This is a genomic window from Microbulbifer taiwanensis, from assembly GCF_014904815.1.
Classification (GTDB): Bacteria; Pseudomonadota; Gammaproteobacteria; order Pseudomonadales; family Cellvibrionaceae; genus Microbulbifer; species Microbulbifer taiwanensis.
In genome coordinates this window covers 1-57,125 of sequence record NZ_JACZFR010000001.1, presented here as the reverse complement: position 1 = coordinate 57,125, position 57,125 = coordinate 1, and the positions used below count along the sequence as shown (strand labels likewise).

The window sequence follows — 57,125 nt, the reverse complement described above, 5'->3', positions numbered from 1 at the left end:
TAGGAGTATTCACGAAATTTAAGGTGAGTGAGTCCGCAGAAAAATTAGGTAAAGAGAGACTAAAGCTCGAAGATTTTCCAGGGGCTTACCTTACCCATCCTGCTTTAGAGGCGGGCGCAGGTGTCATACTATGGTTAAATTCTGGCTACCTGGATACCTTAGAGTGTTTTACATATGGTGGTGACTGGCCAGCTAATGAGCAGTTATTCACAGTCCACACATAACAAACAGCGGCAGAGCGACAGCCAACGCTACGCACCTTTTGTGTTACTCGCTGTCGCTCAAACATTAACACAAAATGCGCTCCGCGCTGGCTGCGCCTGCGCTGGGCGTTAGGCGATAGAAGAATATGGACCTCGAATCACGCCTCAGAGTTTACGCAGATCTATCCTGCGAAATAATACGGAACGCTGCTTATTACAGCGCCGGATGGGAATCAAATGGAAAGCAAAAGCACGAAGACTCTGATTTCTGGGTAAATTTAGTTGGAAATTTCTTAGATATCGCAGTTTTGTCGTGGTGTTTTCTGTTTGGGGACAAGCGTGCTGAGTTTAGATGGCAAGAGATAATTCCGGATCACGATAAATTCATGGAACTATTGCTTTCACATCTAAAATGCAGTTCTGAAGAGTTTGAAGATTACATTTCTTGTATGCGCCTGTATCGAGACAAAAGGGTGGCACATAGAGATAAGTATCTAGTAGGAGATCTACAGATTGTTTACCCCTGTTTGGATATGGCTATAAAGTCCACAATGTTTTTCTATTCCAAGCTTTGCGAAGAGCAACCAATGATGCAGGAAATGTATGCCTACTCGGAGCTTGGCTCTTTCTATGCATGCAGGCTTTCAATGGCAGAGGCGGAGTATGAAAAAGCGGCATCGTAGCTCATATTCGCCTAACAATCGCAAGCAAAGCGACGCCAAAAAGCGGCGCGCTTGCTGCGGGCGTTAGCCATAAGGTCGTCTTAGAATGAAGATCTTCATATTATTTTTAATGCTTTTTACTTCTCAGTTAGCGTTCGGCTGCTACTGCGTAGATACTCCTCTTGAGAAGAGATACTTTGAGTCTGACTATGTTTATCTCGGTCAGGTTCACTCTTCAACGCTTGGTGACAATGGCGTAGTCACAAACGAGTTAGTTGTATTAGAAAAAATTAAGGGCGTAGCAGATACTAAAACTGTCAGAAATACATTGTTTCCTAAAGATATGTGTGCTTCTCACATGGTGGTAGGGTACAAGTATGTAGTTTTTGGGAAAACTGGTTCGATTCCAGAAATTAGTTCTTGTTCAAACATTAGCTCGCTCGGGGATATCGGTAAAGAGGGGCTGGCGCAGCTCCAAGAAATGGCTAACAAGTGACTGTACAATCCATGCAGAATATACGGTTTGGGCGACTTACGTTGGGCTCCAGCCGCACCTAACCGAGCGTTAGAGCCCATAGGAGATTCGAGAATGTGGCTATGCCCAAAGTGCGATAGAGAGTTTACACGTAAGAACCAGAGACACGCCTGTGGCACAGGAAATCGAGCCGATGTGGTACGAGATAGACCACAGTCAGTGGTCGAAGTATATAATGCGATAGAAAAATTCGTTAGAGATTTAGGCAAAGTCGAAATCGTTGCGAGAGAAAGATATGTCCTTTTCCGGAGCTCCAGGATATTTGTCGACCTCTCCATAATGAAAGATGCAGTTCGCATTGCCATTCATATTGGTCGAAGAGTCAAAAATCCTGTTTTTACTAAGATCGTTGACGATGGAAAACAAGTTACCCATGTGGCCAAAATTGGAAGCATTGGTGAACTAAGAGAAATAGAACCATTAATAGAGGAGGCTTATAAGTTTTCTCAGCCATAACAGTCTGTCTATCAATGTAGAGCCGAACTGTAATCCGGGAGCGTTCAGCTGGCAGAGAATCTCGAGTGAATATTTAAAGGATAAATTCCGTGTGGAGATCGTATTAATCTACCACTATCTGCGTGAAACAGACCGATATTTAGCATAGAATCGCGACTTATCGGACAAACAACGCAAAAATGGAGAGGCAGGAACCATTCCACGGCCTCGCATGCAATTTCAGGAGAAGAAAATGAAGAACCTCGTAAAATATTTCATCACACTACTTGTATCTTTCAGCGCGGATGTAATTGCTGAAGATAATCCAGGAAAATTTTTTCAGATCTATATGCAATTGGGAGAAAGCTTCGACGCCAACGTGGCAAACCTTTACGACGACAGCGCAAAAATTCATGCGTACCGTGTGTATCCTCATGGGTTAGAGCGAAATATGGAACTTAGCGGAGCTCAATGGAAAGAGCTCGTAAAAAAGCTAATGCCCATAGCAAGGGCCAAGAATGATAAAAGTACATTTTCTGACATAAATATCCTGGAAGTTGAAGGCGGGTACAAGATAAAGGCAAACAGATACTCTGAACGAAAATGCTATACAGATACAGGTTACTATATGATTCTAAAAAATGGGGATGATGGGAACCTGGCCATTTTTGAAGAGTATATGGAGACCAAGCCGCTGCCAGATTGCTAACGGTGTAATCTATGGCTTATTTTGTGTGCTTTTTCCGTGTAACGAAGGTGCTGCGATAGGTGTGCATCCACCCTGAACATGGCGTCGTCACCAGTGTGAACCATTGGTCTGTATAATCCTCGAACACTTCCGCTACTTTGGGGCTGCTGACTCTGCCCCCTTCTCAGGAAACCAACAAGAAGTTTACCAAGAGAATTATGGCCAATATTATTCTTATAGCTTTCCTTGCAGCTTTTGCGCTTATCGCCTATCGGAGCCACCGCAAGGCAGTGCTTTCCAAGCGAGAGAGGCTTATTGACTCCTTTCAGTTTCCCGACGCGATCCCTCAGAAAGTGATCGAGAAGTACCCGCACTTGAGCAGACGCGATGCCGATCGTGTAGTGAATGGCCTCCGGGAGTACTTCCAGCTCTGCAATATTGCCGGCAACCGTATGGTTTCCATGCCGTCACAAGTCGTGGACCTGGCCTGGCATGAGTTCATACTTTTTACCCGTAAGTATTATTACTTCTGCAATAGGGCGCTGGGCCGCTTCCTGCACCATACACCTGCCGAAGCGATGCGATCGCCAACCGTCGCGCAGGCGGGCATCAAGACAGCCTGGAGAATTTCCTGCTACCGGGAGAAAATTTCCCCGGACTCTGCAAAGAAACTGCCGCTATTGTTTGCCATGGATGCAAAGCTGAATATCCCGGACGGATTCAAATACTCCCTGAACTGCTCTCGCCCGGGGAGTAACGACTACTGTGCAGGCCATATTGGTTGCGGCTCTGGCTGCGGCGGCGGTTGCGGCGGCGACTCGTCTGGTTGCGGAGGAGGATGTGGTGGTGATTGAATACGAAAACCCGGTATCCGGCAGACGCCCCGGCTATCTGGCCCCGTCTGCCTGCGACGATCGGTTGACCATCCATTCTGAACAACAAGGAGCTCTCAGTGGTAACCTGCTATCTGAAATACGTCATTGACCCCTATAAAATCCCTGAGTTCGAGCACTATGCAAAGCTGTGGATTCCTCTGGTAAACAGGTTCGGCGGCAGCCACAACGGCTACTTCCTGCCTTCTGAGGGAGCCAGCAATATAGCATTGGCACTGTTCACTTTCCCAAGTCTCGCGGAGTACGAGAAATATCGCCTGGATTCGTTTAAGGATGCCGGCTGTATTGCTGCCTTCGAGTATGCCGAGGAAACACAGTGTATTCTCAGCTATGAGCGCAGCTTCTTCAGACCGGTGTTCGAGTAGCGACCGGCCAACACCCTCCATGGCTCAGAATCCATGAACAATATATTTTCATCACTGCCGGACGAGCTCGGCGAGGAAGTATTCGAGGACCTGGTCCGCAGCGAGTCCATGCGGATAGAGCGCATCATCTCGAAGGGCCAGGCATCCCCGGAACAGGGCTGGTACGACCAGGAGGAGAATGAGTGGGTGATGGTCCTGCAGGGGGCGGCAGAGCTGGCATTTGATAGCGGGCACGAGGTGAAGCTGGAAGTCGGGGACTTTATCAATATTCCCGCTCACAGCAGGCACAGGGTCAGCTGGACGGATCCGCACAACACCACCATCTGGCTGGCGGTGTTTTATCGATAGCCGCCCTGTCCGCCCTTTGGCCGCGCACTACTGATCCAGGTAGTGTTTCTCCAGAAACTCGGAGCGGAAATTCTGCGGCGGCATATCCCGGTCCGGGCGACCCTCCGGGGTAAAGTCCATCAGGTTCCAGTAGGGCCAGACGGTGTCGACGTGGTTGCTCGGCAGCTCGGTTCCCCAAAAATGGTAGATGTCGCCGTCCCGCTTCCTGAACACGTGCAGCACGGGCAATTGCATTTCGTCGTTTTCCCCCTGGCACCGATAGTCGGCCTGGTAGTTGGTGCCGAAACCCGACACCAGATTGATCTGGCTCCAGCCGCGGGTTCGCGCCCAGGCGTTGATCTTCTCCGCCGGGGCCTTGGCGATACCGCAGAAGGCGGCATCCTGGGAGACCTGGTAGGCGGTGCGGTCGAAGCCGTCCATCAATGACGTACAGGACAGGCAGGGCTTGTCCCAACCAGGGCCGTACATAAAGTTGTAGAGCAACAGGGTGGGCTTGTCGCCGAACAGTTCGGAGAGCCTGACCGGCTGGCCGACCCTGCCTTCATTCGCCCACTGGAACTGGTAGTCTTCCTTCAGGCGTCCGCCGGGCGGCAACTGCCGGCGCAGCTCGGCGACCCGCCCGACCTGTTCGATCAGGGCCTTTTCCTCTTCGAGCAGCCTGTCCCTGGCTTCTCTATATTCGGGGCTTTCATTGGGGTAGCGGGGTTCTGTCATGGCGGAGGATTCCCGGTCGATGGTGGATCTGGTCCAGAGTATAGTTAACCGCAACCACAAGCCCTGGTTGAACATTTCCGCACACGAACTTGGAGCAGCAGGTTTGAGCCAAAAAGATCCGGTAACCATCTACTATCTGCAAATGACCTCACCGGAGCAGATTCGCGGTAAGCCGCGCCCCGAGGGGCTGGAGGTCATGGAGGCGGAGGTGAAGGAGTTCCGCTTTAACCGCTATCTCTACCAGCTGGTGGGCGAGGCCTGGCAGTGGGCCGACCGATTGAAACTGCCCGACGCTGACTGGCAGCGCTACGCAGAGCGGGAGCAGCTGCGCACCTGGGTGGCCTACCACCGGGGCTCCATCGCCGGCTACTACGAACTGGAACAACAGGCGGGCGGCGATGTGCAGATCGCCTATTTCGGCCTGGCGCCGAAGTTTATCGGCAGGGGTTACGGCGGCTACCTGCTGACCCACGCGCTGGAATCCGCCTGGAGCTGGGGGGACACCAAAGAGGTCTGGGTGCACACCTGCACCCTGGACCACCCGGGCGCGCTGGACAACTATCGCGCCCGCGGTATGGAGGTTTACCGCACCGAGCGGGAGTAGGTGCGCGGTTATTGACGAGTATTCACACCATGCCTGAAAAGAGTCGCACGGTACTGCTGATTCCCGGCATTTTCGACTACGGATGGTCGATGCAGCGCATGCAGAAATCCCTGGCCTCCGCGGGATTCACAGCCCACTACATCCACCTGAAATACAACTCCGGCTGGCACGGCATGGAGCACCTGTCGCAACAATTGAAGGAGCAGTCGGAGACACACTGCGGGAAGGAAAGCACCTGTGCGCTGGTGGGGTTCAGTATGGGTGGCATAGTGGCGCGCCACTACTTGCAGTCGCTGGGTGGATTGGCGCGGGTGCACAAATTCATCTCCATCTCCAGCCCCCATTTCGGCAGCTTCTGGGCCAACCTGCTGCCCTACCGGGGCGGTCGGCAGCTGGGTATCGGCAGCCGCTTCCTGGCGGAACTCAATCGGGAGATAGACAGCCTCGCCTGCACCGAGCCGGTGTCCATCTGGACGCCCTACGACGCGACCATAGTGCCACACTCCAGCGCCCTGCTGCCGATTGGCAGGCACTACCAGTTTCCGGTCAAGTTGCACCGCTGGATGCCCGAGGACAGGGCGGTGATTGCGACCGTCAGTGCGGAGTTGAGCGACGCTTTGCGGTAGTGCCCGGCCGCAGCTTACGCCGCTCTGCAAGCGGTTATGGCTCTAATGATTACAGCGCGAAATATGTCACCCCGCCCCGCGCCAGCTCACCCGAAACCGGCATCAAACTGCTTGACGCCCGACGCCAGCTGCCTTAAAAACGCGCGTCGCAATTTACGCCTGATCACAAGATGTCGTGGGTCTCCTTTAACGTATTCCGCACCCTGGGGTTCGCGGACACCCTGCAGTTAAAACCCGGGGAGGTCTTCAGGTACAGGGCCGATATCGGCGCGGCCGACTGGGTACTGTTCCCCGAGTACTGGCAGCTGAACGCGCTGGTCTATGGCCTGAAGGCGCGGGTATTTCCCAGCGAGGCCAGCTACCGCCTGGGCCACAACAAGATAGAGATGACTCGCGCCTTCGAGCTGGTGGCGCCGGCCAACACCCCCGTTACCCGGATCGCCGCCAATACGCCGGAGAATGCCACCGGGTTGTGGGAGCAGATGGATCACCCCTTCGTGGCCAAGCTGCCCAAGGCCTCCCAGGGCAACGGCGTCTGGCTGATCGAGTCGCTGCAGGACTGGCGGGACTATTTGGCCGGGACCGATGTGCTCTATGTACAGGAGCTGCTGCCGATCGACCGGGATATCCGCATAGTGATCATCGGCGACCAGGTGATTGCCGCCTACTGGCGCCTGCAGGCGGCGCAGGGCTTCTACAACAATGTGGCCAGGGGCGGATTCGTCGACCGCAGCCCGGTGCCACGGGCGGCTGTGGACCTGGCCCTGCACCTGGCGCAGGCCCTGGAGATCAATCACGCGGGCTTCGATATCGCCATGGTCGGCGGCCACCCCTATGTGCTGGAGTTCAACCGGCTGTTCGGCAACCAGGGCATTGAGGGCGGCGACGCCCGCCTGCGCGAGGCGATACTCGACTACCTGTTGCAGCAGTCTGTGCCGACCGGGCCCAACTTCCCCAGCCGGCCCACGTCGCCGCGCCGGCGCCTCAGACAGGCGGCCTGATGCCGAGGCTGCCGGGAAATCCCGGCACCCCATTCACTCCTCTGGTCCCATCAATGCCCCACAGGTGGTGCTAACACCGCAGCCCGTTCAATCGCATCTTAGATTCGCTCTGTGTTAACCGGTCTCATGCTGCCCGCCGTTTGCGGCGGGAGACCGCATCGCTCAAGACAAGAATTCCTATAAAAACCAGGTGCGACTATGAAACCCTTCCCCAAACTGCGCTGGGCGCTGCTGGCGCCCGCCCTCGTTTTGCCGCTGGCCGCAAATGCGGCCACGGTTTTTTCCGACGATTTTTCCGATGGCGATATCGATGGCTGGTCCACTTCCGGCAATGTGGACGCCTACAACAATGAATCCATCCGCCTGCGCGCCACGGCCACGGCGACCCGCGCGGTTTCCACCGCCGGCTTTTCCTCTGTGTCGGTGGATCTTGTCATGTCCGCGACGTCGCTGGAGAACAATGAATACTGCTACGCGGAGATTTCCACCGACGGCGGCAACAACTGGATCACCGCGCTGACTGTCGCCAACGGCCAGGACAGCGGCACCCACTACAGCGCCAGCAGTTCGCCCGCCGGTATCGACAACAACCCACAGGTGCAAGTGCGCTTTCGCGGTACCGGCGCCACCACCGGCGACTACTGCTACGGCCAGTCGGTGGCGGTGACCGGCAGCGGCGGCGCGCCGACGGATCCGGATATCGACGGTCCCTCCGCTCTCAATTTCGGCAATATTGCCCCCGGCGGCAGCAATACCCTGAACGCGGCTATCTCCAATGCCGGCAGCGCCGACCTGGTGATTTCCAATGTCAGCAGCCCGGCGGCGCCCTTCAGCATCGCTTCCAACAACTGCACCACTGTAGCACCCGCCGGCAGCTGCCAGATCGGCGTCGAGTTTGCACCCGCCTCCGAGGGCAGCTTCAACGGCTCTATCACCGTCAGCTCCAACGATCCGGACGAGGGCAGCTTTGTTATCAGTCTCTCCGGCAGCTCAACCGAGGGCGGCGGCAGCGTCGAGGATTTCGATCCGCTCACCGGCAGTGGCAATGTCAGCCGCGGCCAGCTGACGTTCAATACGCTGATCAACGGCAGTGACCCGAGCTCGCTGGTGGACTACAGCCACTACGCGCTGCCGGCCAACGCGGCCATGCCGACGAACAACTTCGAGGGCAGCCTGGAACTGTTTGGCGAGGCCGGCGGCGGTGCCTTCGATGAACATGTGGATACTTTCCGCTATACGGGTTCCCAGGACACGACGCGCAAGCACCTGCCCGAGTTCGATTTCGAATTCATACAGACCGGCAGCCATCTATTCCCGGTGCAGCGTGGCTCTATTCCCAGCGCGCACCCGGAGTGGGAATATGTGCTGACACCCGGGCGCGTATGGAACGAGAACGGTGACGGCGGCTACAGCCGCGCGGCCCTGCCGTTTGCGCTGCAGCAGAAAAACGCCAACTGTATGCACAACGGCGTACTGACCTTCCTGTTCAAGGACGACGGCTCGGTGTCCGACGTTGCCTACCAAATTGCCGGCGAGACCTGCCTCTATTTCAAGGTGGATATGTGGGGCCAGCTTTCCGCAAGCTATACACCGCACAGTGTCAGCAATGCCGCCGACCTGATTGCCGGCTACCAGGCGGAAGTGAACGGGCGCATGCCGGTGAAGCCGCTGTCCGACCTGGCCACGGATTATCCGGGTACGGACGCGGGCAAGTTCACCGCGCCCGGCGGTAAGGACCCGGCCCATATCTCCCTGGTGGGCTTTGTGATCGACGGCACTCACTATGTAGGTGGCTGTGCGTCGCGCCGGGGCGATTACCCCTACTGCGAATCCCTGGCAGTGCCCTCCTACTCCAGCGCCAAGTCGGTATTTGCCGGCAGCACCCTGATGCGCCTGGAGCAGAAATACTCCGGCAGCTTCAACCAGATTGTCGGCAACTATGTGCCGGACTGTGCAAGCAGTGGAAACTGGGACGACGTGACCTTCGAAAATGCGCTGGATATGGCCACCGGCAATTACAATCTGGCCGGCTATATGAGCGACGAGGGTGCCAGCCACACCAACGACCTCTTCCTGCCGGAAGACCACGCGTCCAAGATCGGTTACAGCTGCACCGAATATCCACGCAAGGCGACGCCGGGCACCCAGTGGGTCTATCACACCTCCGATACCTATATTCTCGGCACGGCGATGAACGCCTATGTGCAGGGTATCGAGGGCAGCGGTACGGATATTTTCACCGATATCCTGGTCGACGAAGTACTGTCACCGCTGGGTGTCAGCCTGACGGCGGAATTCACCCGCCGCACCTACGACGCCACCGCGCAGCCGTTTACCGGCTGGGGGCTGATGTGGCTGCGCGACGACGTGGCCAAGATCGGCAGCTTCTTCTCTGGTGCCAGCCAGACACTACTCGATCAGTCGGAGCTGGACGCGGCCATGCAGAGGAACCCATCCGACCGCGGCACTGATCCACTCGCCGACTACAAGTACAACAACGGCTTCTGGGCCCATGAGATCAGCGGCAACCTGTCCGGCTGCAGCAGTGACCTGTGGCTGCCGTTCATGTCCGGCTACGGCGGTATCTCGGTGCTGATACTGCCGAACGACAGCGTCTACTACTACTTCTCCGATGACGACGAGTATGTGTGGATGGATGCGGCGGTGGAGGCCCACTCGATTCGCAGTCTCTGTAACTGAAAATCCCTACAGATCAGCCTTCTCGTCATTCCGGCACAGGCCGGAATGACGAGCCAGTGACGGCTTTATTTGCAACAGTTTTTCACAGAAAGAACATAGAACTATGAAAATAATCAAACACCTCGCGGTGGCCGCGGCACTCTGTGCCTGCGCCTCGTCGCAACTGAAGGCAGACACTCTGGTGTCGGACGATTTCCAGGACGGCAACCTGAACGGCTGGAGCACCAGCGGCACCGTCTATCCCAATTACTATTACGGCAACTATTCGATCGGTATTCAGGGCGTCGGTAGCAGCGCCAGCCTGGCCTTCTCCACCCAGGGCTATGTCAACGTGAATATCTCCCTGGATATTTCCGCCTATGCGCTGGAGTTCGGCGACAGCTGTATCGCCGAGGTGTCCAACGACGGCGGCAATACCTGGGTCAATGCCATCACCCTGGTCAATGGCCAGGACAACAGCGCGCTCTACACGGCCAGCAGCGTCGCCATCGATGCAGACAACAAGCCTTCGATGCTGATCCGCTACCGCACCAGCGTGAACCAGTATTACGACTACTGCTACGGCGACAATATTCTCGTCACCGGCGATGTGGACAGCGGCGGTGGCAGCAGTGGCGGCGGTAGCAATGACGACTACTACGATGAGCTGAGCGGCAATGGCAATGTGAACCGCACCCTGCTCAGCTACGGCACACTGATGAGCGGCAGCGATCCCGGTGCGCGCATCGATCTGAGCGGCTATGCGCTGCCGGTTGACGCAGCGCATCCGCAGCACGCCTTTGCCGGCAAGCTGACCCTGAGCGGCGAGGCCAGCGGCGGCAGCTTCGCCGAGCACGAGGACACCTACAATTACACAGGTCCCGGCGACAATACCCGCAAGCACCTGCCGGAATTCGATTTCCAGTTTGTGCAGACCGGCAGCCATATCTTCCCACTAGCCCGCGGCTCCATTCCGAGCTCGCATCCGAATTGGGAATATGTGCTGACACCGGGACGGGTGTGGCAGGAGAACGGTGACAACGGCTACAGCCGCGCGACCATTCCCTTCGCACTGCAGCAGCGCAATGCCAACTGTATGCACAACGGGATTATGTCCTTCCTGTTCAAGGAGGATGGTTCGGTGTCCAAAGTCGCCTACCAGATCAGCAGCGAGACCTGTCTCTATTTCAAGGCGGACTGGTGGGGACTGCTGAGTGCGACCTACACGCCGCAGACGATTGCCGGCCAGAGCCAGCTGATCCAGGATTACCAGGACGAAATCGCCGCGCGGCTGCCGGTGAAGCCGCTGTCCGCACTGGCGAGCGACTACCCGGGCACGGACTACAGCGCCTTCGCTGCGCCCAACAGTACCGACGCCAGCCATATCAGCACCGCCGGCTTCGTCATCGACGGCACCCACTACCGCGGCGACTGTGTGACCCGCAACGGCGACTACCCCTACTGCGAATCCCTGGTGGTACCTTCCTACTCCACCGCCAAGTCACTGTTCGCCGGCGTGGCCATGATGCGCCTGGAACAGCAGTATCCGGGTGTGCGCAACAGCATCGTCGCCAGCCATGTGGGCGACTGTGCCAGCAACGGCAACTGGAGTGATGTGACGCTGAACAATGTGCTGGATATGGCCACCGGCAACTACGGCAGCAGCACCTATATGGAAGACGAGGGCGCGACGCACACCGACAATCTCTTCCTGGTGGATAGTCACGCGAGCAAGATCAATTACAGCTGCACCCAGTATTCGCGCAAGGCGACGCCGGGCAGCCAGTGGGTCTACCACACCTCCGATACCTATATCGCCGGTGCGGTGATGAACGCCTACCTGCAGAATCAGCAGGGCAGCTCCGCGGATATCTTTGCCGATACTGTCGTCGAGGACCTGTGGAAACCGATCGGCGTCGGCCCCACCGGCCAGTACACGCGCCGCACCTACGATGCGGTCGAACAGCCGTTCGCCGGCTGGGGGCTGATGTGGCTGCCGGACGATATCGCCAAGATCGCCAGCTTTGTCGCTATCGACGATGGCAAAATTAATGGGCAGCAGATGCTGAACGCGGCGCAGCTGGATGCGGCACTGCAGAGATCAGTTTCCGATATCGGCACTGTGCCGCTGGCGGACTACCGCTATAACAATGGGTTCTGGGCGCACGATGTGGCCGGTAACCTGAGCGGTTGCAACGGCGCCCAGTGGATTCCCTTCCTGTCCGGATACGGCGGCATCACCGTAGTGCTGCTGCCGAACGACAGCGTCTACTACTACTTCAGCGACAACGATACCTACTACTGGCTGGAGGCGGTGCAGGAGGCACACGGAATTCGCAGCGCCTGCCAGTAATTCCGCAAACTGCCTGAATCGGCGCCCGCGCAGGGCGCCGCAAATGAAAGCGAATTATTCACTCCGCCAGCTGGGTAATCAGCTCCATGGCCCGCGGCCACTCGCCGTAGCCCGAGGCGGGATTCAGGTGGCCGACCTGCCCTTCGTTGACCAGCACACTGCCCCAGTCCCGAGCCATCTGCGCCACGCGCTCGAAATCCCCCAGGGGGTCGTTGCTGCTGGCGGCGACGATACTCGGGAACGGCAGTGGCCGGCGCGGGATCGGCAGCCAGCCGTTCTCTTCCAGCACCGCCGTGCCTGGGTAGCCCTCGGGAAAGGGTGATTCCACATCGGCGGGGGCTGCCAATAGCGCGCCCACGATCGGGCGACTGTATCTCTGCGCCCAGTGCGCCACCATCATGACACCGGCGCTGTGTGCCACCAGGATGACCGGCCCGTCGATGGCATCCAGTGCGCACTGCAGCGCTTCGACCCGCGCCGCACAGCTGAGCCTGTCCACTTCCAGCGGCGGCACCGTATGCACCTTGCTGAGCCGCTCGGCCAGCAGCGTCTGCCAGTGCTCGGCGACATGGTCGCGCAGCCCTGGAACGATCAGGACGGTCGGGTTTTCACTATTGGCCATTTTGCTACCTCTGCAAATTCAACGGACCATCAGGACTCGAAACAGAAGTCGGCAAACTGCTGCCGCAGTTCCCGTTTCTGGATCTTGCCGGTGGCGGTGTGCGGCAGGGCATCCACCACTTCCATGGCGCCGGGCAGCCACCACTTGGGCACCCTGCCGGTGAGAAACTCGCGCATCTGTTCCAGGCTCAAGTCGTCTTCGGCAATTTTCAGGACCACTACCAACAGCGGCCGCTCCTGCCACTTGTCGCAGGGCACACCGATCACCGCGGCCTCCGCAACTTTCGGGTGGCCGACGGCGACATTTTCCAGATCGATGGAGCTGATCCACTCGCCGCCGGACTTGATCACGTCCTTGGCGCGATCGCAGATACGCATGTAGCCATCGCTGTCGATGGTGCTGATATCGCCGGTGCGGAAATAGCCCTCACGGTCGAAATCCTCAACGGTGCCCGGCGGGTCGCCGAAATAGCCGCTGGTGATCCAGGGGCCGCGAACCCAGAGTTCGCCCATCGCCTCGCCGTCGTGCGGGAGGGGATTGCCGTCGTCATCGACGATTTTCAGTTCGACGCCGTAGACGGGCATACCCTGTTTGGTCTTCTGCGCCGTGCGCTCTTCGCGGGATCCCAGGTGCATGGCCGGCTTCAGTCGGCACACGGTACCGAGCGGCGACATCTCGGTCATGCCCCAGGCGTGCACAAAGTCCACGCCCTGCTGTTCCTCGAAGTATTCGATCATCGACGGCGGCGCGGCCGAACCACCCACCACCATGCGCTTCAGCGTCGGCAGTTCGAAACCGTATTCCTGCAAATGCTTCTGCAGGCCGAGCCACACCGTGGGCACACCCGCAGTCAGGGTGACCCCCTCGCGATCCATCAACCGATACAGGCTCTCGCCATCGAGACGCGGTCCGGGCAGTACCAGTTTGGCGCCCGACATCAGCGCGGCATAGGGAATGCCCCAGGCGTTGACGTGGAACAGGGGCACCACCGGCAGCACCGCGTCGTCCATGCCAATTTCCAGGCCGTTGGGTGTAGTGACCGTCAAAGCGTGCAGCACGGTGGAGCGGTGGCTGTAGAGCACACCTTTGGGGTTGCCGGTTGTGCCGGAGGTGTAGCAGAGGGCGCAGGCCTGGTTTTCATCAAACTCGGGCCAGGAAAAGGTGTCCACCTCGCAGTTGATAAATTCCTCGTAGTTGCTTGTCGCCAAGCCGTCGACGGTTTCTGCGGCGTCGCCGTTCAAGATGATCAGGGCGCGCACTGAGTCCGTTCTGGCGGCGATAGGCGCAACAAGGTCCCTGAACATCGGGTCGACGAACATCAGCGTATCTTCGGCGTGTTCGACGATGTACTCGATCTGCTCCGGGAACAGGCGCGGGTTGATGGTGTGGCACACGGCTCCGATACCGGAAATTGCATAATAGAGTTCCAGGTGGCGGTGATCATTCCAGGCCAGGGTCGCCACCCGGTCACCGGGCTTGACCCCGGCATTGCGCAGGGCATTGGCCAGTTTGCACACGCGCCGGCCGAACTCCGCAAAGGTGTAGCGAAACGACGGCTGGTCGGCGGTTACCGAGACAATTTCCCGATCTGCAAAGTAGGTGGTGGCGTGGCGGAAGATACTGGAAATCAACAGCGGCCACTGCATCATTTTGCCGTGCATAGTATTTACCTCTGACGTTTGTCATCGACCCTGTGGGCTTGGAGCCCACAGGAAAAATTAATACGCGGGCACCAGGGCGCCCGCAAAATTCCGCATTAGAAATTCATGCGGAAAGTGACACCGGCTGTGCGGGGCGTCCCGGTGAAAGCCTGGTAGGAACCCTCCTGCGGGCTCACGATCTTGTCGACATTGGAAGAGACGTTGGCCGGCAGCTTCTGCGTGTAGTAGCTCTCATCCGCGAGGTTCTGCACCCAGGCGGAAATGTCGTAACTGGCATCGCGCCATCCCAGGCGGAAGTTGCCCACCGCGTAGGCATCCTGCTGGTGGCGCGGGTCCAGCTCGGAGCTGTAGTTGGCAGCGCCGGTATAGCGATAGTCGAGGCGCGCATAGAGATCGCCGCTGAACAGCGGTTGCTCCCATTGCAGCGCGACATTACCGGTCAGCTTGGGCGCAAAGGGCAGGACTTCACCGCTCAGGTCACACTGCCCCAGCGCGTTGTCGGGGGTCCGGCCGTGATAGCACTGGCCGCCGCTATAGCGATCGTAGACCGCCTCGATGTAGGCCAGGCTGGCGTTGGCGGTCAGCTTCTCACTCAGCAACCACTCGGAGTCGATTTCGACACCGTCGACGACGACTTTTTCGGCGTTGTTGACCGTGAAGCCCAGGCTGACGAAGCTCGCATTCTGGAAGTCTTTGTACTCGGTGTGGAAGAGCGCCGCATTGACACGGGCGCGGCGACTCCAGAATTCGGTTTTCCAGCCCGCTTCCAGGTTGGTGATGTCTTCCTGGTCGAAGGGACGGGATTCCAGCGATGACTGGCCATACTGCAGGCTGTAACCGCCGGCCTTGAAGCCACGCGAGTAAAGCGCGTAGACCATGGTGTCGTCGGACAGGAAGTAACTCAGGTTGACGTTGCCGGTCACCGCAGACCAGGTATCGGACTCGTCGAAGTCGAGCCCTTCCGGGGTCAGGCTGCACACCAGGTTAAAGCCACAGGCCGGAGCCGCAATCTGGTTGCCCTGTACTATGGAGCCGGATTTTTCCTCGCGGGAATAGCGCAGGCCCACATCGAGCTTGAGGTCTTCGCTCAGCTGGGTGCCGACCTGCGAGAAGAGACCCAGGGCGCTGCTGTCCTGCTCGGCGAGAAAGTCGCCGCGATCGCCCTCGATACCGAATACCGGCGCGGGGACACCCAGCAACGCATTGCCGATGACACCGCCGTAGGCCCCGATATCCTCTTCCAGCACAAACTCGGCTCGCTGCTCGTCGCCGCGGGTGAGTTCGTTGGTGTAGTAAAAGGCCCCGAGCATCCAGTCCCAGTCGCCATCGGAATCCGAGGCCAGGCGCAGTTCCTGGGACAGGGAGCGACCAGCCTGCAGATCGTTGAACTCGACCAGGTGCAGCGGCATCTCCTCGGCGCCGCCGAAGCGGAGGTCCGCACTGTAGTCTTCGAAGCCGCTGATCGAGGTCAGGGTGTAACCCTCGCCCCGGTATTCGAGCGTCAGTACACCGTCCACCGAATCCTGCTCGAAGTCGGAGTGATCGTCGCTCTCGATAATGCGGTCGGAGGGGTCGTTGTTGGTCACCGTGTGACCCGCCTGGCCGATGATGGCGAGCTGCATCTGGCTGAAGTGCACATCGGCCATCATTGGGCGCATATTCCGCTGCGCGGCGCCGACGATCAGGCGCGCCGAGAAATCATCGCTGAAATCGTACAGCAGCTGGCCGCGCAGCGCCCGGCCATCGAGACTGTCACCGGCACCCGCCACCAGGTTGTCGATCAATGGATCGCGCTGGGTGTCGGTAAAGCTGATGCGGCCACTGAGGCTTTCTGTCAGCGGCGAGTTCACGTCCCCGCGCAATTGGCGGTAGCCCTCGGTGCCCAGGTTCACTTCCGCCATCGCCTCGAACTGATCGTGCGGCGCCGCGGTGGTGATGCTGACCACACCGGCACCGGCATTTTTTCCATACAGGGTACTCTGCGGGCCTTTCAGTACTTCTACCGAGTTGACGCCGACCAGGTCGCCGAGACCCAGGCCGGAGCGCGAGCGGAAGGCGCCGTCGATGATCAGTGCGGTGTCCGGTTCGAAGGTGGGGATATTGCCCTCGTTGCCGATACGGCGCGTACGGAAGCTGGCGTTGATCGGCGATATGTTTGTAGTGACGATCAGCGATGGCACCTGTGCAGCAATGTCGCTGACATCGCGGAAGCCGGTATTGGCCAGGTCATCGCCGGTGATGGCACTGACAGCCACCGGAACATCCTGCATGCTTTCGGTACGCTTCTGCGCGGTAACCGTTACTTCCTCGAGCGCGGGCCCGTCGGACTGCGCAAAGACGACTGACGGGCTGGTGATGGTAATAAGACCGATTGAGTGAAGGATGGCCCGGGCGAGAGGGCGGAGACTCAGTTCGGATTCGATGTTGATGCACTTCATTATTATTGTCCTCTGCTGGCTGTCGAACTGGACAGACACACTGTGGTGCAGACGCCGGATCTTTATTGCCCGGCTTATCCTGTTTGCTCCGCCAAACGCTGCGCCCTTTCAAGGCTTTCGCAATAGCGGAGATGTCACTTTAGGTGAGGGGTCCGGCGCGCACTTATCCTGCAGCGACAGCCGCTTCTCAATTCACGACAGGCAGTATTTGGGAACTGCCAGCGCAATGCGGTTCATACACAGGAGCTTGCACGCACCGGCCAGATAGCCGGTACAGGGAAGTGGAAAACCGCGAGGGAGCTATCGCGGAGCGAGAACAGAGCAGCGGATTTGCCTGGCGGAAACCGGCTGCGGATTTCGCCTGAAAGACGCCTGTCGATCAGCCGGCGAAACGCAGTAGCAACAGCACCAGGCCGGCGAGAAAAACTGTCTCGCCAATCATCAGGGCAATGGGCCTGAAGCCGACAGAAGTCACTTCCTTCAGCTGCGTCTTCATGCCGATCGCGCTGATTGCCGCAACCAGGCACCAGCTCGACAGATCGCTGCCCAATTGCTGCAGGCCCGGAGCCACCCAACCGGTGCTGTTGACGGCGGCGAGCGCGACGAAGGCGACGGCGAACCAGGGCAACAGCGGCGGGCGCTCGCCGCCCTCGGCCGCGCCCCGGGCACGGGTGATCATGGCCGCACAGACGATGACCGGCAGCAGCATGGCGATGCGCATCAGCTTGACGACCGTGGCCGTGTCCCCGGTTTCCTGCGACAGGCTGTAGCCGGCCCCAACCACCTGGGCCACATCGTGAATGGTGCCGCCGAGGAAGATACCGGCATCCACGGGCCTGAGGTCGAGCAGCTGCACGACCATCGGGTAGGCGATCATCGCGATGGTGGAGAGCGCCGAAACCCCGATCACGGTAAACAGCGTTGCGCGCTCCTTGCCCGGGTGCGACGGCAGGGCCGCGGACAGTGCCAGCGCCGCGGACGCGCCGCAAATGGCCGTGGCGCCGCCGGTAAGCAGGCCAAACAGCGGCTGGAATCCCAGCGCCCGGGCCGCGGCCACCGAGACCAGGATGGTGGCCACCACCGACACCACTACGATCAACACCGGCTCCCAACCCAGTGCGGCGATCTGCGCGAAGGTGAAGCGCAGGCCGAGCAGTGCCACGCCGATACGCAGCACCTGGCGCGCGGTGAATTCGATACCGGCCCTGCAGGGCCCGTCGGCGGCGAGAAAATTCATTGTCATGCCGAGCAGCAGCGCGAACAGCATGACCGGTGCATCGTAATGCTCGGAAAGGAAGCTTGCCGCCGTCGCCACTATCACACTGGCGACGATTCCGGGAAACAGTGCGCGACCGCGCTCGCGGATGGCGGCGATGCCGGTCACAGCGACACTGGTCATGCCGACAGTTCCTCACAAGCGGCATCGACGGGTAGGGCCAGGGTCCTGCGCATTACCGCGACCAGCGTATCGGCATCCACCGCACCGGCGACGGTGCCGCGGTTGTCGAAAACGAAATAGGGCACACCCTGTGCCGCCCGCTGCGACTCTCGCCGCGAGAGCGGTGCGGCGGAATTCAATGCCCGCTCGATGCCCTTTGCGTCCAGGCCGACGCCGCGGGCGATGCGCCGCAACGTGTCTGTATCACCGATGTCCTCTCCCTGCTGGAAATAAGCGCAGAACAGGTGCTCGAGCAGGTCGGCGTGCTGCGCCGCACCATTCTGTTGCCCGGCAATCGCGAGCAGGCGATGCGCGCGCGCGGTATTGGGCATCACCGATATACGCTCGAAGGCGATTTCGACAGCGGCACCCTCGGCTGCTCGCCGCACCTGTGCCTGGCGCAGGCGCACGGCCTCGGGGCCGCCGAGGCGGCGCTGGTAGAATTCGTTGAAGGGTAGCCCCTGCCCTGGAATGTCTGCCAACAACTGCACCGGCTGCCAGTGCAGTTCCGGCCGGATTTGCGCATGCTGTCTGGCCAGGATCTCCAGTGCGGACTCGAGGTTGCGCTTGCCGATCAGGCACCAGGGACAGATAAGGTCAAAGTAAATATCGATACGCATTGTAGGCATCAGGCTCGAGCCTCATTTGGTGCGTTGCCGCTGTCGCCTGCGGAGCCGTGCAGTCGCTGCAGATCCTGCAGATAGCGGCGCTTGCCCATGTAAAACACCAGTGCGGCCAGCAGACACACCAGTGGGATCAGCTGAAAGGCGCCGTTGAGGCCGAGCACATCGGCGAGACGACCGGTGACCAGGGGGCCGGGGGCGAGGCCCAGCAGGTTGTTGACCAGCGTCAGCGTAGCGAAGGCGGTGCCGTGGATGCTGGCGTGGGTGAGGTTGGCCACCATGGCGCCGGCCGGCCCGGAGGTGCCCGCGGCGACAAACATGCCGGCGCCGATCAGCAGCAGCTGCGGCAGTCCGGCGGGAAGCTGGAAGGCCAGTGACAGCAACAGGAAGGTCGCCAGGCTGTAGGCGCAGGCGAGCACAAATTTGCGTTGCGGTAAATTCTGGCTGAGGCGGTCGCTCAATATGCCGCACAACACCATGCCGGCCCCGCTGATCAGGACAAACACGGCGGCGAGGCCACCCGCCTTGTCCGGCGACATATCGTAGTAGCGGTTCAGATAACTGGGTATCCAGGCGATCATGGCGCCGCCGATAAACAGCTGCAGGCCGCTACCGACGTAGGCGCAGACGACCGAGCGGCTGGAAACCAGCCCCGCCAGCCGCCGACGCAGCGGTGGCGTCGACCCGGCATCGCTGCGCGCCTTGCGCGGGGCAATTTTCGCCTCCCGCACTATCAGTGGGTAGATAAAGGCCAACGCCAGGCCGAACAGTGCCATGGCGGCGAAGGCCCAGCGCCAGCTCAGTGCCGTGGCGATGACGCCGCCGAGACCCATGCCGAGTACCGAGCCGAACATGCCGCCGGCCATAAAGGCACCGGTCAGGGTGGCGCGCAGGCGTGCCGGAAATACCGACAGCACCACCGCGATGCCGACACTGCCGTAGGCGGCCTCGCCGATGCCGACGAAGAAGCGCGCGGTCAGCATCTGCTCGAAGCTCTCCGACAGCGCGCACATAAGTGTTGCGAGGCTCCACAGGATCGCCATCAGCGTCAGGCTGCGCACACGCCCCCAGCGGTCCGCGAGCAGCGACAGCGGAAAGGTCAGCAGGCCGACCATCAGCGCGACTATGCCGGCCAGCAGGCCCAGCTGGGCGTCGGACAGTGCCCACTCTTCCTTGAGCATTGGAAACACGGCATTGAGCACCTGCCGCGACATATAGTCGGAAATCAGCAGGCCAAAGGTAAGCGCGAACACAATCCAGGCATAGCGACGCGGAACATCGCTGGCTGCTGTTTCGCTGTGATGGAATTGGGCCATGGAGCTTCCTCGTCGAAGACTGGGCGAGCCTGCATCAGCTGCTCGCCCGGCACCACCGGTGCATTACTTTTGCAGGAAGCCCTGCATGCCGCCCTTCGGGTTCGGCGCGAAGCCGTTGGCCGCCAGAGTCTCTTCGACGGTGTCGTAGAAAATGCCGATCTTGAGGATCTCGCGCGCTTCCGGGCCGTTGGCAACCGGGCGACCGAACTCTTTGGCAATGCGCACCAGCTGCTGGATCTGCTCAACGGTGGTCACCTTGCGCGAGCGGTCCTGGGCCCAGAGGTTGTCCTCGATACCGCAGCGCACGTGCAGGCCCATCGCCATACCCATCATGTTGATCGGCAGCACGTTGAGCATGGTGCTCTCCACGGTCAGCATGGTGCCGTCGGGGATGGCGCGCAGGAAGTTGGCCATGCTGTAGATGTGCGGCTGATCCATACCGCCGCCGATGGCGACCCAGTTGCACACCAGCGGGCCCTTGTAGACACCGCGACGGATCAGGCGCTCGACCGTCTCGTAGCTGTTGATGTTGTAGAACTGGAAAGCACTCTGGATACCGGCGTCGCTCAGGCGCTTGACGTGCTCTTCGATGAAGCCGGGGCCTGATGGCACGATCATTTCGCGGTAGGCATCGTAAGTTTCGTCGCCCATGGAAGTGCCGGCGTAGTCGCGCACATCCATCTGCTCGATGACGTTCATCTGGGTGGTGTTGACCGTTACGGTGACCTGATCGGGCTTGGGGTCCAACTCGGCGAGCATGTGGCGGGTGTCGTCGTGCAGCCACTTGGCGGCCGCGCCGTCTTCCGGGGGCGCGAAGGAGATGGAACCGCCGACCTGGATCACCATCTCCGGTACCGCTTCGCGCACACCGGCGATCAGTTCGTTGAACTTTTCCAGGCGCTTGGAGCCCTTGCCGTCCAGTTCGCGCACGTGCAGGTGCAGTACCGCGGCGCCGGCTTCGTAGCAGTCCACGGCCTTCTGGATCTGCTCTTCCATGGTCACCGGGATGTCTTCCGGGTAGTCGGACGGGAACCATTCGGGGCCGTAGGGGGCCGCGGTGATAACGAGCTTGTCCTGGTTTTCAGGGAAGAGTGCGCCGTCTAAAAAGTTCATGGCTGTTTCCTCAAATTATTGGAAGCGGACAGTGTTGCCGGTCAGTAGGGTTGGTCGCCGATGATCCCGGCCCGCTCCATCTTGCGATGGCAGGGCGGGTAGTCCATCACCGCATAGTGCTGGGTGCTGCGGTTGTCCCAGATGGCCACACTGTTTTTCTGCCAGCGCCAGCGCACCTGGTACTCGGGGATGTACGCCTGGCTGATCAGGTAGTTGAGCAGCTGGCTGGCGCCGGGGTTGGCATCCTGGCCGAAACGCACCCGCTCGGGCGTGTGGTAATTGGTGAAGTGGGTGGTGAAGGCGTTGACGAACAGAATCTTCTCGCCGGTTTCCGGGTGGATGCGCACCACCGGGTGTTCCGCATCCGGGTACTGGGCCTTGAGCGCGAGGCGTTTTTCCACTGGCATGGCCGCGCCGAAACTCGCCTCGATGCTGTGACGGGCGCGCAGGCCGGCGATCTGTTCCTTGATGTGCGCCGGCAGCTTTTCATAGGCCAGCGCCATATTCGCCCACATGGTGTCGCCGCCGACCGGGGGGCACTCGACGCAGCGCAATACACAGCCCATCGGCGGCGCCTCGCGCCAGGTGGCATCGGTGTGCCAGGCGTTTTCGTAGCGATCCGCCAGCTGCTCCGGCGACTTGTAAATCTGCACCAGGCCCGGGTGCTCGGGATCACTGCCGGCTACCGGATGGTCCTCCAGTTCACCGAAGCCGCGCGCGAAGGCCACATGCTCGGCGCGACTGAACTCCTGGTCGCGCAGGAACAACACCTTGTGTTGCAGTAGCAGCGCACGGATGTCGGCAAAGAGTCCGTCGTCGCGCACCGCATCGGCGAGACTCACACCACCCAGCTCGGCGCCGATACTGCAGGTCAATGGCTCTACGCGCATGGTCACACCTCCTCAGATGATGAAAATCGAGGAGCCGGTGGTCTTGCGCGCTTCGAGATCCCGGTGCGCCTGCACCGCATCCTGCAATGCATAGTGCTGGTTGATCTCGATGCGGATGCGCCCGGCGGCGATGTGGTCGAAAATCTCCCCGGCCAGATCGGCCTTCTCTGCCGGATCGGCGATATAGTCCGCCAGCGCCGGGCGCGTCATATACAGCGAGCCCTTCATCGCCAGCAGTTGCGGATCAAACGGCGGAATAGTGCCGGATGCGGTGCCGACGCAGACCATCAGGCCGCGGCGTTTTAGCGAGTCCAGGGATCCCATAAAGGTGTCGCGGCCGACACTGTCGAACACCACCGCAACCCCTCCGCCACCGGTGATTTCGCGCACACGTGTGGGAACATCCTCACAGCTGTAGTTGATCGTGTAATCGCAACCGTGCGCGCGCGCTATCTCCGCCTTGGCGTCGGTGGACACTGTGCCGATCACATTCAGGCCAAGCAGTTTCGCCCATTGGGAGATAATCAGGCCGACGCCGCCCGCGGCAGCGTGTAGCAGAATGGTGTCGCCGGGCTGGAACGGGTAGATGCGGCGCATCAGGTAGGCCGAAGTCAGGCCGCGCATGGTCATGGCCGCGGCGGTTTCAAAGGCAATGGTTTCCGGCAGCTTTATCAGCGGCGCGGCCGGCACAAGGCGCTCGGTGCTGTAGGCGCCCAGTGTGTTGATAAAACCGGTGTAGGTGACGCGATCGCCGGGCTTCACATTGGTGACACCCTCGCCGACGGACAGCACCACACCCGAGGCCTCCACCCCCATACCGTTGGGCATCGGCAACGGATAGGTGCCGTTGCGGAAATAGGTATCGGCGTAATTCAGGCCGACCGCCACGTGGCGGATGTGTACCTGGCCGGGGCCCGGCTCGGGCACTTCGACGTCCTCATAGCGAAGCATCTCGGGGCCACCCTTTTCGTAAATGCGCACGGCTTTTGCCATTCTGATCACCTGTCTGCAAACTCGGTTTTTTGCCGGGCTAGCCCAGCGGCACACCCTGTTCGTCCCTACTTTAGGCAACCGGAGCGGATATCTCTTTTCTCTGCGCGACAGGCACTTTTCTTTTCACGACATTGGTAAATGCGGCAATAAACCGGGAAATTACGCGCTAAAATAGCCAGGCACCGAGTGTAAGGAACCGCAATGCACGCCATGCAGCTTCCTTTTCACGACAATGGCGCTGTTGGATTTACCGGGCTGCCCCGCGCGCTGAGGGCGGCCGGCGACAGACACTAATGGCGGGGTTCAAGCTATGGCGACACTCTTTCGGGCCGCGGCACTGACCAACTATTTCGAGGTGGCGGAACACCTGGGGCTCAATCCCCAGCCGCTGCTCAGCAAATTCGGCTTCAGCCGCTCGCAACTGGCCGATCCCGAGCAGCGCATCCCGGCGGCGGCGGCCATCGCACTGCTGGAGGAATCGGCCCGCGAGAGCAACTGCATTGCCTTCGGACTGCGCATGGCGGAGTCGCGCCAGCTGGCGGACTTCGGCGCGGTGAGCCTGTTGCTGACCCACCAGCCCACCCTGCGCAATGCGTTACAGGCGGTGGTGCAGTACGAGCACCTGCTCAATGAGGGCCTGGCGATCAGCATCGAGGAGGCGGGAAAAACGGTGATAGTGCGCGACGAGGTGGTGACCGATCCGCCGATGGCTTCGCGGCAGGCGACGGAGCTCGCCGTCGGCGCCCTCTTCCGCCTGTGCAGCGCCCTGCTCGGCGCCCACTGGCAGCCGTACGGCGTCAACTTCACCCACGAAGCACCGGAGGACCTGCAGGTGCACCGTCGCGTCTTCCGCTGCAAGTTGAATTTTTCCGCCGAGTTCAACGGCTTCACCTGCCCGGCAGACAGTCTCGATTACCCCAATCCCACCGCCGATCCCTCGCTGGCCCAGATTGCCGCGCGCTATGTGGAATCCCTGCCGGGAAAGGCCAGGCACTCCGTCGAGCTGGACGCGCGCAAGATGATCGTACTGTTGCTGCCGACCGGGCGCGCGACCATCGACCAGGTGGCGATGACCCTGGGCATGAACGTGCGCACATTGCAGCGGCGCCTCGATGAATCCGATTCGGCATTTTCCGACCTGGTAAACAGCGTGCGGCGCGAACTGGTCATGCGCCATATCGAAAACCCCGGGCACAGCCTGGGCCGGGTGGCCGAACTATTGGGCTACTCGGTGCCGAGTTCCTTCACGCGCTGGTTCAAGGCCCAGTTCGGCGCCTCCCCGGCCGAGTGGCGCGCCAGGCATATAAAGAAATCCGGCTGATTCGCCCCGCCAGATTGAGGGCCGACGCACCCACCGTCATCCACCCGCTTCGCTGGGCATCGGACAAGGGAAGCAAGTCAGGGATAGGCAGAGCGTCAAAATCCGAAACGCGAGGAAGCTGATGGCCTATCCCGTTCAACAGATATCAGCGCTCTGACGGCTTCTCGTCGCGCACTGGCAGGACCCGGCCCTTGACCACTTCAGTGAGCGCCCGCGACAGGGCACCGGTAGAGACACCGATCATCAGCACCCCGTTGATCGCCTCCAGCGGCCCGAGCAGCCGGTGCTTCTCCGACATCACGATATCCCCGTAACCGAGGGTGGCGAAGTTCACCCCCGAGTGATAGAAGGCCTGCTCCAGGGTCTCAAACTCGCCCAACAGGTAAAACAGCAGCGCCCAGACCGCGATCTGGGCGAGGCTCGCGAAAATCAGGATCAGCATCAGCCCGATGACCACCCCCTCCGCTCGGAGGAAGGTCGAATATACCCTGTACTCCCTGCGCACGAAGTAGCGCAGCGCGGCCACTACCAGCAGGCTCTGGAGCAGCAGGCACACCGCCGTGGTGGCCAGGCCGAGCAGCAGATTGAGCAGCATCAGTCCACCTCCCCCGGGGATCTCTGTACTGTCCGCCCGCGCCACCAATCGAGCAGGGCCATGGCGGCCAGGGCGTAAACGGCGACGCCCAGGAACAGTGCCATACGCACGACGAAGGCCTGGTAGACATCCTTGCCCTGGGCGCTGTCCTGCACCGCGGCGCCGAGCAGGATCAGCATGTTCAACAGCGTGTTGACCCAGAACCCCGGTGTCAGCCGGTTGCGAAACACCTGGTAGCTGCCGGCAGCCAACAGCAGGCTGACGAGCAGCACCCAGCCGGTAAAGAACCACAGCTCCACGGCGAGGCTCAGGCACCACCAGACACCGACAGCGCAGAGGCCGCCGAGCAGGGTGGATCCCACCAGCTCGCGGCTGGCACCGCGCAACTGCATTTCGCTCGCCTCCCGCCCCAGCAGGATGCTCTTCACCAGGAACGGCAGGTTGGTGGTGGGATTGGTCAGAGTGAAGGCAAATGCCGGCAGCACTATCAATGTCGCGCGCAGGGACAGCCAGTTGCCCTGCGCCGGTGTCGCTGCCGGCGGTTGTGGCGGGACAGCGCCCGGGTCCTCCGGAAACAGCGGATATACCAACCACAGGCTGGCGATGGCCACGGCGAGCCCGAGCACCATCGCCTGGACCAGGGCAGTTGCCAGCGCCGGACTGGCGCTGTTTGCGGCGGGAATAACCGTAAAGCCGAGGGCGAGCAGGGTGGCGGGCAGCTCCTTGCCACCGACGATGGCCAGCCGATTGCAGAAGAAGACCCCCAGCGCGATCAACAGCAACGTCGAGAAGGGCGCCTGCTGTAACGGCGGGCCCAGCAGCACACCGATGCCAAGTGCCAGGGCCATAAACAGCAGCAAGCCGGCGGACTGCCTGGCTCCCGGGGGCGGCGCCGGCTTGGCCGCCAGCAGGACGGCGAACAGGGGCGCGACAAAGGGCACCCCCAGGTCAAAGCCATAGCACAGGGCCAGCGCCAAGCCGGTGCTGCAAGCCAGCCGGTAACAGCGGCGCGCGGCCAGCGGCATGGGGCCGCGGTCTTTGCGCTGCGTGGTGACTGGTGTCCTGTCGTCGGAGGCCTCCATCTCGTTTTCCATTCAATAGGCGTAGGAGAGGTAGCTGAGCACGCGGATATACAGTTTGCCGAGCAGCCGCAACAGGCCGTGGCCCTCGGTGTAGGCGATGACCGATGCCTGGCCGCCGATGCGCAACTGGTGCAGCAGCTCCGGCGGCGGCGGCTCGTTGAACTCCACCCGCACCGGGAAGCGCTGCGCCTGGCGCAGCCAGTCGCGATTGTTGTCCACGCTGGGCAATCTGCCGGGCGGCGGTGCACTGCCGACGCTGACCCCCAGGCCTATATCGCGCACACGCCCCTTCAGCACCTGTCCCGGCAGGGCATCCAGCAGTATCTCCACCGGCGTTCCCTGCTGCAGGTGGCCCAGGTTGTTCTCGGTGAAATCCGCGCTGATCCACAGGTCCTCCAGCGCAATCAGTGTCAGCACCGGACTGCCGGCACCGGCATAGAGGCCAATCTCAGTACGCAGGTCGGTAATAACACCGCCGGCCTCCGCGACCACGACAGTATTGTCGAGGTCCAGCTGTGCCTGGGCCATCTCGGCGCGGGCCAGCTGCAGGCGGGTGTTGGTCTCCTCACTGGCGCCACCCATCTGGTCGATGGCTTCCTGGATGGCCGCTTCCGCCGCCGCGACCCGGGCGCGGGCCTGTTCCAGGTTGGCGCGGGAAATCTCCAGGCGACGCACGGAGATGGTGCCTGGATCGTCCTCCCACAGGCGCTTCAGGCGCGTGTAGTCCTGCTCCGATTCCCGCTGCCCGGCCACAGCGACGCGCAGGTTGGCTCTCGCCTGCGCCACCGCAGCATCCCCGGCCGCCACCTGCTGCCAGGTGTTGTCGAGGTTGGCGCGGGCGCGCACCAGCGCCACCTGGTACTCAGCGTCATCGATCGCGAACAGCTTGTCCCCGGCCTGTACCCGCTGGTTGTTGGTCACCCACACTTTGGTGACGACACCGGCGACCTTGGGCGCCACACCCACCACATAACCCTGGATCCTGGCCTGGTCGGTATAGGGAGTGAAGCGGTCGGCGAGCAGGTACCAGAACAGCGAGACCAGGATCAGCGCGAGCAGTATCTTCACACCCCGCCCCACTGCCCGTGCCGGGGCGGATTCGGTCGATTCCGGCGGTGGCGCAACCGCGGTCTCTTCCGCAGTCGGCGCATCCCGCTCGGTCTCGACACTCTCCCGGCTCACGGCGCCTGCCCCCCGTCGGGCGGCAGCGGCAATGGCGCCTCCAGCAGATCGCCCCAGTCGGTGCGCTCGCGCATCTGCTCGCGCACTTCCGGCGGAATCACGTCGTCGATGGTCACCTCGCGCCAGCCGCCTCCCAGTGATGTGTACAGATCAATAATGGCAGCTACATGCTCACCGCGGTTGAGGGCGACCAGGTCGGACTGGGAGAAGACCGCCGCCTGGGCATCGAGCACGCGCTGGAAGTCGGCATAGCCCTCCTGGTACTGGCGGGTGGCTATCTCCAGCGAACGCTCCGCCGACACCAGGGACTCGTCGAGAATATTCTGACGGGCCCCGGTCTGGTCGATGCGGCTGGCGGCGTCATCGATTTCGCGCGCTGCACCGAAGACTGTGGCGCGAAAACTTTCCAGTGCCTGCTGCAGGCGCGCATCCTGGACCCGCACATTGTTTTCGAGGCGCCCGTAACTGAAGATGTTCCAGGTCAGGGCCGGCCCCGCCACCAGCCGGGACACATCTCCCACCGAGTCCAGGCTGTTGCCGGACCAGCCGACGGTGCCGAACAGGGAAATGGCCGGGTAGAGATCCGTCAGCGCCACCCCCACCTGCGCCGACTGCGACGCCGCCTGCCAGGCCGCCCGGCGCACATCCGGGCGCCGCAGCAGCAGGTTCGCGGGCATCTCGCGCAGGAGAATCTGTCCCGGTGCCGGTAACCGGCCATCGACATTTGCCAGTTCCGGCAGATCTCCCGGCGCCCGCCCCAGCAGTGCGCAGAGCGCGTTGCGCTGCCGGACCAGATCCAGCTCCAGGTCGGGGATACTGGCCAGGGTGGCGAGGTACTGGGTGCGCGCCTGCTGCAGATCGAGTTCGGATTCCTGGCCACTCTCGAACAGTTTGCGGGTGATCTCCAGGCTGCGCTCCTGCAGGGCGACGTTGTCGCGCGCTATATCGATGCGCTGCAGGGTGGTCTTGTAGCCGTAATAGAGGATAGCGACCTGTGCCATCAGCAGCACCTGCACGTCGCGCTGGTTGGCCACCGAGGCAAAATAGGCCGCGTCGGCAGATTCAATACCGCGACGGAAACGCCCCCAGAAATCCATCTCCCACTGGATATCGAAGGCGGCGTCACCGGTGCGGTAATCCCGGTGGCCGTCACTGGGTCCACCGTCAATGTATTCGGAGACGTAGGCCCCGGACGCATTGATCTGCTGCAGCTGTGGATACTTCAGGCCGGTGGCTATCCCCAATAAGGCGCGGCTCTCGAGAATGCGCAGGCCGGCGATGCGCAGGTCGGGGTTCTCGAAGCGCGCCTGCGCCAGCAGGTCGTCGAGCACCGGGTCGCCGAAGCGCCGCCACCACTGGCTGATATTGTCGGCCTGCGGGTCCCAGCTCACCTGGCCGTAGAGTTGCGGCTGCCATGCCGCAAGCCAGGCGATATCGGGCTCACTGAAGTTGGGGCCAAGCGGCGCGCAGGCGGCCGCGCTCGCCAGCAGCAGGGCACCCAGCGGGCGGGAAACGGCGTGGGCACTGGCCGCTCGAATCATTCGCCGCCCGGGTCGGCGCCGGGGTCGGGGGTGCGCTCTGGCTCAGCACCATGTACCCAGGCCCAGAAGATCTGGTAAGCCAGTGCGAGGGTGACGGCGCCGATGAACAGGCCGATCAGGCCGGCGGAAATCATGCCGCCGATGGCGCCGAGCAGAATCACCGGCATGGGCACGGCCAGGCCGCGGCCGAGCATCAGCGGCTTGAGCACATTGTCCGCCAGGCCGGCCAGTACCAGGTAGATGGTGACCAGCGTGTTCGCCCCGGTGGAGCCATCGCCCTTCCCCCATATCCAGGCCAGCACGGGGACGACGAGCACTATCGCCGGAACCTGGGCAATACCGAGCAGCAGCGCGACAAGTGCCAGCAGGCCGGCGGCGGGTACCCCGCCCAGCAGGAAGCCGATACCCAGCAATACCGCCTGGATAAACGCCACCCCGATCACCCCCGAGGTCACCGAACGCACGGTGGCGACGGAGAGGTCGAGCAGCTCCGGGCCGAATCTGGGGCCGCAGATACGGCTGAATATGCGACGCGAGGATTCCTCGCCGGGTGCGGCGTAAGCCAACATGATTCCAGCGACGATGAACGCGCCGATGAAAGCGAGCAACTTGGCCAGCATGCCGCCCACGGCGGTGGCCGCTTCCCGCGAGATGGTGCGCAGCTGTTGTTCGTAACTTTTGATAAAGGCGTCGAGGTTGCCGGAAGCGCTCTGCCAGGCCGCATACAGCTTGTCGCCGACCAGCGGCCACTCTTCCACCTCCGGTTTCGGCGGGGGGACGGCCAGGCTTCCCCGAGAGAACTCCCGGTAGATCTCCAGCATATGATCGACAAAGGAAATGCCGAGCAGCACGGTGGGCACACCGAGCAACAACAACATCAACAGGACCAACAGGCAGGCGGCGCGGCCCTTTGAGGTGCCCGTTTTTGAGACCAGCATCTGATTCAGCGGATACAGGGAGATGGCCAGCACCAGGGCCCACATCATGAAAGAGAGGAAAGGTGCGAAGGCGCGCGCGGCCAGCCAGGCCAGCAGCGCCAACAGGGCCAGGCGCACCGCGACATCCACCAGCGCACTGGGATCGGAGGCGCGGCGATTGTTCTCGGGTGCGTCCATGAACCCAACTCCCATTTTTACGGGCGGGTGGCAATTCCGGTTCCCTGGGCGACCCGCTTCCGGCAGGAATTATAGCAGCCGCCCAATGACGGATTTTGTCGCGGGCGCTCAAATGCCAGGGCCGCAATTGCTGTTTGCGGCGCGTTCGCGGGGTGTTTCCGGTGGCGGCTCCTTCAGGTCGGCTTTCTCGTCATACCGCCCTGCGCCGGTATGACGAGCCAGTGATGGCTCGGATTGAAACAGGGTATCTACGGATCCGATACGGTGATCGACCGGATTCAGCCCGGCTCCGCGTTTTCCTCGCGGTAGGGTTTGTGCAGTTCCACCGGCGGCGCCTGTTTCCTGCGCAGGCGCAGGTTGAGCATTTCCACCGCAACCGAGAAGGCCATGGCGAAGTAGATATAGCCCTTGGGCACGTGCACATCAAAGCCCTCGATAATCAGGGTGAAACCCACCAGTATCAGGAACGCCAGCGCGAGCATTTTTACCGTCGGGTGGCGGTCGACGAAGTCGCCGATGGGCTTGGCGGCTATCAGCATGACCAGTACCGCCAGGATAATGGCGATGGCCATAATCGAGATCTGGTCCACCAGACCCACGGCGGTGATCACCGAGTCCAGTGAGAAAACGATATCCAGGATCGCGATCTGTACCAGCACCACGCCGAAGGATGCGGTTGCGGTGCTGACGGTCTGCTCGGCGCCCTCCAGGCTGCCGTGAATCTCGTGGACGGCTTTGACGAGCAGGAAGAGGCCGCCGCCGATCAGGATGACGTCGCGGCCGGATATTTCCATGCCGAATACCGTAAACCAGGGCTCCACCAGCCCCATGATCCAGACGATGGAAAACAGCAGCGCCAGGCGCGTGACCATCGCCAGGGTCAGGCCGATAAAGCGCGCCGGTTCGCGCTGCTTTTCCGGCAGGCGGCCGACGAGGATGGAAATAAAGATGATATTGTCGATGCCCAGGACGATTTCCAGCGCCGCCAGTGTCGCCAGTGCCACCCAGGCCTCGGGGTTGGCCACCCATTCAAACATTTAGGAATTCCTTTTCAGTACAAAGGGGGGAATGATTTGAGCGGGCTATTCTATGCGTCTTCACCCAGCCAGGCCATGGCCTCCGTTTCGTCTTCGAAGTAGCGCGCCTCACCGCCGATAAACCAACTGCCCACCCTGGCCGCCATCTCCTGCCAGCGGCGGTTGCCGAGCATGGCGATACGATTGAACTGGCGCCCGTGCTTCACTCCCAGCTTGAGATCGTCCCAGGCCGCGCGCGGCTCCCAGCCCTCCATCTCCGTCGCGTCGAAGAAGACGTTGATCTTCGGGTGCGCCACCCCCTCGATGGCGGACTCGAGCATGGGCACCAGGGACTGGTAGTCGTCGTGGGTCAGCTTGCCGCGCACATGCATGGTGAGAAAAAACTCACCGTCGGTGCGCTCGAGGCCGATCGAAACGCCGTGACGTTGCACACTCATAAGCGGCTCCCGCTACTCCGTGTGGCATTTATAGTGTGGCGAAGTCCGTATTGGGAGGCGCAGCAACAGGTGGCCCGCACAAGGGCGGGCGCGGGGGAATCAGTGGCTGAGAATCTCGACTATCTCGCGGGTGTGGTGCATCAGGCGCACTATCTCGCCCTCGATGCTGATGGTCACCACGCCGTGCTTGTCGACCGGCCTGACCACCACACCGTGCTGGTAGATTTCATGCTCCAGGATAGCGCCCACCTGCAGCTTCTTCTGCCAGCCCGGGGGCAGCTCGTCGCCGCGCTCGACCTTTTTCTGCAGACCCGGCGGCAGCTCCTTGTTGGGCTTGGCCAGCGCGCCGGCGGCCGGCAGTAGCAACAGGGCACTGAGCCCTGCGGCGATTGCGGATCTGAACATGGGTTTGCCCTCAATCAGAAAGGTAGTATTCGACCGTGGATACGACGCGCACCTTCTTGATATGGGGGTTGTTCTTGTCGCGGTCGCTGATGCTGAACTGCCCCTGGGAGGCGCGCTTGATCTTGCCCAGCAGGCTATCGGAGTCCTCGGCAAACTTCTGTGCGACCTGTCGCGCCTCGACGGTGGCCTGTTCCACCATCTGCGGCTTGATATCGTTCAATCCGGTAAAGATGTATTCGATCTGCCCCTGGTAGTTGTTGCTGGAGAAGGCGATGCCCTCCCTGCCCAGGTCCGCCAGTTTGTCCATGGCCGCGCGCACCTTGTCCACCTGTTCGGAATAAACGGTTACCGTCTGCAGCGCCGTGTAGCGGAACTCGGGCCTCTGGCCGCCGCCGTACTGTTGCGCGGACTTGTCGGTAATGGCCGGCAGGGATACGGACACCGCCTGCGGCGCTATACCCTGCTCGCCGAGGAATTTCTCGATGCGCTCGCTGTTGGCGGCGACGCCCTGGTAGAGGGAGGGCAGGTCATTGCTGGCGGCGGTGAACTGGATAGGCCAGATAACGATGTCCGCCGGCACCTCGCGCTCCGCCAGCCCCTTGACGGTGACAGTGCGCTCGTAGCCCTTGAACTTCTCCACGGCGGTGCCGAGCAGGTAGCCGAGCGATGCCAGCCCCAGCAGTATGCCGGCGCCGAGGAGAAGGGCGGGAGTGATGCTTTGTGTTTTCATGGTCGATTCCAAAAGAATGTCGGGCGCTCGCAAAAGGCGACCACAAAGATCGCCCCTGAACGCTGAATCGAGACTGAATCAGAGACAGATCTCGTCGTAACCGCGCCCGCGAAACTCCAGCAGGCAGAAGCCGTGGCCGAAGAGGTCCGACAGGCCGGCGATAGCGCCCCACTTATTGACCCGGATTTCGCTCTCCAGTTTCGCGCCGGCGGCCAGGGCGCGCGCCACCGCGGCCTCCACATCCTCCACCACCATATCCAGATGCACCGGCGTCCAGTGGCGCTCGTAGCGGCGCGTCTGCGCCAGCGGTTCCGCGACCCTTGAACCGGTCTCCTTGACCAGCAGGTAGAGGGGCGCATTGCCGCCGAGCATTTCCACTCCACCGGTACCGAAACGGCGGCCTATATGCAGGCCGAAGGCATCGCGATAGAAAGCGATCGCGCGCTCCAGGTCGTCGACATCGATATTGATCAGGAATTGCATGGCATTTTCACCCTTCGGAAGCGGGCCGCGACTGCTGGCAGTTCCAGCAATAATCGAAAGCCGCGCCATTCTCCTCACCGCAGTCGCGACAGCGCCAGGACTCGAGCTCTGCCTCGGCGTCGGCGAGCAGCTGGCGCGCGCGCTCGTAGTCCCGCTCCCGTTCGAGCCACAGTTCCGGCCAGGACTGGTGTGGCGCCAGGTCGCCGGATGCGCCCTGGGCGAACTCGTTCTTCAGGAAAACCGCTATGCCGGCGACTTCCAGCCTGCTCCTGGCCAGTTCTACCAGCAGGCGGTTTTCGTGGGTGTAAATTAATTTCATCAATAAAAAAGGGCCGCTTGTGCGACCCCGAGAGTAACAGCCCCTATCGGCAACTCAAATCTTTTATAGCCAATCAATCTTTATCGGCCATGGAACAGTCCCTGCCCGCGCAACTGTCGCCGGTGCTGACGGTACCGATTTCCACAGTGGTGTCGATGGCCCCCAGGCCGACACGCCCGGCGACCGTCGCCCTGCCACTGCTGCCGGCGATGTATTCCTGCACCACCCTGCCGGAACCATTTCTCTGCACGGCCAGTCTCTGCCCGGCTTCGACCCGTTCACCGCGACAGACGAATAACTGGATCCAATCTCCCGCCCGGACCGACTCTATATCCAGCAAAGCGCCGATTTTACCCAGTGGCTGCGGGCTTGTGTTATTGGCCCAGGCAGCACCGGCAAACGGCAGTATCAGCAGAAACAGGCAAACGCACTTCACGCGACGTCTCTCCTGGGCAATCAAAAAAACGGCGGGCAGGGCTGCCCGCCAAGGTGAGCATGTCGCCAGATTCATTCCAGGACAATAATGATTTAGGTATAGACGAGAACAAAAATCCGCGCCAACCGGGAGCGCGAAAAAATTGGGGCTGGAGAATAAAAAAGGGGCCGCAATTGCGGCCCAAGTCACAGGAGTCCGGGCTGCAGCGCAGCCCTAGAGCAATATTTCGATCAGCGGTATTTGAGTTGGTTACAGTGTAGCGAGCGGGTGGCTGGTGGTGGCCGCCGGAGCACAGGCGCCGGAGCGTACTTTAGTACGTGAGGACGCCGCGCACCGCCGCGCACCGCCGGACGCCGCCAGGCGCCGGCGCAGTAGCTGTAATCAGCTCAAATCGATCCAGGTGGACTTCAGTTCACAGTACTTGTCCAGCGCGTGCAGGGACTTGTCGCGACCGTTGCCGGACTGTTTGAAGCCGCCGAAGGGCACGGTGATGTCGCCGCCGAAGTAGTTGTTCACCCACACGGAGCCGGCGCGGACATTGCGAGCCATGCGGTGAGCGCGGTTGATGTCTTTGGTCCAGATGCCGGCGGCGAGGCCGTAGATGGAATCGTTGGCGATACGCAGCGCATCCTCTTCGCTGTCGAATTCGATCACCGACAGCACAGGGCCGAAGATCTCCTCGCGGGCGATGGTCATCTCACCGGTGACACCGCGGAAGATGGTGGGCTCGTAATAGTGACCGCCTGCCACCGCGTCCGCCGGCGCGCCGCCGCACACCAGCTGCGCGCCCTGCTCCAGGCCCTTGGCCACGTAGAACTCGACGGTGTCGAACTGGCTCTGGTCGATCAGCGCCCCCATGACAGTGCTGGGGTCCTGCGGGTGGCCGGGCACAAAGCGCTCGGTGGCCTTTTTCACCTTCTCGATAAACTCTGCCGCTATGCCTTTCTCCACCAGCAGGCGGGTACCGGCAGTGCAGGTCTCGCCCTGGTTGTAGAAGACGGCCAGGGCCGCGGCCTCGGCGGCCTTGGCCAGGTCCGCATCGGCGAACACGATATTGGGGCTCTTGCCGCCCAGCTCGAGGAAGGTGCGCTTCAGGTTGGACTGGCCGGCGTACTCGGTCAGGGTCTTGCCCACCTCGGTGGAACCGGTGAAGGTCAGGCAGTCGATATCCATATGCAGGCCCAGGGCCTTGCCCAGGCTGGAGCCCGGTCCCGGCAATACGTTCAGGACGCCGTCCGGCAGTCCAGCCTCCTTTGCCAGGCCGGCCAGCTTAATAGCGGTCAGCGGGGTGTTGGAGGCGGGCTTCAGGATCACGCTGTTGCCGGTGGCCAGTGCCGGGCCCAGTTTCCAGGCGGTGGTGGACAGGGGAAAGTTCCAGGGCACGATTGCGGCGACCACGCCCAGGGGCATGCGCTGCACCAGCGCCAGCTCGTTCGGGCCAGTGGGGGCGACCTCGTCGTAGACCTTGTCGATGGCCTCGCCGGTCCAGCGGATGGTGGTGACGGCACCGGGGACGTCCACATTCATGGTGTCGCTGATCGGCTTGCCGGCATCCAGGCTCTCGAGCAGGGCAATTTCCACCTTGTTCTGTTCGATCAGCTCGGCGAAGCGCACCATGACCTTCTTGCGCTCCATCGGCGGCATGTTGGACCAGACGCCGGACTCAAAGGTCTCGCGGGCCACCTTGACCGCCAGTTCGGCGTCCTCGGGACCACAGCTGGCGATCTGCGCCAGCTCCCGACCGTCCGCCGGATTGGTGGTCGGGCGGGTATCGCCGGACAGGGCGTCCACATACTCGCCGTTGATAAAGGCGCGGCCCTCTATCTCGAGGCCGGCCGCCAGGGCCTGCCACTCCTGCAGGGTTTGGGGAGTCTCCTGTTGTGGAGATGACTGTTGCGCTGACATGGCACACCTCTTCTTGAAAATTGAATTATTGTTCGGTTTATACCGAAAATGTGATCACAAATCAAAGAATATCAGAAGTCTTGTCGCCACCGCCAGGCTCCGCCGGGCGACCACAAGGTTCGCCTCTACAAGGTTCTCTCGTCATTCCGGCGCAGAGCCTGTGCCGGACTTGAACCGGTACCGGAACCCGGGAACCACCGCACTGGATACCGGCCCGCGCCGGTATGACGGATCAATGAAAGTTTGTTCTGGTACAGAGTAGCTGCCTGATTGCATTCATTGCCGGTACGACGCTGCAGCTCGACCTTCTATCAGGCCACACTCGTCTCCACCCGCAGCCAGTCGTCCTCCAGCTGCATGGCGATGTGGTCGCCGTGCAGCAGCTCGCCGACGCCGGCCGGAGTGCCGGTGAGCACCACATCGCCGGGCTGCAGGGTGAAATGGCCGCTGATATAGGCCACCAGGTCGAGGATCGGCGTCAGCATATGGGCCGTCTTGCCGCGCTGGCGCAGCTCGCCGTTCAGCCACAGGGAGTAGGTGAGGCCATCCCAGTCCGGCGCCCAGTCCAGCTTCACGAAGGGCGACAGGGGGCAGGCGCCGTCGAAGCCCTTGGCTATCTCCCAGGGGTGGCCGTCCTTCTTCAGCTGTGACTGCAGCTCGCGCAGGGTAAGGTCCAGCGCCAGGCCCAGGCCGGCGATGGCGGCGGGCACCTCGGCCGCGTTGGCGCCGGTCAGGGGAGCGCCGATCAGTAGCGCCAGCTCCCCCTCGAAGTGGCAGCCGCCGCGGCCCGCCGGCAGGTGGACCGGCTCGGCCATGGGCACGGCAGCGGTGGCCGGCTTGATAAACAGCAGCGGGTTCTCCGGCACCGGGTTGTTCAGTTCGGCGGCGTGATCGGCATAGTTGCGGCCGACGCAGACAATCTTGCCCAGATTCAGGTTGGTCCCGGTGCCGCAGGTATATTGGTGTCGGTACATAACTGAATTAGATACTTAGGATAGACATTTCGAATAAAGCGCCACAGGGCGCTTGTGGTATGATCGCGCCCTCGCCGGACTCCGGCCCAGTCTACAGATTTTCCCTTCGCCCATCGTCAAGAGAGTGTTTATGGCTCCACAAATTTCTCTGCAAAAGGACAAGATTCGCATACTGCTGCTGGAGGGCGTACACCAGTCCGCCGTCGACCTGCTGTCGTCCCGCGGCTACACCAATGTGGAGTACCTGAAGACTTCGCTGCCGGAAGAGCAGCTGATCGAGAAAATCGCCGACGCCCACTTTATCGGTATCCGCTCCCGCACCCAGCTGACCCGCAAGGTACTGGAGAGCGCGCCCAAGCTGATCGCCGTCGGCTGCTTCTGTATCGGCACCAACCAGGTGGACCTGCAGGCGGCCACCGAGCTGGGCATCGCGGTGTTCAATGCACCCTATTCCAATACCCGCAGCGTTGCGGAGCTGATCATCGCCGAGGCGATTTTCATGCTGCGCGGCATCCCGGAGAAGAATATGGTCTGCCACCGCGGCGGCTGGCTCAAGTCTGCCGTCGGCTCCTACGAGGCGCGCGGCAAGACCCTGGGTATCGTCGGCTACGGCGCCATCGGTTCCCAGGTGTCGGTGATGGCGGAGGCCATGGGCATGCGCGTGGTCTTCTACGATGTGATCACCAAGTTGCCGCTGGGCAACGCCACCCAGATCAACTCCCTCGACGAACTGCTGGCCGAGGCGGATGTGGTCTCCCTGCATGTACCGGAGCTGCCGTCCACCAAGTGGATGATCGGCGCCAGACAGATAGCACAGATGAAACCCGGCACGATTCTGCTGAATGCCTCCCGCGGCACCGTTGTGGAGATAGAACCACTGGCAGAGGCCCTGAAGAGCGGCCACCTGGCCGGCGCCGCCATCGATGTATTCCCGGCTGAGCCGCGCGGCAACGACGACGAGTTCCTGTCGCCGCTGCGCGGTATCGACAATGCGCTGCTGACGCCCCATGTGGGCGGCTCCACCGTGGAGGCGCAGGAGAATATCGGCACCGAGGTGGCAGAGAAGCTGGCCCATTATTCCGACAACGGCACCACCACCAGCTCGGTCAACTTCCCGGAAGTGGCCCTGCCGGGCCATGTGGACGTACACCGGCTGCTGCACATCCACAAGAATGTGCCCGGCGTGCTCAGCGCCATCAACCAGGTGTTCTCGGACAACCAGATCAATATCTCCGCGCAGTTCCTGCAGACCAACGAGACCCTCGGCTATGTGGTGATCGACGTGGATGCGGAATACTCGGACCTGGCGCTGGAGAAATTGAAGAACGTGCCCAACACGCTGCGCTGCCGCGTGCTTTTCTAAATATTTCCCCTCGCCCTGCTGAAACCGCCGTTTGCCGCGATAGAGATTGATCGCGGCCAACGGCCGCTTCTACAATAGCTGCGCTTCACTCCTGGCGGGCCCGCGGCCCGCGCTCCCACAATCAGGTGTACCCCCTTGCGCAATCACGACTCCGCCGCGACCGGCCTGCTCGCCGGCATTGCCGCCTTTCTCTTCTGGGGACTGGCACCGCTGTATTTCAAACTGCTGGATGGTATTCCATCGACGGAAATACTCGCCCACCGCAGTATCTGGGCGCTGGCGCTGGCGCTGATCATCCTTGCGCTGATCGGCAAACTGGGGGACTTTCGCACCACCCTGCACGATGGCAAGAAGATGCGCACCCTGGCCCTGTCGGCGCTGCTGATCGGCAGCAACTGGCTGGTGTTTATCTGGGCCATCACCAACCAGCATCTGCTGGATGCGAGCCTCGGCTATTACATCAACCCTCTGATCACTGTATTGCTCGGCGTACTGGTGCTGGGCGAGCGGCTGCGTCGCCTGCAGTGGGTTGCCGTGGGCCTGGCGGCGGTCGGCATCGGCTGGTACCTGTGGCAATTCGGACGGCTACCCCTGGTGGCACTGTTCCTGGCACTGTCCTTCGGCTTTTACGGCCTGGTGCGCAAACGCGCGCCCGTCGACAGCCTAACCGGCCTCGCCGTGGAAACCCTCTACATGCTGCCGCTGGCACTGGCTTACCTGGCCTGGAGCGCCAGCCCCAGCAGCAATCCGCTCAACAACAGCTGGCAACTGAACGGCCTGCTGTTGCTGGCCGGCCCCATTACGCTGACGCCGCTGCTGCTGTTCAATATCGCCGCGCGGCGCTTGAACCTGTCCACAGTGGGATTTTTGCAGTACATAGCGCCGACACTGCAACTGCTGGTGGCGGTAATGCTGTTCCACGAACCGTTCGACCGCAACACGCTGCTGACCTTTGCCTTTGTATGGTTTGGTCTGCTGCTCTATACGCTGGACGCGCTGGCACAGCGCAGAAAGCTGCGCTTGCAGAGGAAGACCGCGATTTAGTCCGCCCTCACCAATTCCCTTTAGGAGCGGCCAATGGCCGCGATCAATTTTCCGTCTTCTGCCAGACCTGATCGCGGCCATGGGCCGCTCCTACAAAATATTCACTCCGACTATTCGTTCAGCCAATCGTCCAGCGCCTTCAAAATCTGGTGCCGGTAGGGCTGTGTCTCATTGATCATCTGGTGGCGGGCGCCGCGGATAATGACGCGTTTGCTGTTGGGGAAGCGGTCGCGCACGACGCGCATGTTGTAGCGCCAGGAAACCGTCTCGTCGCCGGTGCCCTGCACCACCAGAATCGGCTTGGGGTTTTTCGCGGTCTTGGGGAAAGTCTTCAGCCAGTCCACCATGGCCCCCAGCCAGCGCATCGACATCACCGGCGACTGCAGCGGATCCCGGTGCGCCTGGCGGCGTACAAACTCGGCGTCGTGGGTGTTGATATTGAAGCCGCGATCCGGCGCCACCAGAAAGAAGCGCCCCAGGTAATACTGCCATTTGCGCAAGTGCCACTTGGCCGGGCGCACCAGTGGCGCCAGCAGGAAAACCTTGTCGAACGGCTGCCAGCAACTGTACTGCAGGTAGGCCAGCAGCGCCGCGCCGCCGGTGCTCTGACCCATCGCATGCCAGGGGCCGGGCAGCTTGTCGCGGGCTATCTGCAGCAGGCTGTCGAGTACCTGGCGGTACTGCAGGAAGGTATCTATCGCCACCGGCTCACCGCTGGACAGGCCGTGACCGGGGAAGTCGAAGATCACCACATTGAGTTGGCGCTCCAGGCCGAAGCGGATAGCCGCGCCGTAGATGCCGGTGTGATCGAAATAACCGTGGCAGATAAACAGGGTTCCGCGCGGCTGCTCCACCAGCCAGTACTGGGCCACCAGTTCGAAGCCGGCTGCGGTGAAGGTGCCGACGCCGGTCCTGCTCGCCAGCGGGAACTGCAGGTCGTAGTAGTTGCGGTATTCCTGCAACGCCGGCAGCAGCGGGCCCTCATCGGCAGCGCTGAAATCCAGTTCGGGCAATTGTTGGCGCAATGCCGAATAGTCCGGGCGTTTGAGTACCGGGCTGTGTTCGACGGTGGTGATATCTTGCAGTAGGTCCATTGGTTCAATGGTACTGCATTTTCGGGGCGGGGGAATCGACCGGGCAACACCGACGACTACAAAAAAGGGCGGACACAGGGTCCACCCTTTTATAGTTTGTCGTCATGCCGGCGAAGGCCGGCATCCAGTCTTGTGGCACCTGGGTTCAGGTACCGGATCAAGTCCGGCACAGGCTCTGCGCCGGAACGACGATAATTCAGCGTTTACTTGATCTGCGGTTCCAGCTCGCCGGCGTCGTAGCGCTGGCTCATGGCGTCGAGGCTGATCGGGCGTATCTTGCTGGCGTTGCCGGCGGTGCCGAAGGCCTCGTAGCGGGCGATACAGATATCCTTCATCGCATCCATGGCGACCTTGTAGAACTTGCGCGGGTCGAACTCGGACGGGTTCTGGGCCAGGAAGCGACGGGTGGCGCCGGTGGAGGCCAGGCGCAGGTCGGTGTCGATATTGACCTTGCGCACACCGTGCTTGATGCCCTCGCAGATCTGCTCGACCGGCACGCCGTAGGTCTCCGGGATCTCGCCGCCGAACTCGTTGATCACCGCCAGCCACTCCTGCGGCACGGAAGAGGAACCGTGCATCACCAGGTGGGTGCCCGGAATGCGCGCGTGAATTTCCTTGATGCGGTCGATGGCGAGGATATCGCCGGTGGGCGGGCGGGTGAACTTGTAGGCGCCGTGGCTGGTGCCGCAGGCGATGGCCAGGGCATCCACCTTGGTCTTCTGCACAAAGTCCGCGGCCTCTTCCGGATCGGTCAGTAGCTGGTCGTGGGACAGCACACCCTCGGCGCCGACACCGTCTTCCTCGCCGGCCATGCCGGTTTCCAGGGAGCCCAGGCAGCCCAGCTCACCCTCGACGGACACGCCACAGGCATGGGCCATGTCCACCGCGCGGCGGGTCACATCGATGTTGTAGTCGTAGGAGGCCGGAGTCTTGCCGTCCTCCTGCAGGGAACCGTCCATCATCACCGAGCTGAAGCCCAGCTGGATGGAGCGCTGGCATACCGCCGGGCTGGTGCCGTGATCCTGGTGCATCACCACCGGGATTTCCGGGAACTCCTCGATCGCGGCCAGGATCAGGTGGCGCAGGAAGGGTGCACCGGCGTATTTGCGCGCGCCGGCGGAGGCCTGCACGATCACCGGGGAGTCGGTCTGCCGCGCCGCCTCCATGATCGCGCGCATCTGTTCCAGGTTGTTGACGTTGAACGCCGGCACGCCGTAGCCGTGTTCGGCGGCGTGGTCCAGCATTTGACGCAAGCTGATTAGGGCCATGAAATTTTCCTTTCTCGTCTAAACGTAAAAACTTTTTGTCGTTATTTCGTCACCCCGGCGCAGGCCGGGGTCCAGGGCTCTTCGGCACTGGTTTCCGGCCCGCGCCGGAAAAACGACAGAAATGATCAATCTTCGGCGCGGCTTTTTTCGCCTCAATCGCCGGCGCGGCTTTCGAGCATCGCCACCGCCGGCAGTGTCTTGCCCTCCACATACTCCAGGAAGGCGCCGCCGCCGGTGGAGATATAGGAGACCTTGTCGGCGATACCGTACTTGTCCACCGCCGCCAGGGTGTCACCGCCGCCGGCGATGGAGAAGGCATCGCTGTTGGCGATGGCCTTCGACAGCTGCTCGGTGCCGCCGCCGAACTGGTCGAACTCGAACACCCCCACAGGGCCGTTCCAGATAATAGTCTTGGCTTCCTTCAGTATCTCCGCCAGCCTGGCGGAGGAATCCGGGCCTATATCGAAAATCATATCGTCGGCGGCCACCTGATCCGCGGATTTGGTCTCGGCGGCGGCGGATTCAGAGAATTCCACACCGGTGACCACATCCGTGGGCAGCGGGATATCGCACTGCTGCATCAGGGATTTGGCGGTGCCCACCAGGTCGTGCTCACACAGGGATTTGCCCACCGGCTTGCCGGCAGCGGCGAGGAAGGTGTTGGCGATGCCGCCACCGACGATCAACTGGTCCACCTTGTCGGCCAGGCTCTCCAGCACCGTCAGTTTGGTGGACACCTTGGAGCCGCCGACGATGGCAACCATCGGTCGCGCCGGCTCGGCCAGGGCCTTCTCCAGTGCGTCCAGCTCGGCGGCCAGCAGAGGGCCGGCGCAGGCAGTCGGGGCGAATTTGGCCACACCGTGAGTGGAGGCCTGGGCGCGGTGCGCGGTGCCAAAGGCGTCCATCACGAAGATGTCGCAGAGGCTCGCGTAGGCTTTCGCCAGTTCCTCGTCGTCCTTCTTCTCCCCGGGATTGAAACGCACGTTTTCCAGCAGGGCCACGTCGCCATCCGCCAGCTCGACGCCGTCGCGCCACTCCTTGACCAGCTTCACCTCGCGGCCGAGCAGCTTGCCCAGGTGCGCGGCCACCGGCGCCAGGGAGAATTCCTCATCGTACTCGCCCTCGGTGGGGCGGCCCAGGTGGGACATCAGCAGTACCCTGGCGCCGGCATTCATGGCGGACTGAATGGTGGGAAGTGCGGCGCGGATGCGCGCATCGGAGGTGACCACCCCGTCTTTGACCGGAACATTCAGGTCTTCGCGGATCAGCAGGCGCTTGCCCGCCAGGTCCAGATCCGCCATCAATTTAACTGCCATTCGCCATTCCCCCTGCTGTGCGTAACTGTGAAAAGTGGGCGCGGATTATACGCTGACGCGACGGGCCTCGCCCACCGGGCGATGGCCCGCGCGGAGTATATCAAGCCCCGCTGTAGTTGAATTACCACAGGGCCGGCGCCCCGTAGTGACAACGCTATCATTCCAGTGTCGCGCCACCGCAGTACAATGCACCATCCAGCAGAGGCTTTTACCCGGCGAGGAGATGCGGATGTCGAAGAGGCACAGGGTCCAGTTCAATGGCGGCAGCGACGCCCGCCTGGCGGGAATCCTGGAGATGCCCGAGGGGGGTGAGCCGCAGGCCTATGCGCTCTTCGCCCACTGTTTTACCTGTGGCAAGGATGTGCTGTCGGCGTCGCGCATAGCGCGCCGGCTGGCCGACCTGGGCATAGCGGTGCTGCGCTTCGACTTCACCGGCCTCGGCGCCAGCCAGGGCGACTTTGCCGATACCAACTTCTCCTCCAATGTCCGGGACCTGCTCTGCGCCGCCGAATTCCTGCGCGGCGAACGCCACCCGGCGGACCTGCTGATCGGCCACAGCCTCGGCGGCGCCGCTGTGCTGGCCGCCGCCGGCGATATCCCGGAGGCGAAGGCCATAGCCACCATCGCCGCACCGGCCGACCCGGAGCATGTGATCAGGCAGTTCGCCTGCGCCATAGATACCATCCGGCAGCAGGGCCAGGCAGAGGTGGAGCTGGCCGGGCGCCCCTTTGTTATCAAGAAGCAGTTCCTCGACGACCTGGACAGCCACAGGATGGGCTACATCCACGAGCTGGGGCGACCCCTGCTGATCTACCACTCGCCGGTGGACCAGACGGTCTCCATCGACGAGGCGGCGGATATCTACAACCGCGCCATGCACCCGAAGAGCTTTATCAGCCTGGATCACGCCGACCACTTGCTGACCCGGCGCGAGGATGCGGACTATGTGGCTAACACCCTGGCCGCCTGGGTCCAGCCCTATCTCTCCGGCGGGCCCGGCTGATGCAGCCTCTCGACGAGCACCGCGATACCTGCCCCTACTGCGGCGAAGTCATAGCCCTGCTGCTGGATTACTCGGCCGGCGAGCAGAGCTATATAGAGGATTGCCCCGTGTGCTGCCGGCCAATAGTGGTCACCCTGATGGAATCGGCTGACGGGACCATCGACGTCAGCCTGCGCCACGAGAACGAAACCGACTGACAGCCACCGTCAACAACTTGATACAGGCCCGCAATTGCCTTTGCCGCAGGCCACCGGTATAAAGTTTCAACACACTGTGCGATCCCGGTGGGCCGCGGCATATGGCACGGCAGTTCCGGCAACACAGGATAAAACAATAAATTCACCGGATTTTCCGCATTCTCGATCGAGTCTCTCGCGGCAGCGCTGCGACCCGACACCACGGAAAACAACAAGCAAGGAACCTGCTCCATGAAAACACCACACTCCCTCTGGCTGCCGGCGGCACTGGCGCTGGCCATCGCCGGCTGCGGCGAAGCACCGAAATCCGGCGCCGCCGCAAGCAGTGCAAATGATTCCTCCGCGACAACGAGTGTCGAGACTCCCCCCAAAAACTGGTCCGAAACCCAGACAAGCGCCCAGGCACTGCAAATCCCCTACGAGAAATTCACCCTGCCCAATGGCCTGCGCGTTATCGTGCACGAGGACCGCAAGGCGCCGATCGTTTCCGTGGGTGTCTGGTATCACGTGGGCTCCAAGGACGAGAAGCCCGGGCGCACCGGTTTCGCCCATCTGTTCGAGCACCTGATGTTCAACGGCTCGGAAAACTACGACGACGAATTCTTCAAGCCGTTTGAACTGGCCGGCGCCACCGGCATGAACGGCACAACATGGCTGGACCGCACCAACTATTTCGAGACGGTGCCCAGCAATGCGCTGGATATGGCCCTGTGGATGGAGTCCGACCGCATGGGCCACCTGCTCGGCGTCATCACCCAGGAGAAGCTCGACGAGCAGCGCGGTGTGGTGCAGAACGAGAAGCGCCAGGGCCAGAACCAGCCCTACGGCAAGGTGTGGGAAAAAATGCAGGCCTCCATCTTCCCCGAGGGCCACCCCTACTCCTGGACCACCATCGGCTCCATGGAGGATCTGGACGCGGCCGCACTGGAAGACGTGCACGAGTGGTTCAAGACCTACTACGGCGCCGCCAATACCGTGCTGGTATTGGCCGGCGATATCGACGTGGCGGCTGCCAAGGAAAAAGTCGGTAAATACTTCGCCGATATCCCCGCCGGGCCGCCGCTGATCAAGAAGAAGGCCTGGATCGCCAAGCGCGAGGAGTCCAAGCGCGAGCAGATGTTCGATCGCGTCGCCCAGTCGCGCATCTACAAAGTCTGGAATGCCCCCAATCTGGGCCACGAAGACGCCAATGCGATGGCCCTGGCGGCCGCGGTGTTGGGCGATGGCAAGAACTCGCGCCTGTATGAGCGCCTGGTGTACAGGGACCAGATAGCCACCAGCGTGAATGTCGCCCTGTACGAATTCGAGCTGTCCTCCATCTTCCAGGTCATTGCCGATGCCAAGCCCGGCGTCGAGCTGGCCAAGGTGGAAGCGGCCATCGAGGAAGAGCTGCAGCGTTTCCTGAAAGAGGGCCCGACCGCCGAGGAGCTAGCGCGGGTGAACATGACCGAATACGCCGCTTACGCGCGCGACCTGGAACAGGTGGGCGGCTGGAGCGGCAAGGGCGTGATACTGGCCCGCGGCGAACTCTACCTGGACAACCCCAACGGCTACCTGGACGCCGTTGCCGAAAAGCAGCAACTGACCTCGCAACAGGTCAGGGCCGCCGCGCAGAAGTGGCTGTCCAGCGGTGACTACAACCTGGAGGTGCACCCCTTCCCCGAATACAAGGTGGCCGACAGCGGCGCCGACCGCTCCAGACTGCCGGACACCGGCAAATTCCCGTCGGTTCCCTTCCCGGAGCTGCAGACCGCGGAACTCTCCAACGGCCTGAAGGTAGTACTGGCGGAGCGCAACTCGGTGCCGGTGGTCGATATGCGCCTGATTTTTGACGCCGGCTATGCCGCCGACCAGGGCAAGACACTCGGCACCGCCAGTTACGCCATGTCGATGCTGAAGGAGGGCACCCGGCATATGAGCGCGCTGGAGATCAGTGAGAAAGAGGAGATGCTCGGCGCGCGCATCGGCACGGATGCGGATATCGACACCGCGACCGTGAGCCTCAATGCGCTGACCGCCAACCTGGACGAGTCCATCGAACTCTTCGCCGAAATCGTGCGGATCCCCGCCTTCTCCGATGAGGAAATCGAGCGCAAGCGCAGCCGCTGGATCGCCGGTATCCAACAGGAGAAGACCAGGCCGGTACAGATGGCCCTGCGCAGCCTGCCGCCGCTGCTCTACGGCGCCGACCACGCCTACGGCGTGCCCTTTACCGGCACCGGTACCGAGGAATCCATCGGTTCCCTGACCCGCGACGATCTGGTCGACTACCACCAGACCTGGCTGCGCCCGGACAACGCCACCCTGGTCGCGGTGGGCGACATCACCATGGACACGCTGCTACAAAAACTGGAGCAGCAGTTTGCCGACTGGCCCGCGCCGGAAGCCCCGCTGCCGCAAAAAAACCTGGCGCGGGTGGCCCACCCGGACAAGGCCAGTGTCTTCCTGATCGACAAGCCGGATTCCGAACAGTCCATCATCATCGGCGGCCTGCTGGCGCCCTCGGAGAAGATTCCCGAGCGCGAAGCCCTGCATATGATGAACGACATCCTCGGCGGCACCTTCACCGCGCGCATCAATATGAACCTGCGCGAGGAGAAGCACTGGGCCTACGGTGCCTACTCCTTCATGACCGGTGCCAAGGGCCAGCAGCCGCTACTGGTGTACGCCCCGGTACAGACCGACAAGACCAGCGACTCCCTGGCGGAACTGCAGCGGGAATTGCGGGCCTATATCGGCGGCGAGCCGGCGGAAGCCGCCGAGCTGCAGAAGGTGAAGGACAAACGCATCAACGAACTGCCCGGACGCTTCGAAACCATCGCCGCGGTTTCCGGTGCTGTATCCAGTATGGTGACCTACGATCGGCCGCTGAATTATATGGACGGCTACGCCGAGCAGATCCGCGGCGCTGACTTGAAGACCATCCACAAGCTGGCGCGGCAGACCATCAAGCCTGAACAGTTTATCTGGGTGATCGTCGGCGATAAGAAGAAGATCGAAAAAGGCATTCGCGGTCTGGATATAGGCCCGATTGCCGAGCTGAATGTCGACGGCAAACCCGTCGGTGAGACTGTCGCAGCCGGGGGGCACTAGCCAACCCCGGGTCCGACCCGCAGCCGCAGGTATTGCCTGCGGCTGCGGCCGGCTGAAATCCGCCGGATCACAGCACCTACCGATATCCGGCGAAATTCGGGCAGCGAAAAATCAATTCAATTCCACACTCACAGTCGCCCCCGGAAAAAATTTCCCGCGAACCCCATTCCTTCACCCGCCAGATTTCCACGCCCATCAGTCGACAGTGACACAAATGTCACAATATTTGCTTCATTCAGTTATCAACGAAAGAGTGCAACCGCCGGCGGGGCTCGGGCAATGCGCCTGTAATTACCGCTGACTGCAGGGTTTCTATTTCAACAATCGGTACTGATGTGCAAAAAATTTCAGATGGCGCCAATTAATTGGACGAGCCGGAAAGTGATTTCCCCAAGAGAAAGTCGAGAAATAAAAAATAAATCAAAAAAACTGGAAAAACATTGTGTATGTAGGACATTGCCACTTGGCGACAAGGTAACAACTGTTACTATCGCTTTTCCCACCAGCGGTCGGCGCTCCCGGCACTTCTCTTAGGGAAAATAAAAGCCGCGGAGCCCGGGTGGAAAACTATTCCAAAATAATTATTTCAATAAGAAAAGTATTTTTCTGGAGCATTATAATGAAAAAGAAGTTACCGCTGTTTGCAGCCAGCGCCCTCGCACTGGCGATGTCAGCGCAAGTCAGCGCCGCCGACGACAGATACATTATCAAGTTCAAGGAAGGCAAGGGTCCCGCCGTTAAAGCGCAAATGAAACAGCACGGCGGCCGCTCGGCCCTGGCGCTGGAAAAGCGCAGCGCAATGGCAGCCCACCTGCCGCAAAAGGCACTGCAGGCACTGCAGAAAAACCCTAACGTCGAGTACGTCGAGGAGGATGTGAAGCGCTACCTGCTGTCCCAGGAAGTACCTTTCGGCATCCCGATGGTGCAGGCTGACCTGGTCAGCGACGGCGTGGCCGGCAACCGCACCGTGTGTATTATCGACTCCGGCTACGATATAGCCCACGAGGACCTGTCCGGCAACGCCGTGAGCGGTACCAATGATTCCGGCACCGGCAACTGGTATGAAGACCGGAACAGCCACGGCACCCACGTGGCCGGCACCATCGCCGCGATGAACAACGGCGTCGGCGTTGTCGGCGTGATGCCGAGCAGCAATATCAATCTGCATATCGTCAAGGTGTTCAATGCCGACGGCTGGGGCTACTCATCATCCCTGGTGGCCGCCGCGGATACCTGTGCCGCCAACGGCGCCAACGTGATCAATATGAGCCTGGGCGGCGATCGCGCCTCCAAAACTGAAGAGCGCGCCTTCACCGACCTCTACAACAGCGGCATCCTCTCCATCGCCGCCGCCGGCAACGACGGCAACACCCGCCACTCCTATCCGGCCTCCTACGACGCCGTGGTTTCCGTGGCAGCGATCGACAGCGACAAGATGATCGCCGACTTCTCCCAGCAGACAGACCAGGTTGAGATGTCCGGCCCTGGCGTGGACGTGCTCTCTTCTGTACCGGTGGGTATGGGCCGCAACACCGACCTGACCGTCGCCGGCAGTGCCGTTGAAACCGCCGGTATGGACGGCAGCCCGGAAGCCTCCGCCACCGGTGCCCTGGCCGACTGCGGTACCGGTGAGTCCGCCTGCACCACTGCCGCCGGCAAGGTATGCCTGATCCAGCGCGGCAATATCAGCTTTGCAGACAAGGTGCTGAACTGTGAAGCCGGTGGCGGTATCGCTGCGGTGATCTACAACAACGAGCCTGGCATACTCAACGGTACCCTGGGCGAGACGGTCACCTCCATTCCGTCCGCTGGCATCTCCGACACCGACGGTGCGGCGCTGCTGAACCAGCTGGGTGCCAGCGCCACCCTGAACGTTGAGGCCAGCGATTACGCCTACTTCAACGGCACCTCCATGGCCTCCCCTCACGTGGCCGGCGTATCCGCGCTGGTGTGGAGCCACTACCCCAACTGCGCTCCGGGTGAAATCCGCGCGGCCCTGAATGCCACGGCAGAGGACCTGGGTGCGGCCGGCCGCGACAATGCCTACGGCAATGGTCTGGTGCAGGCCAAGGACGCGGTGGACTACCTGGCGGCCAACGCCTGTACCGGCACCAACCCCGGTGACGGCGGCGGCAGCGGCGGTGGCGGCAATGGCGGTGGTAAGGGCGGCGGCAAGCCCAAGAACAAGTAACCGCTTATCTCCACAATAAAAAGGGGCCCTCGAGCCCCTTTCCTGTTTTCCATCCGTCGCAGCAATCAGTCGCTATTGGGCAGCACCGCCTCCTTTTCTTCCTCGCGCAACACCTGCAACCGCGCACTGGTCTCCGCAGCGGTTTCCTTCTTTGGCGATAAATCCTGCACTTTACCGGTTTCCTTCAGGGCATTGTCCGTCGCCCGCCGCTCCGCACTGTAGTTCGGCGCCAGTGTCAGCTTGGGCGCATTGCTGTTGAAGCCGATCAGCACCCAGATAAAAAACAGCAGGCACAGGAAGCGAATCACCAGGCTGCGGTCCAGCAGCCAGTGCATGCCTTCTCCCCGCGCGTGCAGCAGCCGCACGCGGAAGAAGACATTCAGGGCCAGCAGTACACAGGCGGCGATCACTACCCAGGTGGCCAGGCCGCCGAGCACGGCGACCAGCCAGTTGGAAATCTGCAGATTGAGTTCCATCACCGCCTCCCCTTAACGACTCTTCTTCGCCACGTGTTTTATTTCACTGCCGAACACCGCCTGCTGCAGGCCTATGGTGCCCAGTGCCTCCACCGGCACAAACACTTTGTTTTCGGATTCGGCCATGCGATCCAGCACTTCCAGGGTGCGGTAGGCCAGGTACTTGTCGGTAACGGATTTCGCCAGCAGGTCATTCACCTCCTTCTGGCCCATGGCCTTCTCCCGCGCGATGGCGCGGTTCATTTTCTCCCGCTCCAGGTCCCGCTCCATCTGGATCTTCTGGATCTCGAACTGGGCCTTCTCCTGCTCTATCAACTCGCGGCGCTCGGCGGCGCGCTCCTTGGCTTCGGTAACCACCTTGGGGAACTGCACATCGGCCAGGCCCAGGCGCTTGACCACGATGGGCGTGCCCCGCAGGGCCACGTCGACCTCGGCAAACAGTTCCTGGCTCAATGCCTCGCGGCTGGAGGCGATCTCGTTGATCGAATACTTGGCCACCACCCTGCGCACCACATCGCGGATCACCGGCTGCGCATAGGTGTTGTAGACATGACTGACCGATATATTGCTGTTGGACGGCGGTATGCGGTCGAAGATGTTGTCGATCATCTCGCCGTTGATAGCGCCGGTCATACGCACGTCGAAGCTCATATTGAGCTGGTCTTTGGGCATAAACAGCTTGAACTGTTCCCTGTGCCCGAAATCCGCTATGGCCAGGGTGACCAGCTTGTCACAGTAGTAGAGGCACATATCCAGCCGGAACTTGGAGGGCGGCACCGTCTCCGGCTTGTAGCCGTTCTTGGTCAGTATCTTGCCCACATGGGCCGGTGGCACCTCGACCCTGTCGGCACAGGCGGACAGTACCAAAGCGGCGAGAACGACCATCAGCTTTGAAATGAAACGCATCAAATTTCCCCAACTCATCTTTTTGATTTCCCGTACCATATGCCACCGGAAAATAGGCCGCAAGCCGCGACGCCGGTGGTCCGGGGCCCATTATATGGTTTAATAAACTTTCAGATTATTGAAGAAGCAGAGATATGGAACTCGAATTTCTCACCGCGACCCTGTTCAACCTGGGTATCAACCTGCTGTACACATTGCTGGCACTGTTCATCGGCATAGTGGCCCTGATCGCCATCGACAAGAAGCTGCTGAAGCATGTGGATATCGAGGGTGAACTGAAGAACGGCAATATCGCGGTGGCCATCTTTGCCTCGACGATCCTGATTTTCGTCGCACTGATTATTTCCTTCGGGCTGAAGGGTTAAACGCAGTGCGCAGCTGGCTGATCCCCACCGGTATTGCCCTGGCGCTGCTGCTGCCGGAGTTGCTGCGCATATCCGGAGAAGAAGGGCGGGAAACACGCGCGGTCAAACAGCAGCTGGACGACGCCATCGCACGCCGGTTCGACGGCGACGCCGACTCCCCGAGCAGCCGCAGGGACCGCCAGTACGGCGTGGTGCGGGTACAGGGCAGCAGCCGGCCCCTGCCGGAGGAGACCATCCAGGAGATAGTCGCCAAGCGCAGTGTCGAGCAGAGCGCCTACGTCTCTGTGTGGAACTGGCAGGGCATAAACCAGGTCACCGCCTCGGCCCGCGGCCTCGACAACAAACATCACTTTGCCAACAGCTACCTGGTCGGCTTCCAGCCCTTCAAGACCCGCCAGCTGTGGGTGCCCCTCTACACCCTGGCGATCCGCAAGGAGTACCAGTACGACCACCTGCAGTACGCTGGCCTCGCCGATATCTGGCAGACCTCCCGCCAGGCGTTTTACCAGAAACGCGGCGACTGCGAGGACCACGCGATACTGCTGGCGGATTGGCTGATCAATCTGGGCGTGGATGCGCGGGTCGCGCTCGGCACCCACAATGGCCAGGGCCACGCCTGGGTGGTGGCAATCGTGGATGACAGGGAATATCTGCTGGAGGCTACCAGCAAGCGGCGCCTGTCCAGCTGGCAGGCGATGCCGCTGGCGGCATTGGCCGAGGGCTACGAGGTGGAATTCCAGTTCAACCGCAATTTCTTCTGGGCCAAGCAGGATGCCAGCCCGACGCGCAAATATCGCGGCAGCCACTGGGTAAAGAAATCCCAGTTTATCCGCAGCTGACTTCGCGCTTAAAGCCGAAAGATACGTAGGGTGCGCCGTGCGCACCAACGGCGACGGCACGAATCTTGTGGGAGCCTGCCCTGCAGGCGATGGAATCTGCTGCCACACTCCTTTATCGCCTGCAGGGCAGGCTCCCACAGCGCACTTAAAGTGCGTTAAATGGGCGAGCCCGGCGGCATCGCCTTCAGATCTCCCGCTTCAATTTTCAGCTCGCCATCCGTAAAGGCGGCGATGCGCTGCGCCTGGTAGAAATAGTGGGCGCTGTAGCCCTCCGGGTCCTCACCGAAGAGTTTCATTCCCCCCAGCGCCTGCCGGAATTTGGCCAGTTGCAGACTGGCCTGGGCGCGCACCGGTTCCGCTGCGTTCTTGTCGCCGGCCAGCTGCATCAGCCGCTGGATATAGGCGTGGTTGACGCGCTGGTGAATGACCGCCTGCAGGCCGGAATAGCTGTCCGCGGCCAGCGCCCGCTCCGTCAGCCTGTCGAGCAGCGAACCGAAGCCGGGGATTTCGCTGCTGCGCGCGTGCTGCTGCCCCAGGCGCGCGGCGCGCTGCGGGTCCAGCAGTATGGACAGGGTGTGGCCAGCGGCGGCCTCACTCATGGCCACCGCATCGAAAGCGACGCCGGTGTAGGAAGGGAAGCTCTCATCGGTGCGCCCGTAGCCGTAGGATTTGGGGGGCAGCAGCTGCAGTACCCGCTCCGGCAGTGCCAGGAATTCCGGCTCCAGCGTGGACAGCAATGCGTCTATCGCCCGCTGCTGGCGCTCCGCCGGCACCAGGGTGTAGCTGTTCTGGTCGGCGCCGTTGTACAGATAGTCGTAGTCCAGGCCGCCGATCAGCTTGCCCACCGCCTCCGCCTGGTAGCGGTGACCGTAGTAGACGGGCACCAGTGTCTCCTCCAGGGAGGAGCGCGGCGCACCCTGCGGATTGGCCGCGGCGGAGAAGTTATCCAGCGCGTGGCGGCGCAGCTCGGCCATGCGCGCGAACTCCGCCAGCGGGTCGGCGCCGTTGTCCCACAGGTGGGAGACCGCGTGGGCATTGTTGATTGCGCGGGAATCCGGATCTGAGATAAAGCGCAGCTTCTGCGTCTCGGCCTCGGCGATCACACCGGCCAGGTACCGCCGCTCGTTTTCACCGTTTCCGTATCCGTAACGGATGGCCAGCTTGTCCCAGGCACCGATTCCGGTCGCGTAGGCTTCGGACAGCTCCAGCTCTTCCCCCTGCAGTGATACCAGCGGCGCCGGGTAGTCCATCACCGAGGCGCGGCCGTCGATGCTGGCGGCGAAGTTGTGGGCCAGCCCCAGGGTGTGTCCCACCTCGTGGGCGGACAGCTGGCGGATACGCGCCAGGGCCATCGCCTTCAGAGCTTCCGTATCGATCTTCTCATCTCCGTAGGGTTGCAGCAGTCCCTGGGCGATCAGGAAATCCTGGCGCACCCGTAGCGAACCCAGGGTGACATTGCCCTTGATGATCTCCCCGGTGCGCGGGTCCGCGATCGAGTAGCCGTAGGACCAGCCGCGGGTGGACCTGTGAACCCAGTTGATCACGTTGTAGCGCACATCCAGCGGGTCGACATCTTCCGGCAGCATCTCCACGCGGAAGGCATTTTTATAGCCGGCCGCCTCGAAGGCCTGGTTCCACCAGCTGGCGCCCTCCACCAGCGCGCTGCGCACTGGCTCCGGCACACCCGAGTCCACGTAGTAGACGATCGGCTCCACGACTTCGTCGCTACCCGGCTTCTTCTGCAATCGGTGGCGGTAGATAAAGCGCTGGTCCAGCGGCTGGTCGATGGCAGTCGCATAATCGCGGAACTCGAACGGGAAATAGCCGCTGCGGCTGTGGAAAGGGCGCGGCTGGTAGCCGTCGTCCGGCAGCGCCACCAGGGAGATATGCTGGCGCAGGGATACCAGCGTCGGGGTCGGCACCACCTCCCGCAGGTATTTGCCCGGCGCAGCGCCGGCAAAGGTCAGCTGCGCCTCGAACTCGCTGTTCTCGGGGAAGTTTTTCGTGCGCGGCAGGTAAATGGCGGACTTGGAAGCATCAATGCTGTAGCTACCCTGCTCCGTATCCTTCAAACGCTGGGCGATACCGTGCTGGTCGCTGAGCAGGAAGGGGGTGAAGTCCACCAGCACCCGCTCATCTTTCTGTGCCAGCACCTCGAAGCCCCAGAGCACCGAGGACGCGAAGGCCTCGGCCACCGCGCGCCGCTCGGCAGCATTGTCCGACCGGGCACGGTACTTCAGGTTCAGCTGGTGCAGCAGCACCCGGTTGCCCACCCGCTGGAACTGCACCAGCCGGTTGTCCCCCACCTGGTTGCGATCCAGCCCCACCGGATTGGACCCCAGCCCCTGGGCCAAGCCGGTCAGCAGCAGGAACTCGCGCTCGAAGTCGGCGATCTCCAGCAGCACCCGGCCGGATTCGTCATCCCAGTAGAAGTCGTGATAGCCGGCGTGCTTCTGCATGCCGGCGGTGTAGTCGGTGATGGTCTTGGCCTGCGCGGCCGCGCTGAGCAGCGCCAGGGCCGCCGCGAACAGTAGCTTGCGTATCGACATATGCTGTCCCCAAGTTATTAGATTTCTGGGATGACCCGGCTGTAGTCCCAGGGTCTCCGCGGGCAGTGGGATAGGTTAACATTTAATCTGCCAAATGGCGCTGACCTGACTTGAGGTCCATCCTGAACGTATCCGTCAAAAAAATATCCATCGCTGCATCCAAAAGTGGCCTGAGGGCCGTCTCTAACACAACAAGAAGAATCCGGAGACCCGACTCATGTGGAAACCACTCGCAATATCGACGCTGATCGCCATCAGCACCGCGGCGCAGGCCGAAGGTATCAACCTCACCATCTCGGACGATCAGCACTGCAGCGCCGAACTGGACTATTCCGTCCGCGTCGGTCCCGACTTCTACGAGGTCCGCAATGGCAACAGCGACACCGCACCGCTGGTCCGCTATCAGTCCCCGCAACAGCTCGTCGTCGCAGGCGAGACGGTGGCACTCGACGAGCACCAGCAACAACTGCTGCGGGACTATCAAATGCAGCTACACGGCACCGGCAGGGAGATACTGCTCATTTCCCTGGAAGCCGTGGAAGTGGCGCTGAACGGCATGTCCATCGCGATAACCGCACTCGCGGGCGCCGATCACCCCGACAACATCGAACTGCAACAGGCGTCGGAGGAGATATTGCGCCGTACCGAGGAGCGCCTCAACCGCGAAGGGGAAATCTACACCCTCGGGGATCCGGATATCGACGAATACATCGAGCAGGCGGTCGAGCAGGAGTTCGAGCCCAAGATCGAAAAACTGGCCCGGGATTCGGCCGGCACTATCGCCTGGCACGCACTCAAGGCTGTGTTTACCGGTGGCCAGAGTATCGAACAGAACGCGGAGCAGATGGCGGAAGAAGTGGAGCGGGAGGTCGAACAGCGGGCGAAGAGCCTGGAAAGGCGCGCCGATGAGCTCTGTCAGCAGCTTGAGAGTATCGATCGAATCGAGGGCGAGTTACATCAGTCCGTCCCCGCCCTGGCGACCTACGATATTGTGAAGATGAAATAGAAAGAACACTACCCCCCAGAGTGGTCTGGCCGCCTTGTGCGGCCTTTTTTCAAAGAGGAATGCTAAATATAGCGCTGAACTAGTCCAACTAATGGCTACCCCGGTAGCAGCCTAAGTTGTCCACAGATCCTAAGGGGGCAACTGTCAGGTTAAACTAAGCGCCGAATTGTTGATCCCCCCCCTTTTTTGTAGGGGAACGGCAGGCCCCCGGCAGTTTACACCCTGCCGGGGCTCTGTTTAAAGGGATGCCAAAAATAGATCCGTCCCCTTTTCTTTCCCCTGTTGGTGAGCCTGCCCAGGTACCAGCGACTGCTGCCACGACATAGCCATAGTCAGCCAACTGTTAGGTGAATACTCTCACTGTACAATCCGGGTCTGGCCCCGACCCCTGCATTCCGGATTGTGATTATCAAGACAAAAACTATTCAACAGTAAATAGTTCATCCACCAGGATTGTTCCGGAGTGTCCGCTCATATGCCCACGAGAGTGGTAGTCAAATTTTCCTCGAATCATTACATAAGAGCTGTCAAAATCTTTTAACTTCAACTCACCCGAACTCGCCCCTTCTTTTGAGTGTAATTTTATCTCTGAAGACTCAGATACCCAAAGAGAATTTTCGGTCAAACCTGCCACAGCAACGTCTTTACTTAGATAGATTGCTATATCTTCATGTTTCACTTTAAGAAACCCCCTTACGATTATTTCTTTTCCATGGAACTGAGAGGGGTCGCATATAACTCTCACCAAGGGAACAACTTCTACCGACGAAGGTGTACATCCCTGCATCAAACCTAAAGCTAAAAATAAGGCAGCAATTTTTTTATGGACCATACTGTTCACTCTTAACTATATATTATTTATATGTTTTGGTGGAATGTAGACTGCCTGAGATCGCTCCAACTGAATGCTAAAACTTTGAGAATTAGTTGAAAACAGAGAGTAATTCCCACTGTATGTGTCATATTTTAGCAAACGATTACTCGGTGTTGCCAAGTAAGCGTATCTAATTGTGCCGCGACTTGAAGCAGCTCTTGTTCTAGCGTTATTTACATCTGCTTGAGAAAATTTTTCTCCAACATACGCAGCGCTATCCGCCCCATGAGTATGCATTACTGCTACCGTCGTAGAGAAGAATGGACTAGAAGCATTCATCGATTCCACAGAGTGCGCCTCTCCAATAGCTGGGTTTACACTGTAGCCATATTTACCTGTCCACCAGCTACGCCAAATTCTGATTCCGTACTCCGTGTCAGACTCAATTGACAGATGGTTGTAGGCTTTTCTGGCGGCATTCGCGGCACCATCAGGCGTTGCGAATTGACCATTTTTTGTTTCATCAGAACTTAAGTTATCGCTGCCTGATTCTTCTAATGGAACAGCACCTTCTTCACCAGGTGATTTAGCATCAACAAGGTTACTCCCTCCCGAACCGTCCCTTTGTGCTACCCAAGCAAACGCAGCCGTTGCGGCGCCGCTAATGAACTTACCACCGGTCGCATCCGAAATAGCCCCGGAAACAAGCATCCGCGTGACCAAGCCGGTGTCCTTGCTGAAACCTCCTCCGACTCCTGCCGACACAAATCCATGCCCGAACTTGCCGCCGCCTAGAGTAGAGACGACTCCGCCCACAAAGCCGCGCACAGCGAAGGCTT

55 protein-coding genes (1 of these 55 running past the window's edge) are annotated in these 57,125 nt (G+C 61.1%); 23 read left to right on the top strand and 32 right to left on the bottom strand.

Going from position 1 to position 57,125, the window contains the following annotated elements; all coding sequences use genetic code 11:
* The 8 genes from IG627_RS00275 to IG627_RS00240 form a co-directional block, all read left to right on the top strand.
* Positions 1 to 224: the 3' portion of a hypothetical protein gene (locus IG627_RS00275; protein ID WP_193189137.1), read on the top strand. 142 nt of this gene lie to the left of the window's left edge; 224 of the gene's 366 nt are visible here — the last part of the coding sequence; its start codon lies beyond the left edge, outside the window; its stop codon occupies positions 222 to 224.
* A 125-nt stretch (positions 225 to 349) separates the two neighbouring features.
* Positions 350 to 886 (top strand): hypothetical protein, encoded by a 537-nt coding sequence (locus tag IG627_RS00270; protein WP_193189136.1) that lies wholly within the window; start codon positions 350 to 352, stop codon positions 884 to 886.
* Positions 887 to 971: 85 nt separating this feature from the next.
* Positions 972 to 1,361: a hypothetical protein gene (locus tag IG627_RS00265; RefSeq protein ID WP_193189135.1), complete on the top strand. Its 390-nt coding sequence runs from the start codon at positions 972 to 974 to the stop codon at positions 1,359 to 1,361.
* Between the two features lie 93 nt (positions 1,362 to 1,454).
* The gene (locus IG627_RS20765; protein WP_226864559.1) at positions 1,455 to 1,856 is read left to right on the top strand and encodes a DUF5655 domain-containing protein; all 402 of its coding nucleotides are present in this window, start codon (positions 1,455 to 1,457) and stop codon (positions 1,854 to 1,856) included.
* A gap of 232 nt (positions 1,857 to 2,088) precedes the next feature.
* Positions 2,089 to 2,544 (top strand): hypothetical protein, encoded by a 456-nt coding sequence (locus IG627_RS00255; protein WP_226864558.1) that lies wholly within the window; start codon positions 2,089 to 2,091, stop codon positions 2,542 to 2,544.
* Positions 2,545 to 2,741: 197 nt separating this feature from the next.
* Positions 2,742 to 3,377, top strand: a complete 636-nt coding sequence (locus IG627_RS00250; RefSeq protein WP_193189132.1) for a glycine-rich domain-containing protein — start codon at positions 2,742 to 2,744, stop codon at positions 3,375 to 3,377.
* 98 nt (positions 3,378 to 3,475) lie between these two features.
* Positions 3,476 to 3,781 (top strand): NIPSNAP family protein, encoded by a 306-nt coding sequence (locus IG627_RS00245; protein WP_193189131.1) that lies wholly within the window; start codon positions 3,476 to 3,478, stop codon positions 3,779 to 3,781.
* A gap of 33 nt (positions 3,782 to 3,814) precedes the next feature.
* Positions 3,815 to 4,129 (top strand): cupin domain-containing protein, encoded by a 315-nt coding sequence (locus IG627_RS00240; RefSeq protein WP_193189130.1) that lies wholly within the window; start codon positions 3,815 to 3,817, stop codon positions 4,127 to 4,129.
* A 27-nt stretch (positions 4,130 to 4,156) separates the two neighbouring features.
* Here IG627_RS00240 and IG627_RS00235 read toward each other — a convergent pair whose 3' ends face one another.
* Positions 4,157 to 4,843, bottom strand: a complete 687-nt coding sequence (locus tag IG627_RS00235) for a DUF899 family protein (RefSeq protein ID WP_193189129.1) — start codon at positions 4,841 to 4,843, stop codon at positions 4,157 to 4,159.
* A gap of 103 nt (positions 4,844 to 4,946) precedes the next feature.
* Here IG627_RS00235 and IG627_RS00230 point away from each other — a divergent pair, with 103 nt between their 5' ends.
* The 5 genes from IG627_RS00230 to IG627_RS00210 all read left to right on the top strand — a co-directional run bounded on the left by IG627_RS00230 (position 4,947) and on the right by IG627_RS00210 (position 12,106).
* Entirely contained in the window at positions 4,947 to 5,447 is a 501-nt protein-coding gene (locus tag IG627_RS00230; RefSeq protein ID WP_226864557.1) for a GNAT family N-acetyltransferase, read from the top strand.
* Between the two features lie 29 nt (positions 5,448 to 5,476).
* Positions 5,477 to 6,073, top strand: a complete 597-nt coding sequence (locus IG627_RS00225) for an esterase/lipase family protein (protein WP_193189128.1) — start codon at positions 5,477 to 5,479, stop codon at positions 6,071 to 6,073.
* Between the two features lie 170 nt (positions 6,074 to 6,243).
* Entirely contained in the window at positions 6,244 to 7,074 is an 831-nt protein-coding gene (locus IG627_RS00220) for an ATP-grasp domain-containing protein (RefSeq protein ID WP_193189127.1), read from the top strand.
* Positions 7,075 to 7,272: 198 nt separating this feature from the next.
* Complete coding sequence (locus tag IG627_RS00215) at positions 7,273 to 9,774, top strand: choice-of-anchor D domain-containing protein (RefSeq protein WP_193189126.1); 2,502 nt, start codon at positions 7,273 to 7,275, stop codon at positions 9,772 to 9,774.
* A 103-nt stretch (positions 9,775 to 9,877) separates the two neighbouring features.
* Positions 9,878 to 12,106, top strand: coding sequence for a serine hydrolase domain-containing protein (locus tag IG627_RS00210; protein WP_193189125.1), 2,229 nt, complete (start codon positions 9,878 to 9,880; stop codon positions 12,104 to 12,106).
* 58 nt (positions 12,107 to 12,164) lie between these two features.
* Here IG627_RS00210 and IG627_RS00205 read toward each other — a convergent pair whose 3' ends face one another.
* From IG627_RS00205 to IG627_RS00165, 9 genes are all read right to left on the bottom strand, one after another.
* Positions 12,165 to 12,728 (bottom strand): RBBP9/YdeN family alpha/beta hydrolase, encoded by a 564-nt coding sequence (locus IG627_RS00205; protein WP_193189124.1) that lies wholly within the window; start codon positions 12,726 to 12,728, stop codon positions 12,165 to 12,167.
* 29 nt (positions 12,729 to 12,757) lie between these two features.
* Positions 12,758 to 14,389 carry a long-chain fatty acid--CoA ligase gene (locus tag IG627_RS00200; protein ID WP_193189123.1) on the bottom strand — a complete coding sequence of 544 codons (1,632 nt, stop codon included), beginning with the start codon at positions 14,387 to 14,389 and terminating at the stop codon, positions 12,758 to 12,760.
* A 95-nt stretch (positions 14,390 to 14,484) separates the two neighbouring features.
* Positions 14,485 to 16,827, bottom strand: a complete 2,343-nt coding sequence (locus IG627_RS00195) for a TonB-dependent receptor (protein ID WP_193189122.1) — start codon at positions 16,825 to 16,827, stop codon at positions 14,485 to 14,487.
* Positions 16,828 to 17,206: 379 nt separating this feature from the next.
* Positions 17,207 to 18,226, bottom strand: a complete 1,020-nt coding sequence (locus IG627_RS00190) for a YeiH family protein (RefSeq protein ID WP_193189121.1) — start codon at positions 18,224 to 18,226, stop codon at positions 17,207 to 17,209.
* Positions 18,223 to 18,894: a DsbA family oxidoreductase gene (locus IG627_RS00185; protein WP_226864556.1), complete on the bottom strand. Its 672-nt coding sequence runs from the start codon at positions 18,892 to 18,894 to the stop codon at positions 18,223 to 18,225. The genes IG627_RS00190 and IG627_RS00185 overlap by 4 nt, the downstream gene beginning before the upstream one ends.
* Entirely contained in the window at positions 18,894 to 20,204 is a 1,311-nt protein-coding gene (locus tag IG627_RS00180) for an MFS transporter (RefSeq protein ID WP_193189120.1), read from the bottom strand. The genes IG627_RS00185 and IG627_RS00180 overlap by 1 nt, the downstream gene beginning before the upstream one ends.
* A gap of 63 nt (positions 20,205 to 20,267) precedes the next feature.
* Entirely contained in the window at positions 20,268 to 21,317 is a 1,050-nt protein-coding gene (locus IG627_RS00175) for a BKACE family enzyme (RefSeq protein ID WP_193189119.1), read from the bottom strand.
* A 41-nt stretch (positions 21,318 to 21,358) separates the two neighbouring features.
* Complete coding sequence (locus tag IG627_RS00170; RefSeq protein ID WP_193189118.1) at positions 21,359 to 22,207, bottom strand: TauD/TfdA dioxygenase family protein; 849 nt, start codon at positions 22,205 to 22,207, stop codon at positions 21,359 to 21,361.
* Positions 22,208 to 22,219: 12 nt separating this feature from the next.
* Positions 22,220 to 23,200 carry a quinone oxidoreductase family protein gene (locus IG627_RS00165; protein ID WP_193189117.1) on the bottom strand — a complete coding sequence of 327 codons (981 nt, stop codon included), beginning with the start codon at positions 23,198 to 23,200 and terminating at the stop codon, positions 22,220 to 22,222.
* A 310-nt stretch (positions 23,201 to 23,510) separates the two neighbouring features.
* Between IG627_RS00165 and IG627_RS00160 the strand changes: the two genes are divergently transcribed.
* Positions 23,511 to 24,521, top strand: coding sequence for an AraC family transcriptional regulator (locus IG627_RS00160; protein ID WP_193189116.1), 1,011 nt, complete (start codon positions 23,511 to 23,513; stop codon positions 24,519 to 24,521).
* A gap of 145 nt (positions 24,522 to 24,666) precedes the next feature.
* Here the strand turns inward: IG627_RS00160 and IG627_RS00155 are convergent, their stop codons facing one another.
* The 14 genes from IG627_RS00155 to IG627_RS00090 all read right to left on the bottom strand — a co-directional run bounded on the left by IG627_RS00155 (position 24,667) and on the right by IG627_RS00090 (position 36,762).
* Entirely contained in the window at positions 24,667 to 25,116 is a 450-nt protein-coding gene (locus IG627_RS00155; RefSeq protein WP_193189115.1) for a potassium channel family protein, read from the bottom strand.
* Positions 25,116 to 26,210 carry a DUF2955 domain-containing protein gene (locus IG627_RS00150; protein WP_226864555.1) on the bottom strand — a complete coding sequence of 365 codons (1,095 nt, stop codon included), beginning with the start codon at positions 26,208 to 26,210 and terminating at the stop codon, positions 25,116 to 25,118. Before IG627_RS00150 ends, IG627_RS00155 begins: the two co-directional genes overlap by 1 nt.
* Complete coding sequence (locus IG627_RS00145; protein WP_193189114.1) at positions 26,211 to 27,380, bottom strand: HlyD family secretion protein; 1,170 nt, start codon at positions 27,378 to 27,380, stop codon at positions 26,211 to 26,213.
* Positions 27,377 to 28,921 carry an efflux transporter outer membrane subunit gene (locus IG627_RS00140; protein WP_193189113.1) on the bottom strand — a complete coding sequence of 515 codons (1,545 nt, stop codon included), beginning with the start codon at positions 28,919 to 28,921 and terminating at the stop codon, positions 27,377 to 27,379. Before IG627_RS00140 ends, IG627_RS00145 begins: the two co-directional genes overlap by 4 nt.
* Positions 28,918 to 30,036, bottom strand: a complete 1,119-nt coding sequence (locus IG627_RS00135) for an AI-2E family transporter (RefSeq protein ID WP_193189112.1) — start codon at positions 30,034 to 30,036, stop codon at positions 28,918 to 28,920. The genes IG627_RS00140 and IG627_RS00135 overlap by 4 nt, the downstream gene beginning before the upstream one ends.
* 278 nt (positions 30,037 to 30,314) lie before the next feature.
* A complete protein-coding gene (locus tag IG627_RS00130; RefSeq protein ID WP_193189111.1) occupies positions 30,315 to 31,073 on the bottom strand; it encodes a TerC family protein in 759 nt (252 codons plus the stop codon).
* 50 nt (positions 31,074 to 31,123) lie between these two features.
* Positions 31,124 to 31,510, bottom strand: a complete 387-nt coding sequence (locus tag IG627_RS00125) for a SpoIIAA family protein (protein WP_193189110.1) — start codon at positions 31,508 to 31,510, stop codon at positions 31,124 to 31,126.
* Between the two features lie 99 nt (positions 31,511 to 31,609).
* Positions 31,610 to 31,915 carry a hypothetical protein gene (locus IG627_RS00120; RefSeq protein ID WP_193189109.1) on the bottom strand — a complete coding sequence of 102 codons (306 nt, stop codon included), beginning with the start codon at positions 31,913 to 31,915 and terminating at the stop codon, positions 31,610 to 31,612.
* A 10-nt stretch (positions 31,916 to 31,925) separates the two neighbouring features.
* A complete protein-coding gene (locus tag IG627_RS00115; protein WP_193189108.1) occupies positions 31,926 to 32,645 on the bottom strand; it encodes an SIMPL domain-containing protein in 720 nt (239 codons plus the stop codon).
* Between the two features lie 78 nt (positions 32,646 to 32,723).
* Positions 32,724 to 33,128, bottom strand: coding sequence for a VOC family protein (locus IG627_RS00110; RefSeq protein WP_193189107.1), 405 nt, complete (start codon positions 33,126 to 33,128; stop codon positions 32,724 to 32,726).
* A gap of 7 nt (positions 33,129 to 33,135) precedes the next feature.
* Entirely contained in the window at positions 33,136 to 33,447 is a 312-nt protein-coding gene (locus IG627_RS00105; protein WP_193189106.1) for a putative signal transducing protein, read from the bottom strand.
* 73 nt (positions 33,448 to 33,520) lie between these two features.
* Positions 33,521 to 33,883: a hypothetical protein gene (locus IG627_RS00100; RefSeq protein ID WP_193189105.1), complete on the bottom strand. Its 363-nt coding sequence runs from the start codon at positions 33,881 to 33,883 to the stop codon at positions 33,521 to 33,523.
* A gap of 381 nt (positions 33,884 to 34,264) precedes the next feature.
* The gene (locus IG627_RS00095; protein WP_193189104.1) at positions 34,265 to 35,788 is read right to left on the bottom strand and encodes an aldehyde dehydrogenase; all 1,524 of its coding nucleotides are present in this window, start codon (positions 35,786 to 35,788) and stop codon (positions 34,265 to 34,267) included.
* A gap of 311 nt (positions 35,789 to 36,099) precedes the next feature.
* Entirely contained in the window at positions 36,100 to 36,762 is a 663-nt protein-coding gene (locus IG627_RS00090) for a fumarylacetoacetate hydrolase family protein (protein ID WP_193189103.1), read from the bottom strand.
* Between the two features lie 130 nt (positions 36,763 to 36,892).
* On the opposite strand from IG627_RS00090, the gene serA reads away from it, so the two are divergent.
* Positions 36,893 to 38,125 carry a phosphoglycerate dehydrogenase gene (gene serA / locus IG627_RS00085; RefSeq protein ID WP_193189102.1) on the top strand — a complete coding sequence of 411 codons (1,233 nt, stop codon included), beginning with the start codon at positions 36,893 to 36,895 and terminating at the stop codon, positions 38,123 to 38,125.
* A gap of 135 nt (positions 38,126 to 38,260) precedes the next feature.
* Positions 38,261 to 39,169 (top strand): EamA family transporter RarD, encoded by a 909-nt coding sequence (gene rarD, locus IG627_RS00080; protein ID WP_193189101.1) that lies wholly within the window; start codon positions 38,261 to 38,263, stop codon positions 39,167 to 39,169.
* A gap of 110 nt (positions 39,170 to 39,279) precedes the next feature.
* Here the strand turns inward: rarD and IG627_RS00075 are convergent, their stop codons facing one another.
* The 3 genes from IG627_RS00075 to IG627_RS00065 all read right to left on the bottom strand — a co-directional run bounded on the left by IG627_RS00075 (position 39,280) and on the right by IG627_RS00065 (position 42,847).
* Positions 39,280 to 40,263: an alpha/beta hydrolase gene (locus IG627_RS00075; RefSeq protein ID WP_193189100.1), complete on the bottom strand. Its 984-nt coding sequence runs from the start codon at positions 40,261 to 40,263 to the stop codon at positions 39,280 to 39,282.
* A gap of 203 nt (positions 40,264 to 40,466) precedes the next feature.
* A complete protein-coding gene (gene fba / locus IG627_RS00070) occupies positions 40,467 to 41,531 on the bottom strand; it encodes a class II fructose-bisphosphate aldolase (protein WP_193189099.1) in 1,065 nt (354 codons plus the stop codon).
* 152 nt (positions 41,532 to 41,683) lie between these two features.
* Positions 41,684 to 42,847, bottom strand: coding sequence for a phosphoglycerate kinase (locus IG627_RS00065; protein ID WP_193189098.1), 1,164 nt, complete (start codon positions 42,845 to 42,847; stop codon positions 41,684 to 41,686).
* Positions 42,848 to 43,076: 229 nt separating this feature from the next.
* Between IG627_RS00065 and IG627_RS00060 the strand changes: the two genes are divergently transcribed.
* From IG627_RS00060 to IG627_RS00045, 4 genes are all read left to right on the top strand, one after another.
* Positions 43,077 to 43,850, top strand: coding sequence for an alpha/beta hydrolase family protein (locus IG627_RS00060; protein WP_193189097.1), 774 nt, complete (start codon positions 43,077 to 43,079; stop codon positions 43,848 to 43,850).
* The gene (locus IG627_RS00055) at positions 43,850 to 44,047 is read left to right on the top strand and encodes a CPXCG motif-containing cysteine-rich protein (protein ID WP_193189096.1); all 198 of its coding nucleotides are present in this window, start codon (positions 43,850 to 43,852) and stop codon (positions 44,045 to 44,047) included. Before IG627_RS00060 ends, IG627_RS00055 begins: the two co-directional genes overlap by 1 nt.
* A gap of 231 nt (positions 44,048 to 44,278) precedes the next feature.
* Complete coding sequence (locus IG627_RS00050; RefSeq protein ID WP_193189095.1) at positions 44,279 to 47,140, top strand: M16 family metallopeptidase; 2,862 nt, start codon at positions 44,279 to 44,281, stop codon at positions 47,138 to 47,140.
* Between the two features lie 619 nt (positions 47,141 to 47,759).
* Positions 47,760 to 49,331 carry a S8 family serine peptidase gene (locus IG627_RS00045; RefSeq protein ID WP_193189094.1) on the top strand — a complete coding sequence of 524 codons (1,572 nt, stop codon included), beginning with the start codon at positions 47,760 to 47,762 and terminating at the stop codon, positions 49,329 to 49,331.
* 65 nt (positions 49,332 to 49,396) lie between these two features.
* Here IG627_RS00045 and IG627_RS00040 read toward each other — a convergent pair whose 3' ends face one another.
* Both IG627_RS00040 and IG627_RS00035 read right to left on the bottom strand, forming a co-directional pair.
* Positions 49,397 to 49,807, bottom strand: coding sequence for a hypothetical protein (locus tag IG627_RS00040; protein WP_193189093.1), 411 nt, complete (start codon positions 49,805 to 49,807; stop codon positions 49,397 to 49,399).
* Positions 49,808 to 49,819: 12 nt separating this feature from the next.
* On the bottom strand, positions 49,820 to 50,713 hold the full coding sequence (locus tag IG627_RS00035; protein ID WP_193189092.1) for an SPFH domain-containing protein: 894 nt from the start codon (positions 50,711 to 50,713) through the stop codon (positions 49,820 to 49,822).
* 134 nt (positions 50,714 to 50,847) lie between these two features.
* On the opposite strand from IG627_RS00035, the gene IG627_RS00030 reads away from it, so the two are divergent.
* Both IG627_RS00030 and IG627_RS00025 read left to right on the top strand, forming a co-directional pair.
* Positions 50,848 to 51,078: a DUF350 domain-containing protein gene (locus IG627_RS00030; protein WP_193189091.1), complete on the top strand. Its 231-nt coding sequence runs from the start codon at positions 50,848 to 50,850 to the stop codon at positions 51,076 to 51,078.
* A gap of 5 nt (positions 51,079 to 51,083) precedes the next feature.
* Positions 51,084 to 51,917 (top strand): transglutaminase domain-containing protein, encoded by an 834-nt coding sequence (locus IG627_RS00025; protein ID WP_319024452.1) that lies wholly within the window; start codon positions 51,084 to 51,086, stop codon positions 51,915 to 51,917.
* A gap of 155 nt (positions 51,918 to 52,072) precedes the next feature.
* On the opposite strand, the gene IG627_RS00020 is transcribed toward IG627_RS00025, so the two are convergent.
* On the bottom strand, positions 52,073 to 54,466 hold the full coding sequence (locus IG627_RS00020; protein ID WP_193189090.1) for a zinc-dependent metalloprotease: 2,394 nt from the start codon (positions 54,464 to 54,466) through the stop codon (positions 52,073 to 52,075).
* A gap of 217 nt (positions 54,467 to 54,683) precedes the next feature.
* Between IG627_RS00020 and IG627_RS00015 the strand changes: the two genes are divergently transcribed.
* Positions 54,684 to 55,472 carry a DUF2884 family protein gene (locus IG627_RS00015; RefSeq protein ID WP_193189089.1) on the top strand — a complete coding sequence of 263 codons (789 nt, stop codon included), beginning with the start codon at positions 54,684 to 54,686 and terminating at the stop codon, positions 55,470 to 55,472.
* Positions 55,473 to 55,893: 421 nt separating this feature from the next.
* Here the strand turns inward: IG627_RS00015 and IG627_RS00010 are convergent, their stop codons facing one another.
* Together IG627_RS00010 and IG627_RS00005 are read right to left on the bottom strand one after the other, a co-directional pair.
* Positions 55,894 to 56,304, bottom strand: coding sequence for a hypothetical protein (locus IG627_RS00010; protein ID WP_193189088.1), 411 nt, complete (start codon positions 56,302 to 56,304; stop codon positions 55,894 to 55,896).
* Between the two features lie 15 nt (positions 56,305 to 56,319).
* Positions 56,320 to 57,125, bottom strand: an 806-nt coding sequence (locus IG627_RS00005) for a DUF4329 domain-containing protein (RefSeq protein ID WP_193189087.1), incomplete at its 5' end; no start/stop codon positions are given.

Bases quoted from the DNA above. Each gene is read 5' to 3' on its own strand.
- IG627_RS00225 (WP_193189128.1), top strand. From the start codon at position 5,477: ATGCCTGAAAAGAGTCGCACGGTACTGCTGATTCCCGGCATTTTCGAC.
- IG627_RS00075 (WP_193189100.1), bottom strand. From the start codon at position 40,263: ATGGACCTACTGCAAGATATCACCACCGTCGAACACAGCCCGGTACTC.
- IG627_RS00105 (WP_193189106.1), bottom strand. From the start codon at position 33,447: ATGAAATTAATTTACACCCACGAAAACCGCCTGCTGGTAGAACTGGCC.
- IG627_RS00215 (WP_193189126.1), top strand. From the start codon at position 7,273: ATGAAACCCTTCCCCAAACTGCGCTGGGCGCTGCTGGCGCCCGCCCTC.
- IG627_RS00115 (WP_193189108.1), bottom strand. From the start codon at position 32,645: ATGAAAACACAAAGCATCACTCCCGCCCTTCTCCTCGGCGCCGGCATA.
- IG627_RS00125 (WP_193189110.1), bottom strand. From the start codon at position 31,510: ATGAGTGTGCAACGTCACGGCGTTTCGATCGGCCTCGAGCGCACCGAC.
- IG627_RS00150 (WP_226864555.1), bottom strand. From the start codon at position 26,210: ATGGAAAACGAGATGGAGGCCTCCGACGACAGGACACCAGTCACCACG.
- IG627_RS00095 (WP_193189104.1), bottom strand. From the start codon at position 35,788: ATGTCAGCGCAACAGTCATCTCCACAACAGGAGACTCCCCAAACCCTG.
- IG627_RS00255 (WP_226864558.1), top strand. From the start codon at position 2,089: ATGAAGAACCTCGTAAAATATTTCATCACACTACTTGTATCTTTCAGC.
- IG627_RS00205 (WP_193189124.1), bottom strand. From the start codon at position 12,728: ATGGCCAATAGTGAAAACCCGACCGTCCTGATCGTTCCAGGGCTGCGC.
- IG627_RS00020 (WP_193189090.1), bottom strand. From the start codon at position 54,466: ATGTCGATACGCAAGCTACTGTTCGCGGCGGCCCTGGCGCTGCTCAGC.
- IG627_RS00015 (WP_193189089.1), top strand. From the start codon at position 54,684: ATGTGGAAACCACTCGCAATATCGACGCTGATCGCCATCAGCACCGCG.
- IG627_RS00120 (WP_193189109.1), bottom strand. From the start codon at position 31,915: ATGTTCAGATCCGCAATCGCCGCAGGGCTCAGTGCCCTGTTGCTACTG.
- IG627_RS00165 (WP_193189117.1), bottom strand. From the start codon at position 23,200: ATGGCAAAAGCCGTGCGCATTTACGAAAAGGGTGGCCCCGAGATGCTT.
- IG627_RS00180 (WP_193189120.1), bottom strand. From the start codon at position 20,204: ATGGCCCAATTCCATCACAGCGAAACAGCAGCCAGCGATGTTCCGCGT.
- IG627_RS00010 (WP_193189088.1), bottom strand. From the start codon at position 56,304: ATGGTCCATAAAAAAATTGCTGCCTTATTTTTAGCTTTAGGTTTGATG.
- IG627_RS00195 (WP_193189122.1), bottom strand. From the start codon at position 16,827: ATGAAGTGCATCAACATCGAATCCGAACTGAGTCTCCGCCCTCTCGCC.
- IG627_RS00035 (WP_193189092.1), bottom strand. From the start codon at position 50,713: ATGCGTTTCATTTCAAAGCTGATGGTCGTTCTCGCCGCTTTGGTACTG.
- IG627_RS00110 (WP_193189107.1), bottom strand. From the start codon at position 33,128: ATGCAATTCCTGATCAATATCGATGTCGACGACCTGGAGCGCGCGATC.
- IG627_RS00135 (WP_193189112.1), bottom strand. From the start codon at position 30,036: ATGGACGCACCCGAGAACAATCGCCGCGCCTCCGATCCCAGTGCGCTG.
- IG627_RS00050 (WP_193189095.1), top strand. From the start codon at position 44,279: ATGAAAACACCACACTCCCTCTGGCTGCCGGCGGCACTGGCGCTGGCC.
- IG627_RS00055 (WP_193189096.1), top strand. From the start codon at position 43,850: ATGCAGCCTCTCGACGAGCACCGCGATACCTGCCCCTACTGCGGCGAA.
- serA (WP_193189102.1), top strand. From the start codon at position 36,893: ATGGCTCCACAAATTTCTCTGCAAAAGGACAAGATTCGCATACTGCTG.
- IG627_RS00090 (WP_193189103.1), bottom strand. From the start codon at position 36,762: ATGTACCGACACCAATATACCTGCGGCACCGGGACCAACCTGAATCTG.
- IG627_RS00040 (WP_193189093.1), bottom strand. From the start codon at position 49,807: ATGGAACTCAATCTGCAGATTTCCAACTGGCTGGTCGCCGTGCTCGGC.
- fba (WP_193189099.1), bottom strand. From the start codon at position 41,531: ATGGCCCTAATCAGCTTGCGTCAAATGCTGGACCACGCCGCCGAACAC.
- IG627_RS00200 (WP_193189123.1), bottom strand. From the start codon at position 14,389: ATGCACGGCAAAATGATGCAGTGGCCGCTGTTGATTTCCAGTATCTTC.
- IG627_RS00155 (WP_193189115.1), bottom strand. From the start codon at position 25,116: ATGCTGCTCAATCTGCTGCTCGGCCTGGCCACCACGGCGGTGTGCCTG.
- IG627_RS00130 (WP_193189111.1), bottom strand. From the start codon at position 31,073: ATGTTTGAATGGGTGGCCAACCCCGAGGCCTGGGTGGCACTGGCGACA.
- IG627_RS00175 (WP_193189119.1), bottom strand. From the start codon at position 21,317: ATGAACTTTTTAGACGGCGCACTCTTCCCTGAAAACCAGGACAAGCTC.
- IG627_RS00160 (WP_193189116.1), top strand. From the start codon at position 23,511: ATGGCGACACTCTTTCGGGCCGCGGCACTGACCAACTATTTCGAGGTG.
- IG627_RS20765 (WP_226864559.1), top strand. From the start codon at position 1,455: ATGTGGCTATGCCCAAAGTGCGATAGAGAGTTTACACGTAAGAACCAG.
- IG627_RS00065 (WP_193189098.1), bottom strand. From the start codon at position 42,847: ATGGCAGTTAAATTGATGGCGGATCTGGACCTGGCGGGCAAGCGCCTG.
- IG627_RS00210 (WP_193189125.1), top strand. From the start codon at position 9,878: ATGAAAATAATCAAACACCTCGCGGTGGCCGCGGCACTCTGTGCCTGC.
- IG627_RS00250 (WP_193189132.1), top strand. From the start codon at position 2,742: ATGGCCAATATTATTCTTATAGCTTTCCTTGCAGCTTTTGCGCTTATC.
- IG627_RS00240 (WP_193189130.1), top strand. From the start codon at position 3,815: ATGAACAATATATTTTCATCACTGCCGGACGAGCTCGGCGAGGAAGTA.
- IG627_RS00170 (WP_193189118.1), bottom strand. From the start codon at position 22,207: ATGCGCGTAGAGCCATTGACCTGCAGTATCGGCGCCGAGCTGGGTGGT.
- IG627_RS00045 (WP_193189094.1), top strand. From the start codon at position 47,760: ATGAAAAAGAAGTTACCGCTGTTTGCAGCCAGCGCCCTCGCACTGGCG.
- IG627_RS00190 (WP_193189121.1), bottom strand. From the start codon at position 18,226: ATGACCAGTGTCGCTGTGACCGGCATCGCCGCCATCCGCGAGCGCGGT.
- IG627_RS00060 (WP_193189097.1), top strand. From the start codon at position 43,077: ATGTCGAAGAGGCACAGGGTCCAGTTCAATGGCGGCAGCGACGCCCGC.
- IG627_RS00265 (WP_193189135.1), top strand. From the start codon at position 972: ATGAAGATCTTCATATTATTTTTAATGCTTTTTACTTCTCAGTTAGCG.
- IG627_RS00235 (WP_193189129.1), bottom strand. From the start codon at position 4,843: ATGACAGAACCCCGCTACCCCAATGAAAGCCCCGAATATAGAGAAGCC.
- IG627_RS00270 (WP_193189136.1), top strand. From the start codon at position 350: ATGGACCTCGAATCACGCCTCAGAGTTTACGCAGATCTATCCTGCGAA.
- IG627_RS00185 (WP_226864556.1), bottom strand. From the start codon at position 18,894: ATGCCTACAATGCGTATCGATATTTACTTTGACCTTATCTGTCCCTGG.
- IG627_RS00140 (WP_193189113.1), bottom strand. From the start codon at position 28,921: ATGATTCGAGCGGCCAGTGCCCACGCCGTTTCCCGCCCGCTGGGTGCC.
- IG627_RS00030 (WP_193189091.1), top strand. From the start codon at position 50,848: ATGGAACTCGAATTTCTCACCGCGACCCTGTTCAACCTGGGTATCAAC.
- IG627_RS00220 (WP_193189127.1), top strand. From the start codon at position 6,244: ATGTCGTGGGTCTCCTTTAACGTATTCCGCACCCTGGGGTTCGCGGAC.